Genomic DNA, 57,671 nt, shown 5'->3' on the forward strand with positions numbered 1-57,671 from the left:
AAACTAAACTTGCTTATGTGGGAGAGACTACCGATGTAGTAACAAGAATAAATACTCACTTAAAGTCAGAAGAAAAGAAGCAATTATCGTCAGTAAATCTCATTTTAAGCAATTTATTCCACAAATCTGCCACTCTGGATTTAGAATCAAATCTTATCAAATATATTTCTGCTGACGGACAATACACTTTACAAAATGGTAACCTTGGTATTTCTAATCACCAGTATCATGAAAAGAAAGTATATTGGGACCTATTCAAAGATATTTGGGATGAACTGCGACAGTTAGGTATATCCCGCCATTCTCTGGATTTTATCAATAATTCAGACCTTTTTAAATACTCTCCTTATAAATCTCTTTCCAAAGAACAAATCAAAGGGTTAAAAATGATTCTTAACTGTCTGCTCGACGAGAATGCTAAACTCAGTTTGATTCATGGAGGTGCCGGTACGGGTAAATCGATTTTAGCTATTTTCTTATTCAAGTTATTAAAGACAAATCTGGAAGATTTTAACTATGCTGATTTTGATGAAGATGATGAGGAACTTTTTGATTTGTTAAAGAGGGTTAAACATAAATATACAGACTTAAATATGGCGCTGGTAATTCCTATGGCCTCATTCAGAAAAACGATTTCCAATGTTTTTAAGAATGTAAATGGTTTATCAGCAAAGATGGTAATTGGCCCTTCAGATTTAGCACAAAATAAATATGACCTTATTATAGTTGACGAAGGACATCGACTACGAAGACGGGTAAATTTAGGCTCATACTTTGGAACTTTCGATCGTAACTGTGAAAAGTTGAATTTAGATAAATTTTCCGCCTCTGAATTGGATTGGGTTATCCTGCAAAGTACTAAATCCATTATCTTTTATGATCAGTATCAATCCATAAAGCCATCAGATACTCTTAAGGAAAGCTTTAAAAAATTAGAATTGGAACCTTCAACACGTGTTGAAAAACTAAAAACTCAACTTCGGGTACGCGGTGGCAATAATTATATAAAATTAATACATAAAATTTTTGATGCCCCTGCTACACCTTTCTTAGAAAAGAATAAAACTGATGACTACGAATTATATCTTTTTGATGACTTGTCACAAATGATTGACAGGATTAAAAAGAAAAATGAGCTTTATGGGTTGTCTAGAATAGTAGCAGGATATGCATGGGAATGGGTTTCAAACAAAAACCCTGAAGCTTATGATATCATTATTGGTGAAAATCAATTAAAATGGAACAGTATTTCCGTAGATTGGGTAAATTCTCCCAATTCTATTGATGAAGTGGGGTGTATTCATACCACACAAGGTTACGATTTGAATTTTACAGGTGTTATTATAGGACCTGAATTAGATTATGATTTTGAATCTGGTAAATTCATTGTTGATAAACAAAAGTACAAAGATAAAAATGGTAAAAATTCTATTCAAAATGAAGAAGAATTACTCGATTTTATTATCAATATCTATAAAACAATATTGTTAAGAGGAATTGAAGGTACATATATTTACGCTTGCAATGAAAATATGAAACTTTTTCTTCGCCAATATATTCCATCTTTTAATTCGTATACACAAGATAAATCAGTACAGATTTCTAATACACCTACAGCATTTTCAATTCCTTTCTATGATTTAAATATTGCTGCAGGTTCTTTTTCTGAACTGCAAGAATTAGATAATATAAAATATCTTGAATTAGATAATATAAACAATAAAGACGACTATTTTGCGTGCACTGTGATGGGTGAATCTATGAATAAGATTATACCTAACGGCAGTATTTGCCTATTTAAAAAATATAGTGGAGGTTCGCGCAACGGACTGATCACTTTAGTTGAAGGAAGAAATATTGCTGATCTGGAATTTGGCAGTAACTATACTATTAAAGAATACTCCAGCAAAAAATTAACTGATGAAGAGGGATGGCATCATGAAGAAATAATATTACTACCCAAATCAAATGATCCCAATTTTAAACCAATTATTCTCAGAGATGAGGAAACAGTTGATTTTAAGGTGTTAGGTATTTTTGTCCGGGTATTAGGAATATGAATGAATAAATAAAAAAGGTTCAGCATCTGCTGAACCTTTTTATATCTTAAGTTATCCCTTTTCAATCAACCTCTCCAGCCTCCCCATCATTTCATCCTTCTCCTTTAGCATCCTTTCATAAAGTTCCATCTTTTCTTCATGCAACTTTTTTATTTCATCAATTGGACTGAAATTGAAAGTTGAATTTGGATTTCCAACACAAGCGTTATCCCCAAACGTATTAGAAATAATATTCACCGCCTGCTCCTCATCAAAATTCTGAAACGCTTCCACCGGAATTTTCAATACTTCAGAAATTCTTTTCAGTAAAGGGTCTTCAATAATTTCTTTCTGTTCCAGCAGAGAAACTTTCTTCTGGTTCCAGTCGTCCCCGAGGTCAAAAGCCAATGCTTCCTGCTTGATGCCCAGCATTTCCCTGAATCGTTTTACATTGCGTCCCTGATGTATTGTATGTTCCATGATAAATCAACATTTATGAAGTTTTAAATATAGAAAAATATTTAGAAAAATGCTGCCTAAAAAACAACATAATAAGCGCTGGAAGCGCCCCTTCTCTCCTGTTTCATCATTTCCTTCATTACACATTCTTTTTTCTTCAAAAACCCATAAAGAACAAACCCCATTATCCGGTTTTCATTTTCTGATGAACATGGCCTTAAAATCTTACAACAGCGTGTTTTTCTATGTTTTATGATTCCTATATTTGATCATCATAACAATCAAAAACACAAGCGTATGGCACTAGACAATTTAATCAGTGTAAGCTTTTCAGAAAGCGATTTACAAACCATCGACAAAGCAATTCAGGATATCCAGACTGTCCTTACAGGAAAAACCATCAACCTTACCCCGGACCAGAGACAGCAATACGGTAGAATTGCAGAACAGAACAAGCTCTTCGTGAATAAAGCCAAAACCTATATGGAACAAAATGTTCAGTATGTTCCGGTTTTTCTTGATAAGACAGAATTCGACAGAGATTACATCGCCAGAGAGCAGATAGAACAAAGGCTGCAGCTGTTAGATTCCCTGGTAGAGCAACTTTCCGACACCAAAGTGTTACTGGATCACGATAATTATCATAACGCCATCAGTTTTTACCGGAGCATCAGATACCTCTCTAAAGAAAATGTACCCGGTACCAACGGGATCTACGAAGGGATGAAGCAGTTTTTTGCAGCAGGGCCCACTTTAGAACAAACGGAGACCCCTCCAAACAACAATCAGTAAGAATACATACTTTTTCTGAGAGCACGTGAAAACGTGCTTTTTTTGTGGTTACTGTTGATCATATTTTGGTTGAAGACTATGTTTTCCTCCCCTACCTCCTTCCTTAGCCCCTCCAGGCAGTACAGCAACGGTCTCTACCCTCTTTAGTAAGGGTCTCTACCCCTTATACAAGTCCCGGCACCCCCTTATGCAACCCCCTCTACCCCCTTACCCAAGGGGTACAGCCCCTTCATGAAGGGGGTGGAGACCGTTCATGAAGTCCCTTCAGGGGCTTGGTCAAGGGGTTAGAGGCACTTCCAAAGGGGCCTACGGGTATTTCTGAGCAGTATTTGTGGGATTTTTAAAGAAAATTTACGCTTTCCCGTAAGCAGAAGCTGTAAATTTTTATTATTATTGCTTCTTTTAATAAATAATTTGTTCTTTCGCTAAGAAAAACACATAAACTAAACACCCACGAAAACCAAATGTCAGTAATAGAAACAGCAACAAGTTATTTTGAACGCCTTATCCAATCCGATGAGTTTTATTTTCAAAAAGGAAAAGATGCATTAAAAAAATGGATGGATCTTTATTTATCCGATGAAGGAGAAGCAGAACTGCAACATCTTTTAGAGGACTATACTGCTTTTGCTGAAATTAAAGAGGGACATCAATTCTTTTCGATAAAGGAAATTCTTTTTAGCATCATTTCTTATTGTGATATTCACGCCCGTGGCAAAGCTATTTACAATCAGTATGATGATAAAAGAGTATTGGCTAAAGCAGGAGTCAGAATGAAACCATGGGTCATCAATACTTTTAATTACAAGTATCACAAAAATGATGTAAATATCACCGTGAAAAATGCCTTAGATATGTTGGCCATGCCAGAAAACAATATCAATTCTATAGCATTAAGCCATAGGGAACTTATCTCCAGCCATTACCTGAATCATGCTTATAACCCAGACACTTTTGTTTCCGAGCTGAAAGAAAAATTCTCAGATCTTGACAGAACCAACAATCCGGAAAATCAAACATTATTAATAGCTGCCCATATCTATGATCAGAAAAAAGAATGGGATAAAAAACAATTGGATTTTAAAACCTTTATTGCCAATCTAAAAGAATATGCTGAGAAAAACCAACTAGAGTACGGTTTTGGCGATCTTAAAGGAAATAATATATGGATCTTTGATAAGGAACAGTATTTTAATCATAAAAGAGCTCATTATGAAGTGATTATTAAAAAGGGAAGTATTTCCGTTGACCTGCATTTTGAAGACGGTCATCAGAATGCCGAAATAATGAGAGCGTTATTAGGAACTCTTCCTTCCTTTCTGGAATGGAAAAAATGGCACTTCGGAAACTCTGTTTCTCACATTAAGAAATTTACACTCTCCGATGAAGACCTTGTAGAAAAGGTGGTAGAATGCTTAGATGAGCTTTATGATGCCACTTCAGAAAAGCTAATTGACACCATAAAAACAATGAAATCAGAACTTACTATGAATAATACAGTCCTCCATCCTCTTAATCAGATCTTATACGGGCCTCCAGGTACCGGTAAGACCTACAATACCATTAATAAAGCTATTCAGATCGCTAACCCTAATTTTGTGCTGTCTGATCATACCAGAAAGCAAATCAAGGATGAATATAAAAAGCTGGTAGATGAAGGAAGAATTGTGTTTACCACCTTCCATCAGAGCATGAGCTATGAGGATTTTATTGAAGGGATAAAACCCAGAATTGATGAAGATGAGGACGGCAATAAAAAGGTGATTTACGAGGTAGAAAGTGGTATTTTCAAAAGAATTGCTGATAAAGCCAGAAAACCAAGATTAAAAAGTGAAAACTCAACCAAGCCATATACTTTCGACGATGCATGGAGTGATCTTGTTCTGGATGCCAATACACACCTGGAAAATGAAAACCCACTTGTATTAACCATCCAGACTCCTGATTTAGGATTGAAAATAGTGGATGTTTCTGACAAGGGAAATCTAAATCTGAAACCCATCTATTCTGAAGATTCGAAGATTTATACGGTATCTTATTCCAGAGCTGAAAAACTACAGCAGGCATTTCCTGATCTTTCAATGATTAAGAATGTGAATAAAGAGTTCAGAGCAGTAATCGGAGGTTCCAATTCTACGGCTTATTGGTCTGTTTTAAACTATATCAATAATAAAATAAAAGAAAAATCTGTTACTGAAGTAAAAGAAGAAACTCTTCCTCCACTTCCTCACGTGCTTATCATTGATGAAATAAACCGTGGAAATGTGTCTCAAATCTTTGGAGAGCTCATTACGCTTATTGAAGAGGATAAACGCCAGGGCAATAATGAAGCTCTGGAGATCACTCTCCCATACAGCAAAAATAAATTCGGAGTTCCCTCCAATCTATATATTATCGGAACCATGAATACAGCAGACAGAAGTGTGGAAGCTTTGGATACAGCATTGAGAAGAAGATTTTCTTTTGAAGAAATGCCTCCTAAACCTGAGCTTCTGAATCCGTCAACAATGATAGAAAATCTTTTATGGGAATATAAAAACCATGAATGGACTGATGAAGAATATCTGGCTGAAGAAAATAAATTATTTTCTATTTTAGGTGTTTCTGAAGGTTTCAAGAAAGAAAAGGAAGATATCTGGGAACAGATGAAAGAGGATAAAAAAATAATACGGTCAAAGAATCCGGATATTTTCAAAGGTTTGATTATGAAAGAACCGATTTTGAAGAATTATTGACTATCATAAACAATCGAATAGAAAAACTAATTGATAAAGACCACGCTATTGGGCATGCTTATTTTATTGGAAAAGACAATACAACCATTATAGATTCTTTTTATAAAAATATCATTCCTCTTTTACAGGAGTATTTCTTCGGCGATTATGGTAAAATAGGATTGGTATTAGGGAAAGGATTTGTAAAAAAGAAAATTACCCAATCATCTGTTTTTGCAGCATTTGATGACTATGAAAGTGAGTATTCAGAAAGTGAATCCTATGAAATTATAGATTACAGAAAACCAAATCATAATTATAAAATTGGAGAAACTGACATGACTTTCTCAAAAGCAGTTCTTTTGTTAATGAATCACTCTATTTAATGAAACCAATAGAATCTATTGTTGTTTTTGAGCATGAAAAGCTCTATTTCACTGAAGAACACAAAAAACTAAAACTGGACCAAGCTTTAGAGAATTATTATGGTGATGGGACACCATTTTTTAGCCTTATAAAAAACGGAGTAAAATTTAATCAATACGTTGGCGTCATAAAGATCGGCCAAACAACCATTGAGATTCTTCCAAAAGCAGATCATAACAGCAAAGATGAATGGAGACAATTATTGTATGATATGATACGAACGGTATGGGGATTTGAAGTAAAAATCTCCAGCAGTACCACATTAAAATTGAAAAAAATTCTATTCTGGATCTTTATTATGAACTGTACATAAAAGAGTTAGAGTACCTGCTTCACCGGGGACTTATCAAAAGATATAACAGGAAGGAGGGAAACCTACATGCGTTAAAAGGAGCTCTGCAGTTTTCAAAGCATATATCGCAGAATCTGGTTCATCATGAAAGATTCTATGTAAAGTATTCTCATTATGATGTGAATCATGAAATACATCGTATTCTATACAAAGCTCTGAAACTTATTGAACAGACTAATAGCAAGTCTGATCTAAAAAGCAGAATTGGGACGTTATTGTTGAATTTTCCCGAGATGAGTGATCTCAAAGTCACAGATTCAACGTTTGAAAAGATCAACTTCGATCGAAAAAATCAACATTATGAAAAAGCTCTGCAGATCGCAAAGTTGCTTTTACTCAACTACCATCCTGATGTATCGAGAGGAAAAAATAATGTATTGGCTTTACTATTTGATATGAACCGTCTTTGGGAGCAGTTTGTATATATAGTATTAAAGAAAAATATAAAACATACTGATGTAAAAATAAGAGCCCAACAATCAAAGGAATTCTGGAGATCAGAAACCGCAGCCAGCAAAATGAAACCGGATATTGTTCTTGAAGTTAATGGTAACAGAATTGTTATGGATACGAAATGGAAAAATTTAAACGGAAGGTATCTTCCGTCACCCGAGGATCTGAGGCAGATGTATACTTATCACCGGTATTTTAAAGCAACAAAAACAGCCCTGATATATCCGGGAGAAGAAAGTAAACTGATTAAGGGTGACTATTCAGCTATAGAAAATGATATGACAACGGATAAACTCACCTGTGGAATAGCTTTTATCTCAGCTCACAACGATATTAACCAATGGAAACGGAATATTGTATCATTTGTAAAAGATAATTTTTTCTCCTAGCATACCCACAACGTTTGTCATTCCGCAGGAATCCGGACACAGAAGCTTTCTGATAAAATAATGATAAAATAACAGTTTAGATTCCTGCGGAATGACAAGGTGGGTGCTTACGTGTGAATGTGTAGTTTCTTATTTACTCCAGACATAATATCAACCATTCTCCTAGCCTATCCACAACGTTTGTCATTCCGTAGGAATCCAAACACAGAAAGTTTTTCTTAATGCGTGGTGATAATGACAGTTTAGATTCCTGCGGAATGACAAGGTGGGCGCGTATTTGTGCGTGCATAGTTTCTTATCTGATTCAGGCATAATATCAACCATTCTCCTAGCCTATCCACAACGTTTGTCATTCCGTAACGTTTGTCATTCCGCAGGAATCCAGACACAGAAAGTTTTTCTTAATGCGGGATGATAATGACAGTTTAGATTCCTGCGGAATGACAAGGTGGGCGCGTATTTGTGCGTGCATAGTTTCTTATCTGATTCAGGCATAATACCAACTGCTCGCCAAGCATACCCACAACGTTTGTCATTCCGCAGGAATCCAGACACAGAAGCTTTCTGATAATAAATAATGATAAAATAACAGTTTAGATTCCTGCGGAATGACAAGGTGAGTGTGTATTTGTGCGTGCGTAGTTTCTTATTTGCTCCAGACATAATACAAACTGCTCGCCAAGCATACCCACAACGTTTGTCATTCCGCAACGTTTGTCATTCCGTAGGAATCCAGACACAGAAAGTTTTTCTTAATGCGGGATGATAATGACAGTTTAGATTCCTACGGAATGACAAGGTGGGCGCTTACGTGTGAATGTATAGTTTCTTATTTACTCCAGACATAATATCAACCATTCGCCTAGCCTATCCACAACGTTTGTCATTCCGCAGGAATCCGGACACAGAAGCTTTCTGATAATAAATAATGATAAAATAAGAGTCGAGATTCTTACGGAATGACAAGGTGGACGCGTATTTGTGCGTGCATAGTTCTTATCTGATTCAGGCATAATACAAATTGCTCGCCAAGCATACCCACAACGTTTGTCATTCCGCAGGAATCCGGACACAGAAGCTTTCTGATAAAATAATGATAAAATAACAGTTTAGATTCCTGCGGAATGACAAGGTGGACGCATAAGTGTTGATGTATAGTCGCTTATTTGCTCCAGACATAAGTAATAGTAAAATAAGTGTTTAGATTATTGCAACACAAGTAGGATATTTTTGTAACTTTTGTAAAACAAACATAAATGATTAAGTTTTCAAAAGGAAGCCATACCTACTATATCTATATTCTTACCAATAAAAGCAGAAAAGTACTTTATACTGGTGTTACAGGGAACCTCCACAGGAGATTGTATCAACATAAAACAAAGTTAAATCCAGGTAGCTTCACCGCAAGATACAATCTTGAATTTCTAATTTATTACGAAAAATACGATTGGATTCATCATGCCATTGAAAGAGAAAAGGAAATTAAAAACTGGTCAAGAATTAAGAAACTTGAATTGATAAGGAGCACAAATCCTAATTTAGAATTTTTGAATTACTTGTTTGAGAATTGGCTTTGATACGGAATTCAAATGAATGACAAAATTGTATATCGTCAGATTAAGAAAGTCTTATTTGCTCCATACATAATACCAACTACTCACTTAGACTATCCACAACGTTTGTCATTCCGCAGGAATCCGGACACAGAAGCTTTCTGATAATAAATAATGATAAAATAACAGTTTAGATTCCTGCGGAATGACAAGGTGGGTGCTTACGTGTGAATGTGTAGTTTCTTATTTACTCCAGACATAATATCAACCATTCGCCTAGCCTATCCACAACGTTTGTCATTCCGCAGGAATCCAAACACAGAAAGTTTTTCTTAATGCGTGGTGATAATGACAGTTTAGATTCCTGCGGAATGACAAGGTGGGCGCTTATGTGTGAATGTATAGTTTCTTATTTGCTCCAGACATAATATCAACCATTCTCCTAGCCTATCCACAACGTTTGTCATTCCGCAGGAATCCGGACACAGAAGCTTTCTGATAATAAATAATGATAAAATAACAGTTTAGATTCCTGCGGAATGACAAGGTGAGTGTGTATTTGTGCGTGCATAGTTCTTATCTGATTCAGGCATAATACCCACTGTTCTCCTAGCCTATCCACAACGTTTGTCATTCCGCAGGAATCCGGACACAGAAGCTTTCTGATAATAAATAATGATAAAATAAGAGTCGAGATTCCTGCGGAATGACAAGGTGAGTGTGTATTTGTGCGTGCGTAGTTTCTTATTTGCTCCAGGCATAGTTTCTTTTATAAAGTGAACGCACACATAGATCGCTTTGTTATAAATACGTTTATTTCACCCAACTCCTACGCCCCTCATAATACTTTAACACCCATTATACCCAATCCCCGGATAAATTTTCGTTCTTTTGCAAAAAGTTTTAATTTTTACCCAACCGCATGTCTAAGTTTGATGAAATCCGGTATTTCTATGATCAGGAAGTGAATGAGAGATTACAGAGCATAGCCCGTGATCCCATGATGAAAGCACTGATGAATTTTACTTTTCCTGATACAGATGAGCAGGTTTGGCTGGAGCAGTTCAAAAATGTTCATTCTATCAGCGATTTCCAGCATCAGTTTGTGGCGTTTGCCGTTCGGCAGATCCTTGCGAAGAGCTCCGACGGCTTAACGACTTCGGGCTTCGATAAGCTGGATAAAAACACCCCTTACCTTTTCGTCTCGAACCACAGGGATATTGTTCTGGATACTTCACTGCTTAACCTGGTCTTGCTGGAGGGTGGTTATATTATGACCGCTTCGGCGATCGGAGATAATCTAGTCCGCAAGAAGTTTTTAAACGTACTCGCTAAGCTGAACCGGAACTTCCTGGTACAAAGAGGCCTTCCTCTTCGTGAGCAGCTCACCAGTTCACAGACGATGTCCGAATATATCAGGGAACAGCTGTATAATGAAAATCGTTCCGTATGGATTGCCCAGCGTGAAGGCCGTACCAAAGACGGTAACGATTCTACCCAGCAGGGGTTTTGAAAATGCTGGCTATGGCAGCCGGTGACCAGTCTTTGACGGATTATTTTAAAACCTTAAAGATTGTTCCGGTCTCTATCTCCTATGAATATGATCCTACAGATTCTTTAAAGATGCCCCAGCTGCTGGCCCAGCACAGGGATGAGGAATACATCAAGGGGAAAAATGAAGATTTTACCAATATCCTGAGCGGAATTCTGGGACAGAAGAAACGTATTCACCTTCATGCCGGTGATGTACTTGATACGGAACTGGATGAAATTGCTGCTACTATTGACAATAAAAATAAGCAGCTACAGGCAATTGCCCAGGTGATTGACCGCTCCATTATCAGTCATTATAAGCTTTGGCCTACCAAATACATCGCTTACGACCTCCTTCACAATACCAATACCTACGCTTCCGAATATACGGAACAGGAAAAACAATTATTTGTCCGCAGGCTTGAAATGCGTATTGATCCGTCGGATCCTGTTTCCAGGGAATATTTCCTGGCCATGTATGCTAATCCTCTGGTTAATAAGCTGAAGACTGAAAAGGATTTTCAGGGATAACATTTTTGATAAGATAAATAAAATAGAAACCACTGCATTGAGCAGTGGTTTTTCTAAATCCGTCAGGTTTTATCTGGCCTGTGACATAGCATCTACTTCTATGATCGCATCTGCAAATGCTTTTGGAGCTTCCTGCGGTAAATTATGCCCAATTCCTCCTGTTAACGTATGGTGTGCATATTTACCTGCATATTTTGAAGCATAACTTTCCGGAGCAGGAAACGCAGCACCGTTGGCATCACCTTCCAGGGTAACTGTGGGGACTGTGATAGATGGAGACTTTGCCAGTCTGGCTTCAAGCGCATCGTATTGCTTCTCCCCTTTCGCCAATCCCAGGCGCCAGCGGTAATTGTGGATCACGATATCAACATGGTCAGGATTATCAAATGCTGCTGCAGAACGTTCGTAGGTCTGGTCGTCAAAAGTCCATTTGGGTGAAGCTGTTTTCCATATCAGCTTATTGAAAGCCGCGGTATTGGCTTTATACCCTTTATACCCTCTTTCAGTTGAAAAATAATACTGATACCACCATAAAAGCTCAGCATTTGGAGGCAGAGGCTTTTCGTTTGCCTTTGGACTTCCTATCAGATATCCGCTTACTGCCACCAGTCCGGAACAGCGCTCAGGCCACAATGCCGCCATAATATCTGCAGTTCTGGCACCCCAGTCGAAACCGCCGATAATGGCCTTGTCAATTTTCAGCGCATCCATAAAAGCAATGATATCCAATGCCACAGCACTCTGCTGGCCGTTGCGTTTTGTATCGGGTGAAACAAAGGTTGTTGTCCCGTACCCTCTTAAATAAGGTACCAGAACACGGTACCCTTTTTCAGCAAGTATGGCAGAAGACTGTTCAAAGCTATGGATGTCATATGGCCATCCGTGAAGAAGGATAACAGGTTTTCCGTTTGCGGGTCCTGCTTCTGCATATCCAACATCCAGCAGCCCGGCCCTGACTTTCTTTGTATTCTGAAAAGCTGATCTGACCGCTGCACTTTCCTGATCATTTTCACCAGTGGAAGGAGCCTGTGCTTTCAGTGTCCATAATCCTGTCCCTATCAAAATGATCAGGGATAAAGCGGATCTTATTTTTTTACTGAAGTTCAATGTAGTATTCATAATTGTGATGTTTTATGAGGGTAAAATTATAATAAAGCAGCCCCGGAACGAAGTACAAAAACTTTGAACAGGTCATATTAAGCGGTGAATCCTGATTTTCGGACGTTAAAACAGACAGCAGCATACATAAGATATCTGGCTACACATCAATCATCAAGCATCAATCACCACCATCAACCATCAACCATCAACCATCAACCATCATTTATCATTTATCACGTATCTTCGTAAGTCATATGAAAAAAGTAACTCCTTCCCATCACAATCAACTGGAAGATTCAGCTGTCCGGGTGATGCCTTTATCAATCTTTCATGAGAAACAGGCTGAAATTCACAGGGATGATCATTATATGTTTATTCTTCAGCAGAAAGGAAACTTTGTGATGGAAATAGATTTTAACAGGATAGATTTAAAAGGTCCTTCCTTATGTTTTGCCGGTCCGGGGCAAATTCATCAGTACATTCACCAGAAAGACAATGAGGGATGGTTTTTATTCATAGAAGCTGAACTTATTCCTGAATCTTACCGTGAAATCCTGGACCTCTGCCAATGGCTCCGCCAGTCTTCGGCCGTTACGGAAAATGACATTATTTTTGACCTGCCTCCCCTGTTTGAAAAAGCAGAAAAGGATCCGGCGCTGTATATTCCTTCCATCACAAGGTCTTTGGCTGAATCTGCAGCTGGAATCATTATTTCAAGAATTTCAGGAACAGAAACCGAAAATTTTCAGCACCGAGGCCAAAGGTATTCGATTACAAGGCAGTTTAAAAAGCTGATCACAGATCACTTCAAAACTGTCAAACAGGTAAAGCAATATGCAGATTTCCTAAATATTACTCCACTCTATCTGAATGAAGCCGTAAAAGATGTTACCGGATATCCTGCCAGCTTCTGGATACATCAGAAAATTCTGTGGGAAGCCCGCCGCCTGCTGTTTTACACCCATATGGATGTAAAGCAGATTGCCTTTGAGCTGGGCTATGATGATCCTGTTTATTTTTCACGGTTCTTTAAAAAAGGAACAGGAATGACCGCTTTACAGTTCAGAGCCGAAAACCATGATTTGTCCCATCATCACCATTAAATAGCTCTCGTATGTCCTGTCTCCACACTTTAATTTTGTCCCGTCAATCATCAGAAACAATAAAAAGATTGACCAACAATTATGATGGTACAACAATTAAAAAGCAAACGTATTGCTGTTATAGGAGCCGGACTGGGAGGTCTGTGCCTTGCTCAAGGATTAAAAAAGAATGGAATCCCATGCACCGTATTTGAAAAAGATGCTGCAATAAACGCCCGTTCACAAGGATACAGAATCAGGGTGAATGAGCCCGGCAGAAAAGCCTTAGAGGAATGCCTTCCCGGAAATTTGTACAGGCTGTTCCTGGCTACCTGTGCGGCAAGCTACAGCGGAATGAAGGTTTTAACAACAACTCTTGAAAGATCTCAAAACCCCCTTGTAGAATCCTGGAGTGACGGAGTGAAAGAAATGCCTGACCTGAAACCCAACCGCCTGACATTGCGTGAAATTCTGCTTCAGGGCATACAGGACAATATCTGTTTTGGAAAAGAACTCACAGACTGGCAGGAAACAGAAAGCGGTGAAGTGGAACTTACATTTTCAGACAGCTCCACCTACACTGCAGATTTGGTAGTAGCTGCTGACGGTGTCCACTCCGGAATCGGAAAGGAGTATTGCAGAGACAGAAAAATCAATACCGGGAATATTACCATCTATGGGAGAACTTTTTATTCTGAAGAAGCCCGGCATGCTATTGCCGAGGAATTACAGGAAGGTACTTCAGTGATTATCGGTGACCGGTTTTCTTTAATTACAGATTTTATGTCTTTTGATTTTTCCGGGAAAGAACCAGCCTGGGATCTTCTCAGCCCGTTCTCCGATTATTTTTATTGGGCATTCATAGGCAACCCTCAGGCTTTTGGAATGGTAAAATCCGATTTCTACAGCCATTCCGCAGAAGAGATTTTAAATGCTGTTCATAAAGTGACCCATCAGTGGCATCCCCAGCTTAAAGCATTATTTCAGCATGCAGACAGGTCTTCTTTATCCGTAACTCCTATCCGGTCTTCTTTACCAAAGGAACCGTGGAAATCCGGAAATATTACCGCACTGGGGGACGCCGTTCATACGATGAGCCCCGCAGGAGGAGTCGGAGCCAATACAGCCTTTACAGATGCTTCCCTTCTGACCAGTTATTTGACAGGTAAAAACAGTATTCCGGAAGCTGTTGCAGACTATGAAAAACAAATGGTCATGTATAGTAACCAGGCTATTGAAATGTCTCTGGAAGGTGGTGAAATCCTGCACGGAATCAATGATAATGATAGGAATAACAGGCCTTTGTAAATCTGTTTGACTTATGTCTAAACTCGGGCTTATTTGATTGAATAACGAGCTAAAAATACCACATCTGATAAAAACATCATGAAAATCATGCTATTAAAAGTAAAATTGTTTATATTTAATTAGATAAAGGCAAAGAATTTTCATGCTGTAAAAGGCAGGATAATTGCAGTGATCTACAAAACCACACAAAATAAGATTTATGAATGTACAGTTAGATTCACACGCTGAGACTGAAAAAAATGCTGCAGATATATTTCGTTCAGATGTTTTGAGCGGACTGCAGAGTACTCCTAAAAAATTATCTTCAAAATATTTTTACGATAAAACCGGTGATCATCTTTTTCAGAAAATCATGGCTATGCCTGCTTATTATCTGACCCGTTGCGAACTGGATATTTTCCAAAATAAAACAGATGAGCTTATTGAGCTCCTTATTCCCGGAAACGAATCTTTTGACTTGATTGAATTAGGAGCGGGAGACGCGATGAAATCAGCCTATCTGCTTGAGCGGCTGATCAGTAAGGGGGTTGATTTCACCTATATGCCGATTGATATCTCAGGAAATATTCTTTCCATACTTCATGAAAAACTGAGCAACCGTTTACCTGACATGAAAATTACCTGTCTGGAAGGTGATTATTTTGGAATGCTCCAAAAAGCAGCTGCATTGTCCACCCGGAGAAAAGTGGTTTTATTCCTCGGAAGCAATATCGGGAATATGACCCTGGAAGAAGCTGAAGATTTCTGCGTGCACCTGAACAAAAGTCTTTCTTCCAAAGACCGTGTACTGGCAGGATTTGACCTGAAGAAAAATCCGCATATTATTCTGAATGCCTATAATGATGAGGAAGGGATTACCGCAGCCTTTAATCTTAATCTCCTGAGCCGTATCAACAATGAACTTGGCGGTAATTTTGATCTGAAACAATTTCAGCATTACCAGACTTATGACCCCGTCTCGGGAGCCTGCAGAAGTTTTCTGGTAAGCCTTATCAGCCAGCAGGTAACGATTGGTAATACGAGGATTTCATTTGAAGAAAATGAGCTTATCGATATGGAAATTTCACAGAAATTTTCTCCTGAAAAGATCAGGGAGCTGGGGGAAAAATCGGGATTTTCCATAACCGGAGAGATCAGAGATTCTAAAAAATGGTTTGTGGATGTGATCTGGCAGGTACAATAAAAAAAGACTGCACAGCATCTGCAAAGTGAAAATAAATCATGCTTCTTTCATTTAAAACCAATCATTAAAACTAAAAGACATGACACCAGAGACCACCACAAAAGATATTACGAAAAAGTATATGGATGTCCGCACACGTTCTGAGGAAATCTGTGCCCCACTGGAAATTGAAGATTATGTAGTACAGCCTATTGTTGATGTAAGCCCGCCGAAGTGGCACCTTGGTCATACTACCTGGTTTTTCGAGACCTTTATCCTTATCCCTCATTTTCCTGATTACAAAGTGTTTGACCCTCAGTATAATTTTGTTTTTAACAGCTATTACGAGACTATTGGGGCAAGGGTAATCCGGACGGACCGCGGAAACCTCAGCCGTCCTTCTGTTTCAGATGTATACCAATACAGAAAGTACGTAGATGAACATATGAAGGCTTTTCTTGAAAGTTCATTCCTGACAGAAGCTGTTGAACCCCTTCTGGACCTGGGACTTAACCATGAACAGCAGCATCAGGAATTATTAATCACTGATATTAAGTATATTTTAGGGCATAACCCGCTTTTCCCGGTTTATACAGAAGAAAAATCCGTACAAAACAATTCAAAAACTACCGGAATGCTCAGCTTTTCTGAAGGAGTGTATGAAATCGGTTTTAAAGGAGAGAGGTTCTGTTTTGATAATGAGCTGGGAAGGCATAAAGTATATCTGACAGACTTTGAAATTGCCAGTCAGCTGGTGACCAACAGGGAATATTTAGAATTCATGGAGGCCGGCGGGTATGAAGATTTCAGGCACTGGCATGCTGAAGGGTGGGACTGGGTGAAACAGAATTCTGCAAAATCCCCGCTATACTGGCATTATATTGAAGGCAAGTGGATGTATTATACGCTCAACGGACTACAGGAAACAGATCCCGATGCCCCGCTGTGCCATATCAATTTCTACGAAGCCTCTGCTTTTGCCTCCTGGAAAGGAATGCGTCTTCCTACTGAAGCAGAATGGGAAGTTGCTTCAGATTATTTTGACTGGGGAACACGCTGGGAATGGACGAATTCTGCTTATCTGCCTTATCCACATTTTAAGAAAGAAGCAGGAGCTGTAGGTGAATACAATGGAAAATTCATGGTGAATCAGATGGTTTTAAGGGGAGCATCAGAAGCGACGCCTCCGGGACACAGCAGAAAGACCTACCGTAATTTTTTTCAGCCGAATTTAAAATGGCAGTTCACAGGAATCAGGCTTGCCCGGTAATTTTTTATTCATGATCACAGTAGAATCAGTCTCAAAGAGTTTTAACGGAAAAAAAGCAGTAGATCATATTTCTTTTCAGGCATCTGATCAGGAAATCCTTGTCCTTTTGGGCACGAGCGGGTGCGGGAAAACCACAACACTTAAGATGATTAACCGTCTCATAGAAGCAGATTCAGGGAACATTTTCATTGACGGTAAAAACATCAGGGATCAGAAACCCGAGGATTTGAGGATGGGAATAGGCTTTGTGATGCAGCATTCCGGGTTATTTCCCCATTATACGATTCAGCAGAATATTGCTGTAGTTCCTGAACTTCTGAAATGGGACAAAAAGAAAACGGAAAGAAGAACGCATGAGCTTCTGGCAAAACTTCATCTTTCTGAAGAGGTTCTGTCCCGCTTTCCTTATGAGCTAAGCGGCGGGCAGCAACAACGGGTGGGCATTGCAAGGGCACTGATTGCAGACAGCCCTGTTTTGCTGATGGATGAACCTTTCGGAGCACTTGATAATATTACCAAAGCTGATATTCATTCCGAATTCAAATCGCTGGAAGAACTTAAAAGTAAAACCATTATCCTGGTTACCCATGATGTGCAGGAAGCTTTTGAACTGGGGCACAGGATATGTCTGATGGATCACGGGAAAATCATACAGACCGGCACTCCCAGGGAAATGCTTTACCAGCCCGCCACGCATTTTGTCCGTGATTTTTTTGCTGAAAACCGGCTACTGTTAGAATATAAAGTCGCGGCTCTGCATCATATCAGTCCGTTTCTTACTCCTGAAAATTCATACTACAGACCGGACAGTACAGACAATACAAGTGTCTGGGATGTTTTACAGCAGCTGAGTTCTGATCATCAAAACACTGAAGTTTATGAAGAAGTGGTGAAAGCGTTTAATCATTATAAAAAATCACAGATGGTATGACACAGCAGCAGAGTCTCTGGCAATTTATTGCTGACCAGCATGAAAAACTGACCGCCCAGATCATTCAGCATCTTGGGCTTACCTTTTTGTCGCTGCTTCTGGCCATTATGATCGGAGTCCCTTTAGGCATACTGATATCCAGGAAAAAGAAACTTTCCAGCCCGGTATTGGGCGCTGCCGGTATTTTACAGACCATTCCAAGTATTGCCCTGCTGGGATTTATGATTCCTGTTTTCGGCATTGGTCCGAAACCGGCCATTGCGGCTTTACTGATCTATGCGCTTCTTCCGATTATCCGGAATACCTATACAGGAATTACGGGAGTGGATCCTGCAGTGATTGAGTCGGCAAAAGCCATGGGAATGAACAGAAGACAGCTTCTTTTTAAGGTGAAACTCCCACTGGCAATGCCGGTGATTATTGCAGGTATCAGGACTGCAGCGGTTATTAATGTGGGGGTAGCTACCCTGGCTTCTTTTGTGGCAGCAGGTGGTCTGGGAGAATTTATCTTCGGAGGGATTTCGCTCAACAATACGAATATGATTCTTGCCGGAGCCATTCCGGCAGCATTACTGGCCGTTGTACTGGATCAGATCATTGCGATGATCCAGAAATCAGGCTACAGATTTTTCAGAAGCTGAAATATATTCTTCCTGTGAGCCTTATTGTTCTGGGAACAGGCTATCTTCTGACTTCTGTGTCACACCGGACCATTAAAGCCGGTTTTACCCCGGAATTTATGGGAAGGCAGGATGGTGATATCGGACTTCGTTCTGTATATGGACTCAATGTTAATCCTCTCGTAGTCAGTGATGCGATTATGTATAAAGCAGCTTACGAGAAGGAGCTGGACCTGATCAGCGGATATTCTACAGATGGGAGAATCAAAGCTTATGATCTGTATGTACTGGATGATGATAAAAAAATATTCCCTCCGTATTATGCGGCTCCTATTATCAAAACAAAAACACTGAAAAAATTTCCGGAGCTGGAGAAAACTTTAAATCTGCTGGCCGGAAAATTCAATGATTCCATCATGACGGACCTGAATTACAGAGCTGATCACCTCAACCATACTCCGGAAAGGATCGCAAAGGATTTCCTCATCAGCAATAACCTGTATAAAAGTCCCCGGAAAGGAAATTCGGGAACCATCCGGATTGGCTCAAAAATCTTTGGTGAGCAATATATCCTTGCGGAAATGTATACCATGCTTATTGAAGGATATACCGGCTATAAAGTAGAAACAAAAACCGGTTTAGGGGGAACGAAAATCTGTTTTGATGCCTTAATGAATGACGCGATTGATTTTTACCCTGAATATACGGGAACCGGCCTTCTGGTTCTTTTAAAACCTTCAGCAGAGATGATCAGAGCGGTTTCCCAAAGTCCCGATAAAACATACCATTATGTGAATGCAGCGTTTGAAAAACAATATGGAATTCAATGGCTGCAGCCTTTGGGATTCAATAATGCTTATGCACTGATGATGCGCAGAAAACAGGCTGAAGAGCTCCATATCAGAAATATTTCTGACCTTAAGAAGTATTTTGACGGGAAATAAAGGAGGCCAATTCAATAAAACAAATTCTCCTGGTTCTTCCTGATAAAAATTACAAACGTCTTTTTTAAAATACTATCTTCGCAGGATAAAATTTGACAAAATGAAAAAAATGCTATTTCTGGCTTCGGCTGTACTGGTTCTCAATTCATGTGTGGTAAGAACGGCAACAAAAGTAGTATCCGGAGCTGTAAATCTGGGATATAAAGCTGTAAAGGGAACGGTTAACGGAATCAGCTGGGCGGTAAGTAAGGCCAAAGGAAAAATAGATGAAGACCGTTTGGACGGCACCTGGAAAGTAGTGGGTGTTTACCGTGGTTCTTTTGAGGATTTTTCTAAGGATCAGAATCCTGACGGATCATTTACCTCAGAATGTACAGAAGGTTTTGACCAGATTGTTTTCAAGACCAAAAAATCCAAATTCAAGCCGGTACACTGCAGCACCCAGGATGAAGATTGGGTAAAATATTCTATGGAATTCGGAAAGAATCCTTCAACGAAGGAAAAAGAAAACTATATAGAGTATAATTCCAACAACTATATTTCCGTTATTGATGTCAACAGTAAAACAATGGTTCTGGAAGGCAACCTGATGCCCAAATTAGGATTTTCCGGTGCTAAATTATATCTTCTTGAAAAGGTAAAATAAAAATTCTGATTACTGTAAAAACTTTTCTGCAATAAAATATCCGCTACCAATCACCAGTAATGGCAGTGCTATTGAGATCAGTATTAAAGGCCATGCAAAAATTCTGAAATAGGTGTATAAACTTACAGAAGAAGGATCATCCGGATCATAAATAACAGTCTCCGTCTCACCTACTGACCAGGCTGAAGGATTGGTGCCTTCCGGAAGTTCATAAATATATTCAACATTATTACGGGTACGGAAAGTAAAGAGTGGTATATACACCTCTCCGTCCGAATCATCTATCCGCAGTGAGGTAACGGTTGCCGTTGCCTTTTCTGCTTTTTTTAAGAACCTAAGCGTATTTCTTAAACTTAAGAATGCAAAAATAAACAGCGCTATTCCTGCACCGAGAATGATATAATATTGCCACATAGTTTTCTTTTTATTACTGCCCATACCTGTTGCTTTCTAAAAACATTAATGATATCATGCTTATTTTCAGATCAATACTCTAAATATACAAAGATTTCTATAGTATAGGCAGTTATCTGGTTTCTATGTCTACAATCTTTTTCCCATCTTCTCCCAGGTAATGAAGAACCAGCTTTTCATAGACCTTATACCCGTCATCAACATTGGTGAAAATAACGATTCCCTTTCCTGAATCGGGCAATATGATAGCAATGCAGCGGGTTCCCTGGTCTGCTCCGCTATGCGATAATGCATAATGATTATTTCCCAGATCATAAATCTCAAAGCCTAGCCCGAAATATTTATTTTCTTTAACCTTTACCTGTTTTTTTATCATTTCCCGGAATATTTCCGGCTTCAGATTTTTTCCTTTCATGACGCTTACCATAAAATTTCCATAATCCCGGATGGTGGTATGCAGGTCATCGGCAGCATTAGCCTTTGTAATTTTTTCTATTGGATAAGCCTCTCCTTTTTCATTATATCCTGTTACAAATCTTGATGCATCAGTGTTCCGATCCCAGATATAATTAGTATCATTCATTCTGAGAGGCTGAAAGATGAGTTCTGTAGCAAGCTGATCCAGTGATCTTCCAGATTTCTTTTCCAGTGCTTTTCTCAGGTATTCGAAACCTTCTCCTGAGTATTGGTATTTTGTTCCGGGGTCAAACTGGAAGTTCAGCTTTTTATCTGCACTCATCCATCTCCAGTTCGGAAATCCTGTCTGATGGGTGAGAACAATTCTGGTTGTCAGTTTTTTATGTCTCGCATCATTGGCAATATCCGGATCTGTCCAATAGACATCAAGAGGTTCATCCAATTTCCATTTGCCAAGACTTACAAGGCGTAAGGCTACCATTGCTGTTACAGGTTTGGTGAGCGATGCCACATTAAATAAGGCATCTTGAGGCGCTGAAACACCTTTTTTAACTTCACCAAAAACTTTTACCTCCCGCAACTTTCCTGCTTCTATAATTCCTAATCCCAGAGCAGGAATATTATTTTCTTTCAGCCAGCTCTGCATCGACTGATCGTTATCAAACATCGCCTCATTATCAGTGGTTTGTTTTGGATGGTGGTTAAAGCTCAATGAATTCTTAAGCTTCCACTCAGCATTTTCCAATATCCACAAATGGGTAAATTTTGCTTCTCCCACTAGTTTTTCAGCCTGATTCCCTGCTTTTTCATAAAACAGGTGATCTCCGTTCTGAATAGCAGCATAGATCTTTCCGTCTTTATACATGGGATAGATTTCTGTGGTTTTATCAACCAGGACTCTTTTCAGCTGGTAGGTCTCCGGAGATTTGCACAATCCGGTTTTAAAATCGTTGATAAATTTATTTTTGTCGGCAGAACCGCCTTTATCATGGTAAAATTCAAACCTGTCGTTTAGCAGACTTTCCATCTGCCCGATATTACATTTATTATAACCTGCTGAAAAAAGCAAGCTGTCTTTCGACATAATAGTTTTATAAAGAGGATCTGTTTTTTCTACCTGTGCATGCAATACATTCATCAACAGAATAAAAAAAGGAAGGATCAATTGTGAAGACTTTGTCATTATTATTTTTTTGACAAAGGTTAGATTTTTAACAGATTTTTCATTAAAAACTAACCCGACAAAAACCCGACAAAGTCCTGACAGGAGTTATATCATACTGAATTTCAATCTGAAAAAGAGTTTTTTATTCCTGTCTATTTCGGCAGCATTACGAAGGATAATAAATACATTGGAAAGAACAATCAGGATCATAAGGACAAGGGTAAACTGTTTTCCGAACTTTAGAAAGATTCCGAGCATGAAGGTAATGGGCGCCATTACCGTCCAGATCATCTGCACCGAAATGATCTGTCTTGCCAGACTGTTGTTCTGCTTCAGGGTAAACATCAGGATCAGCGGAACAAAAATATTCAGTGGAGGCAAAAGTGTGAAGATGAGTGATGAAAGGTTGATGATTTTGATATAAGAATAATTGATCCGGGGATCCTTGTTTTCTTCATCTGTTTTTTCAAGCTCAGTATTTTCATTGATAGATTGTGCCCGGGTATGCAGTAATTCAGATTCTTCTATTTCCAAAACCTGCGCCAGCGCTCTCAGAGTATGTCCTTTGGGCTCTGTTCCGGATTCTATACGCTGAATGGTCCTTACAGAAATCTTTGATTTTTCTGACAGCTCCTCCTGGGTCAGATTTTTTTGTTCTCTTATGGCTTTTAGTCTGGACATGTTCTAAGGTAATTCGGAAAAAATTGTTTTGGCTAATTTACAGTTTTCCATTATTAAAAAACAGAAGATCTTTTTTATAAACTGAACAGTGCTAAAATTATTATTCATATAAGAAATAAGTGTACTTTTATTAAAAAAATAACCTGCTATTTTTCAACTATTTATAAACTTCAACACCAGATCAGTTTATGGAAAATACAATATCTAAATCCGAAATCAGGAAGAATATTGCCACTTACCTGTGTCTTACCCTGCTTTTCTGTCTTCCGGTCTATTATATGTGTATCCGTACCGGGAAACTCGGTGGCGGAATTATATCTTACGCTACTATTGTAATGTGGTGTCCTGCCATTGCGGCACTTCTTACCTGCCGTATCCGGAAAATACCTGTTTCTTCCCTGGGCTGGAAATGGGGTCTTACGAAATACCAGATCATGGCTTACTGCATTCCTGTTCTTTACAGCCTGGTTCCTTACCTCATCATCTGGATCAGTGGAGCGGGCAGGTTTTATAATCATCAGTTTATAGCAGAAGCGGGTAAAGGTATGGGCTGGAGTCTTTCTGATGGCCAGACTTTGATCCTGTACATTATTCTGATGAGCAGCTTTGGGATGGTGCGTTCCGTAGGCTCGGCATTGGGTGAGGAAATAGGCTGGCGGGGCCTTCTCACTCCGCAGCTGGCCAAGATTAATTCTTATACCGTTACCTCCCTATGGATGGGACTTATATGGTCTCTCTATCATTATCCTCTTCTCCTGTTTTCCAATTATAACACGGGCGGTCCCAAATGGCTGGCTCTTTTATGTTTTACAGTGATGATATTCGCATCTTGCTTTATTTTCACGTGGCTGCGGTTAAAATCCGGAAGTTTATGGACCGGAGCTATTTTACATGCCAGCCATAACCTGTTTATACAGTCTATTTTTACACCACTTACTGCAGATACCGGAAATACCAATTATTATATTGATGAATTTGGCATTGCTCTTCCCATTGCGACTGCTGTTGTTGCTTATTTCTTTTGGAGAAAGAGGAAGGAATTGCCTGAAAGGGGATACTGAAGATACTCTTCTTTCTGCTTAACCCTATTAATCAAAGATCCCGGGGAAATAAAATTGATTGGGTGAAAATTAATATTTCTTTTTTATAATATAGGTTCACAGACAGTCTGTATCTTTGTGCCGGGGATACTTCCGTTTAACTACTACCTATGATTCCAATTCACGAACTTATATTTTTCATCCTGGCTGCACTGATCTTAGTGATCAGTCCCGGTCCTAATATGATTTACCTGATTTCAAAGTCTATAACACAAGGGAAAAAGTCCGGGTTTATTTCCCTGGCCGGAGTAGTGTGTGGATTTTTATTCCACATTATCATGGTATCTTTTGGACTTACTGCGGTTTTGCTGGCCGTTCCGCTGGCTTACACCGTTCTTAAAGCTGTGGGAACTGTTTACCTTTTATATCTGGCCTGTCAGGCTATAAAACCAAAGAGCAGGAATATTTTTGATGTTGATAAAAATACTGCCCATGACAGCCCAAAAAAGCTTTTTACCATAGGTTTTTTAACGAATGTATTAAATCCTAAAGTAGCCGTCTTTTACTTGTCTTTCTTTCCTCAGTTCATCAAACCTGCGTATGGTTCCGTATTCACGCAGAGTCTTGAGCTTGGAGTTATTCAGGTTCTGATCAGCTTCAGCATTAACTTTATCATTGTATTAACTGCTGCAAGAGTTGCCCTGTTCTTTTCCAGTAATCCGGTCTGGATAAAGGTTCAGAAATGGTTTATGGCCAGTGTATTGACTTATCTGGCTATAAAAATGGCTTTTTCAAAAGCAAAATAAAATCCGGAACAGGTTTCTTTCTGTCCCGGATTCCGGTGTATATTCATATAAAATCTGATCTAAAGAAAAACATGATCATTATTTACCGCGAATTTGAGATTAATATCCGGAACATAAAACAGTGAAAATACGTAATTTTGTGGTTGCGCATTATCCTCATTACAACAGGCTCAGCAATGAAACAGACAATTCCCACTTATGATCTGAGTGGTATTTCCGACCACAGATTCCATATCAAAAGAATGGATAAATGGAATGAGAAGCCTGAAGAAGCTCTCATGGACAAAGGAATACACCGGGACAGCCATTATATTTTCACCTGTATGGAAAGCGGCCACGTAAGAATGATGGTGGATTTCAGAACCATAGAAGCAAAAGATTCCACTATTTTCTGTGTATTGCCCGGGCAGGTGCATCAGGGGCTTTTAATGAATGATGTAACCGGATGGTTTGTCGCTGTTAAAGCAGAACTTGTTCCCGATGCCGTACGGTCTTTTTTTGATGAATCCCTGGTTGAAATACAACCTCTGTCTGTTGATAAGAAACTTATCGAAAAAATCAGCACAACAGCAGGGATGCTTCATGGTTCGTATACTCATGAAATGCTGTCTGCCAAAGAAGGCTTTCTGATTGTTCAGTCTTTCCTCAATGCCTTCCTGGGAATGTTTACGATGATGTATTCCCAGAAAAATAATTTTCCTGTTTCTAACGAAAGCCGTGCTTTACAACTATCAAGAGCATTCAGGATTCTGGTCAGAAAGAAGTTCAAAACCCTGAAAAGTCCATCCGAGTACGCAGAACTCCTGAATATTACGAGGGGTTATTTAACAGAAACAGTCCGCGAGGTAACTGGAAAGCCTGCCCAGCACTGGATTCATCAGGAGATTTTAATTGAAGCCAAAAGATTACTGGTTTTTACCAATCTGAGCGTAAAAGAGGTGGCTTATGAGCTTGGGTATAGTGATCATACCTACTTCAGCCGTTTATTTTCAAAACTGGAAAGCCAGTCACCTTCAGAATTCCGGAATCAAAACCATTAACCCCAACCACGAATAGTCCAATTAATTCCCCGAAACCGCTATCGGTATTTTCTGATTTTGCAACGTCCTTTGCAATAAAAATCACTTATGCCAAGCTTACCTAAATGGATCAACGACACCGTAGAAAGTGTCTGGTCCTCAAAATTTAAAGACTGTACCGTTAACCGTATAGAAAAAATCACGAAAGATATACGCCGTGTACATTTTGAGACAGATTTACAGGATGTCCCTTATGAACCTGGTTATGCAATAGGGATAAGGATCAATGACAGGGATTTCCGGAATTATTCACCATTCAACTTCAACAGGGAGGCCGGAACTTTCGATGTGTTGTTTCATTTGCATGATGCCGGTGCTGTGGGAAGCAGTTTTGTAACCCGGCTCAGTGAAGGAGATTCTATAAAAGTGCTGATGCCAAGAGGAAAACAGTTTTACATCCCTCATGCAAGAATTCATTTTTCTGTAGGTGATGAAACATCATTGGGAAGCTCAATCTCCATCAAAGAAGCTACTGAGGAATGTGGTTCAGTCTTTATCTGCCTTCATGAGCTGGAGGAAGGTTCTGCTCTTGAAAAACTGAATTTGTACGGCTATCACAGTCCTAAAAACAATACCATGAGAATGATCGAGGCACTGAATGATTTTCTGACAGAAGAAAAAGAAGCTGTTAGCGATGATGAAGTTATTTTTACCTTACCGGAAACGGAGGACGAATGTCATTGATCAGGAAATTCCTTAAAGCCAGAGGGGTATCCCCGAAATGCATAAAATCGCAGGCGTATTGGATTGAGGGGAAAAAAGGGTTGTAAAATCATTTACACCTATTTTTATAAACTCTATATCTGTAATGTAAAGCCTCCCTTGCAGATTAATATTCTGACCTAAGAAAAGCACGATAGTATACCCTATTGTGCTTTTCTTATATATCTTATCATGAAAAATGAATAATCTGCATACACTCTAAATTTACCTGCCTATGATATCGTTACGGTTTTCCGTAATGATTGTTAATATGATGTATTTACTTTTACCACATCAGAAAGTTAAAAACTTTTCAATAAAGACAAACTTTGAATTATAAAACTTAAACAGATTATATGGCAATTAATTTACAAAAAGGTCAGAAAATTAATATCGGATTAAATAATATGACCATTGGCCTGGGCTGGGATCCTAATGAAGGAACCGGTTATGACTTTGATTTGGATGCATCCGCTTTTATGATCAACGAAGAGAGGCTTATCCCTTCAGACCCTTTTTTTATTTTTTATGGAAACACAGAATCCCCGGACGGAGCATTGGTACATACAGGTGATGACCCTGATGGAAAATCGAGTGATGGGGATGATGATGAGTCCATCATAGTTAATCTTTCAAAAATTGATCCTCGGATCACTGAGATATTATTTGTTGTAACGATTCATGAAGCTGATATAAGAAAACAGAACTACGGACAGGTACGCAACTCATACATCAGAATTGTTGACAATTCTACCGGACAGGAAATAGCCAAATACGAGCTGGGTGAAGACTTTTCTATTGAGACTGCTATCGAATTCGGACGCCTTTACAAAAAGAATGAGCAGTGGAAATTTGAAGCTTCCGGCATCGGATACAGAGAGGACCTTGCCTTTTTTCTATCAAAGTACTATAAAGGAAACATTATAAAATAAAAACCATGTCTATTAATCTACAAAAAATCACCATTGAAAAAAAGGGAGATATCCATTCTATTGACCTTACCAAACCTGAAATTTCTAAAAAGGAAATTATCATTAATCTCAACTGGTCCCAACCTCAACAAAAAAAGGATTTTTCTCAAGTCTATTAGGAGGAAACAGCAGCATTGATCTGGATCTAGGATGTTTTTATGAACTGAACAATGGACAGAAAGATTGTATCGATGGATTACAGTTTGCCAATGGCAAAGGAGGTTCAAGAGATAAACTTACCAGGCAAGGAAGGTACAGCGATGCACCTTTTGTCTGGCATACCGGAGATGACCGTGGCGCTCATGCCGGATCAGGTGAAAACATACTTGTAAACCCCGTTGGCATCAACAGTCTTAAAAGAATTGTGATCTACTGTTTTATTTATGATGGTGCTGCCAGATGGAATGAAACGAATGGGATCATCAATATAAAAGTTTCAGGAAATCCTGATATAGAGGTTGAAATGGGTAAACAAAATGACTCAAGAAAATTTTGTGCTATTGCTGAAATCCTTTTTTCCCCTCATTCTATGCAAGTAAAAAAACTGGTAACCTTTCATAATTCTCACGCAGACTGTGATAAAACGTACCGTTGGGGAATGAAATGGGCTCCGGGATCTAAATAATAATCAAAAAACAATAAAAACTATGAGAAGACTTCCTGTATACTTACTTCTGGATACCTCGGGCTCGATGACTGGTGAGCCCATTGAAGCCGTTAAAAATGGAGTTCAAATGATGCTTCATTCGCTCCGTCAGAATCCTCAGGCAATAGAAACAGCTTATGTAAGTATCATTACTTTTGACAGCCAGGCCAATCAAATTATTCCTTTAACCGATCTAGCCTCTTTTCAAATGCTTGACCTAAAAGCTTCTGGTACAACTTCATTAGGAGCTGCCCTAAGTCTGTTAGCAGATAAAATGCAGTCAGAAATCATCAAGACGACAACGGAACAAAAAGGAGACTGGAAACCTTTAACTTTTATCATGACCGATGGTGTACCTACTGATAACTGGCAAACCGGATATCAGAAACTGAAATCCGTCAATAAAGGGCTGATTGTAGGATGTGCTGCCGGACAGGGAGCAGAGGATGCTGTGTTAAAACAGATTACCGAAGCTACAGTAAGATTAGATAATGCAGATTCTGAAAGTATTTCAAAATTCTTTCAGTGGGTAACAGCATCTATTTCAACCACTTCAACCAAAGTGGAAACAACAGGAGTAGAACTGGCAGGAATAGATCAGCTGCCTCCACCACCATCTGAACTGATAATTGTGGCTTAGATATGAACAGAAGATTATTGGCTTATTTTCTGCTGGATACTTCCGGCTCAATGAGAGGAGAACCGATACAGGCACTTAATAATGGCTTCAACGGGCTTATCAGTATGCTTCGTTCAGATCCGCAAGCAATGGAATCTCTTTACATAAGTGTTATCACTTATAATCGTGAAGTGAACAATATTGTGCCTCTTATTGATCTTGCAAGTTATCAGCCTGTAGAAATAACATGTCCGGACAGCGGCCCCACGCATACAGGGGAAGCTCTTGCTATAATGTGTGATCTTGTCAGTAAAGAAATAGTAAAAGGCTCCCTGATCCATAAAGGGGACTGGAAGCCTTTACTCTTTGTTTTTACGGATGGGAAACCATCTGATATTCAAAAGTACAGAGAAATACTCCCCGATGTTAAAAAGCTTGATTTCGGAGTTATTGTAGGTTGTGCTGCCGGTCCTGAAGCAGAAATAAGTTTTTTGCAGGAACTTACCAGTAATGTTGTTAAACTTGAATCTACGGATTCCAGTACACTGGCTACTTTCTTTAAGTGGGTAAGCACTTCCATTGAAATGGGTGGGAAATCTCAGGGAACCGACGAAACAATGGTATTGCCTCCTCCACCAGCAGAGCTCAATATTATTGTATAAAATATAACGATTGTCTGACTGATTTCAGCATCATTGAAAAACAGAAAAAATCCGGAATTGAGTTTCAAAAGATGAATTTGATGATAACAGAACATGAGAATAATATGGAAACATTTTTAAAAGGCATTCTAAAAGATTTTGAGATTGAAGAAAATAAGATTGTAGAAACCACGATCTCCAAACTCAGACAAAATGCAAAAGTAAGCGACCTTGAAAAGTCGATGCATTCAATAAAAAAACAGGTTTTAGAAATCTTCAATATGTACAGAGATAAAGAGGAGTTTAAAGAAAAATATATTGCTATTCCCAATGCCAATGCAAAAAAAGAATATCAATATTCATTCAATACAGGTGAATTTCCGAATATAGTTATCCGTGAAATTAAAAATCTGGATATTGTAGGACTGCAGTTTGATCATGAAAAATCTTGTATTACAGGAACTCCCATAATGGCTAATACTATTGATATCCAAATTGTATTTTATAACATAAATGATAAAAATGAAACAGATGACATTAAAATCATTCCATTTGTAGTCAATGCAGATCCAAAAGATCTTTGGATAGATAAACCCAGTGATAAAGGCAGTAGATTCGCCAAATCAGATACCGCAACCCTGTCTGCAAAATTTCTGGATAAAAAAATTGTGATTGCTTCAAAAAGAGGCCGTTCACATGCCCATTCAGGAGCATTCAGAGATGATGATTTTCATCTGCTTGAATTGCCTGACAACTGGGCGGTCATTGCCGTAGCTGATGGAGCGGGATCTGCCCAATATGCACGAATGGGTTCAAAAATAGCAACCGAATATATCACAAAAAGCTTTGATGATACTGAACTGCTGCAGCAGCTTTCTGAACACATCATTGATTTTTTCAGTGAACACTCAGTAAACGATCCAGAAAAAACAGAACCCCAAAATACAATTGATGATATTCCGCAAGAGAATAAAGATAAAAATGAAAATCCGGAGGAGGACTGCAGACTGCAAAAAAATCAGCCATTATCAATATTCTTTACAAAAATATAAGAAATCTTCATCATGAGCTTAAAAATTTTGCTGGCCAGGAATCTATACATATCAAAGACCTCAATACTACAATCATCTTTGCCCTAATAAAAAAATTTGATTTCGGCTATGTGATACTTAGTTTTGGAGTGGGTGACTGTCCTATCAATATCATGACTGATCAACATGAAAAAGTACATCTTTTAAATTTTCTTGATGTAGGTGATGTAGGAGGCGCCACCCGCTTTATTACCATGGGAGAAATATTTTCAAGCCCGGATATGGGAGCACGTTTTGGCATCAACTGTTTTGAAGATTTCTCAAAATTATTCCTGATGACAGATGGAATATATGACCCTAAATTCCTGGTAGAAAGCAAATTGGAGAACATTGACAACTGGAAAAAATTTCTAAGAGATCTTGATGGGGAGAATGAAGAGCTGGTGAAAGTTGACTTTGAAGAAGATTCTGATATCGAAGCCCAACTCCTTCATTGGATGGACTTTTGGAGCAAAGGGAATCACGATGACAGAACACTCGCTATAATTTACTGATATGAATATTATAAAGGTAAAATCAGTCATTAATCCATCAAAAAGTTACGAATACGTAGATGATGGAAATCCTAAAGTGGGAGGTGTAAAAGATGTCTATTTTTCACCAGACAAAAAATATGCAGTCGCTTTCTTTCGTGATTTTATAGATTTCAACCATAAAGAAAGTATTAAAAAAATTGTCACCTTATACCACAACAATATCAAAAACGGGAATTCATCTGGATATTTTTTAGATGAAATCTACAGATGGCCATATGATGCGGTTGAAAAAAATGGAAAATGGGGAGTAATTGTTCCTTTCTATAGTGGTAAATTTTTCTTTAAAAAAGGATATACAGCCAATGAAACGATCAAAAATGGTGAAAAAGTTGGAAAATGGTTTACAACTGCCTCCTTCAGAAACAAACAATATCCTTTATCCCTTGACCGTTCTGAACTGGGAGATTGGTTAAGTTATTTTCAGATTGCCATTAATATTTCCAGAGGGGTAAAAAAAATGCATCAAATGGGATTGGCCCATTCTGATCTTTCCTATAATAATGTGCTTGTAGATCCTGTCACAAAATCAGCATGCATCATAGATATTGATGGTCTGGTAGTACCGGGACTTATTCCTGCCAAAGTAATAGGGACTGCAGATTTTATAGCTCCCGAAGTTTTAAAGACCAAACATTTGAATATCGGAGATCCAAACAGGATTCTTCCCAATCAAAAAACAGATCTTCATGCCCTTCCTGTGCTTATCTATATGTATTTATTAAGGAGGCATCCTTTCAGGGGAGGGAAAATATGGGATCTCGATGCTGAAAAAGATGAAATATTGGCTATGGGAGAAAAAGCTGTTTTTATAGAGCATCCTGAAAATCCTATTAACCGCGTCAAAACAAATCATCTCAAAAAATGGAATATGTTCTGGGGAGACCCTAAGAAATTACCTTTTACCATTACGGGACCTTACCTGACAGAACTCTTTAAAAAAGCATTTATCGATGGTTTGCACAATCCTATTCTAAGGCCCATTGCCAATGAATGGGAAACAGCTCTTCTGAAAACAGTAGATCTGATCCAACCCTGCAGCAATCCGGATTGTGATGAAAAATGGTATGTCTTTGACAATACCTCTGCTCCCAGATGCCCTTTTTGTGGCACCCCTTACAAAGGAAGTTTACCCGTTATTGATCTGTATTATAAATTTAAAGATAATGTATGGAAACCTGAGAATCACAGACTGATGGTATACCATAATCAATATCTTTTTAAATGGCATGCGTCCAGAAAAGTAATCCGGAATGAAAGTCTCACCCCGGAAGATAAAAAACCCGTTGGTTATTTTACATTTTACCAAAACAAATGGATGCTGGTCAATCAGGGGCTGTCTTCTATGAAAGATCTGTCTGAGAATAAGGTTATCCCTGTTAATTCGATGGTCGAAATCAGGGACGGAAAGAAGATTATGCTTTCAGACGAAGAAGGAGGAAGACTGATGTATATTACTTTAACTCATAATTAATTCTTATTATGGATCAACAAAATATTATAGATTTACATCCAGGCCTTATCATCGGCTTTGCCTTACTTATCATGATAATGCTGTTGCTGGATCTGGGTGTTTTTAACAAAAAAGCCCATGAAGTTTCCACTAAAGAAGCAACAGCATGGTCAGTCATATGGATTTCACTATCAATGATTTTTTCAGGGGTTATCTACTGGATATTCGATCAGGATGAAGGAGGCAATGTGCTGGCCTTTGAGAAATTCACACAGTTCCAGGCTGCCTACTGGATAGAAAAAGCACTTTCCGTAGATAATCTGTTTGTTTTTATCCTTGTTTTCAGCTTTTTTAAAGTACCCAAATATCTGCATCATAAAGTATTGTTCTGGGGAATTATTGGCGCTTTAATTTTCAGAGCTATATTTATATTTGCCGGTATCGGAATCATACAGTTAACTTATCTTCCTGAGATACATATATTCGGTAAAGCAGTACAAATCAATATTGTAATGACTTTGTTTGGCCTATTTCTGATATATGCAGGAGTCAAGTCGTGGAAAGGAGATGATGATGATGAAAAAGATTTCAGTAATACTGCTGGTGCAAAACTCATAAAAAAATGCTGGAAAGTTTCTGACAATTATGACGGGGATCAATTTTTCACCATTCAGAACAGCGTTAAAATGGCTACTCCCCTCCTGATTGTAGTAGCTGTTATTGAATTTACTGACGTTTTATTCGCAGTGGATTCCATTCCTGCTATTTTTGCTATTTCAAAAGATCCTTTTATTCTCTATACCTCTAATATTTTTGCCATTCTGGGCTTAAGATCGTTATATTTCTTACTCGCAAATTTCATTCATATGTTTAGCAAACTGCCTTACGGGCTGGCTGTTATCTTAAGCTTCATTGGTGTTAAAATGCTGATATCTCCCTGGGTTCATATTCCATCACCCATATCTTTGGTAGTTGTCGCCGGAATACTCATTCTCTCAGTTCTTATATCTCTTCTTTTTCCGCAGAAAGAAGCAGCAACTTAAAATAACAGATATAAAAATACTATAGAAAAAATGTTATCCTTAATGGATATAACATTTTTTCTATAGTTTATCGGACTAAATCAAAACTCATTTTAAACTTCTACCCAATTCCTTCACTTTTTTCAGCCACTGAGCCCTCTGCTCATCTTTAGAATTCCGGATGATTCCGATGTAAGTAACCTTAACCGGTTTTACTCCGCAATATTCCAGGACAGATTTTCTAAGCTGATTAATGCTGGGCCTTCCAAAGAATAAACGGTAATACCAACCCGGCTGGTCTAATGTGGTAAGGATATGAGCCGTTTTTCCTTTCAGCAGTTTATCCCACCATACAGAGTTTTTTCTGAACTGATAGGCCATTCCCGGTAAAAACAGCCGGTCTATAAATCCTTTCATCAAGGCAGGAAGCCCACCCCACCAAACCGGATGAACCCAAACCATATGATCTGCCCATTGTATTATTTCCCAGGCCTTTAACAAATCCGGTTCAAGCTCCATCCTTTTCTGGTAGCCAAACTGCAGATTGGGATTGAAATTTAAATCTCTGATGATAATTTCCCTGACCTCAGCTCCTGATTCTGCTGCTCCCGCTTTATAAGCTTCTGCAATGACAAAATTGAAAGAGCCTTTATTGGGATGTCCGTTGATAATTGCTATTTTTTTCATTGTGTGACATTGATATTGATAGAATCATAGGCATTAAGCTGTTCCATTAATGATAAAGGATCATGCAGCTGATGACTGAAATATACATTGTTTTCATGTGGATTTCTCAGCAGTTCTTCGGCGTGCAGAACAGCAGACAAAGCGGTTAGTTCTGCCTGTCCTTTTTCACTCTGCAGACTCAGTTTCTTTTGTCCCGAAGGATCATCAACTACAATTTCAAAGACAGCCTGATCTCCGTTGCCACTCGATCCAAAAATCATTTTTCTTTCCTTTAAAGATAAAATATTGTAAATTCTGAGATATTGAAATGATCCCAACAGCCAGGTAATGAATTTTGAATTATAGGTCATTTTCACGCTCACATCAGAAATTCTTTCTATTTTGTTGAGAATGTACAAATCAGGTACATCGAAATTATAAGCACTTCTATTTCCTATTCCAAAGGAAAAATTAAAAACTTCTGTATCTAAAAAATGTCTGATGGAAACCGGTTTATCATTTTTATAATGCACAAAAGGAACCGCTACATTTTCTGCCATAAAGTGAGCTGAGCTCTCCCCTGCCAGATCTTTTACAGAATAATAGACAAAGAGCTTCACCTCATTAATATCATCTGAATCTGAAAGGGTATTAACCAACGCAGGAACAATTCCACCCATCCAGCCTGAACTGAAAACAATTCTGCTGTTGATATCTGACCTTCCGGCAATATCATAAGCCTTTACCAAAGCCGGGGTAGGCTTCGTAATATCCAGATAATCTATTTGGTGATTCATTGCGAAACGAAGTACATGATCTTCTTTATCATTTACAGAAAGAATAATGAGACGGATTTTCTTTTCCAAAATAACCTTAAGAGAAGAAGAATCTGTAACGTCGATTTTCAGGTCTTTGTCTGTTTTCCCGCCTTTTCTTCCCCCGATGAAAACAATAAGATGAGGATTTCTGGATGTAAGGATCCGGGATATTGCTTTTCCCACTAATCCGTTTCCTCCAATAATTAAAATATTTTGCTCCATAACTTTTTTGACAAAAGTATAGTGCATCTGTTTTAACAGACAGGACAAATGTCTAAAAAGAAATTTCCTTTCTGATACGGCTCAGGTGACGCTGTGTAATGCCAAGATAGGAAGCAAGATATTGCAGTGGGATTTTCTGAATATAATCAGGATGGTTCTTTAATAATGCTTCATACCGTTGCACTGCACTGTCCCTTTGAAGCTGAAAAAAACGGGTTTCAAGTTCAAGGTATTCCTGCTCCGCGATAATTTTTAAAAACTTTGTCCAGTTAAGGCTGTTCTGAACCAGTTCATCTACCGCATCTTTTTTAAGAATAATAAGTGCTGCACTGGTAATGGCCTGCATACTTTCTTTGCTCGGGCATCCTGAAATAAATGATGAATAGGCTGCAATCATATGGTTGGGAAACCTGAAGCAATACGTCATGTCCTTTCCATCATCAGAAGTATAAAAAGAACGGAAAATACCGGACTTCACCAGTCCAACTTCTTTACATTGCTGTCCTTCCTGTATGAAATAATCATTTTTACTGATGTGCCGGAACTCGGAAAGCTTCAGAAATGCTTCAATTTCGGTTTCAGAAAACAGATTAAAGCTTCGAAAATAGTCCCGTTCCATTATATTAAATTAGTTTTAGCGAAAATAAACAAAAAAAATCATCTCAGGACGAGATGATTTACCGCTTTGAATTTACTTGAGTTATTTATGAAGATATGAATGATGTTTTGTTGGTACAAATATAGGCCAGGCTCAGTTTTTATCCCTCAGTGGAATCCCTAGAATTATATCCGTAAAAATACGGTGGTGTACAAAAGAAAAGCCCTGCAGGAAATACCTTACAGGACTCTGGTTTATCTAACAATTCTTTTGTTTAAAGTTTAAAAATAAGGGTAAAGCAATGATTGTCATCTACTTTCCACCATTCATCATATTAAAGGGGCTTACCAATTGCAGGAACCATTCTTTAATCTCTCCATCCAAGTGAGGAGCAAGCTTTTCTTCACAGGTTTTGTGATAGCTGTTCAGCCATGCTATTTCACCTTCTGAAAGGATTTCCTTTACCACTGTATCTTTAAAGAATGGGCAGAATGTTAATGTTTCAAATTCATAGAATGTTCCATGAATTGTTTTTTCTGCTTCTTTTACAGCAATAAGGTTTTCATGACGGATTCCGTAATGGCCTTCAAGATAATATCCGGGCTCATTGGATAGCACCATTCCCGGCAGAAGCTCCTGAGGGTTCAGATCTTTTCTGATGTTCTGCGGACCTTCGTGTACGTTCATGAAGCTTCCTACTCCGTGTCCGGTTCCGTGGTTGAAATCTTTACCTTCCATCCATAACGGAAGTCTTGCGATGGCATCTAAGTGTACCCCTTTTGTTCCTTTCGGGAATTTCACCATTGATAATCGGATCAATCCCTGTAATACCAGTGTTGAGTTTCTTTTAAATTCTTCCGAAGGGGTTCCTAAAGCGAAAGTTCTTGTAATATCTGTAGTTCCTTCAAGGTACTGACCTCCCGAATCTACAAGAATAGTGTCCTCATTGGTTACTTCTTTGCTTCCTTCTTTTTGGCAGAATAATGCATGATGGCACCGTTATCTTTATATCCTACAATGGAACCGAAACTTTCTCCTACAAAGTTTTCTCCTTCTGCACGGAAGCTTCTGAGTTTCTCACCGATAGAATATTCGTTCATGGCTTCTTTTCCTGCATTGTGCGTCAACCAGTAAAGGAATTTCACCATAGCCACACCGTCTCTCACCATCACTTTTCTGAAACCTTCCAGCTCAGCTTCATTTTTTGAGCTTTCATTAGGTTACCGGGAACCGGAGCTTTGATAAACTGGTTATCAGCTTTTAATGTTTCAAAAATCAGCTGGTTGCTGTTTGGAGAAACCAGGACTTTTTCATTTTTGAAGTTCTTCAGATAATTGTAGAATTCTTCGTAAGGCATCATTTTCACAAAGGAATCATCCATTTGTTTTCTTGCCTCTACTTCCATTTTTTCCAATCCTGTGAACAGGACAGCATCATTTTTAGTGATAACAACATATCCTAAGAAAACAGGGTTACTGTCTACATCACTTCCTCTGAGGTTTAATGTCCATGCTACATCATCCAGACTTGATATGATGTGTACGGTAGCCTCCTGCTCTTCCATTTTCTGACGGATGGCAGCAAGTTTATCTGATACGGATTTACCTGCTCTTTCTACCGGATGTACAAAAATCGGGTTAGCAGATGGAGTTCCTCTGTCTTTCCATACTTCTTTTAAAAGCGGAAGATCTACAAGGGTAATATTCTTTGAATTAAATCTTTGAGAAAGCAGCTCCCAGTTGGCATTAGAAGCAGCCAAAGCATTTACTGCCACTGTACCGCCCGAAGCAATTTCTGAAATAATCCAGTCGATATAATTAGGGGTTCCTTCCATACCGTCTTTGAAAAGATCAATTCCGGAACCCTCCAGCTCAATCGCAGCTTGTGTAAAGTATCTTCCGTCTGTCCAGAGTCCGGCTTTATCTTTGGTCACCACCACAAAACCGGCAGAACCTAAGAAACCAGACAGCCAGGCTCTCTCCTGCCATTCTTCGGGAAGGTATTCGCTCATATGCGGGTCTGCAGAATATACAATAAATGCATCAACATTATTTTTCTGCATTTCTTCACGAAGCGCAGCAACTTTTTCCTTTGAAGTCATTCTTTTCTTTTTTAACCACCGAAAGTTACGAAAAATTTAAAGTCGGAAGATGAAATCAACAGGCTATTTTGCTTAATAATCTGTTATTTTAAAGGAATTCTTATTAATAAGATTGATATCCTGATATTGAATTTGTTTAAACTTTTTAAAATCAATACACTCTTCGTGGTACAAACGAAAATATACATAAATAGTGAAACTTAAACAATATAAATTTACAGTAAAGAAAATGATTGCAAAAAAGCCAAAATATATAAACCACACATACCACAAATAGCAATTTAATATCAAAATAATAAATTTTGGAAAGATTATTGCAGCATTCTACCTTATGAAACAGCAAAACTACAATAACCACAGGAAATTTTATCCGCCACATCATTTTATTTATCTCCCGGTACTGATCTTATTGGAGATTTTGGGAATTTATAAAATCTGGGATGACCCGGAAAACCGGTTGATCTGGATCTTGTTTTCTATTGTGATTTTTCTGCTTTTCTACCTTGCATTGATGACACGGCAGCATTATGCGCTGGGACTTCAAAACCGGATGGTGATCCTGGAATTTCAGCAACGGTATTTTGAAATCTTCAACATAAGATCAGATGAAACTGTTGAAAAACTGAAGTTTGACCAGATTGCTGCCTTGAGGTTTGCTTATGATGATGAGTTCAAAGAGCTTTTATACAGGGCTCTTCATGAAAACATCTCAGGAGATGAAATTAAAAGATCTATAAAAAACTGGAGAGCTGATCATTTAAGAGTCTAACATCACAAAATATACGATTATGAAAAAATTAAGCTTATACAGTATTACGATATTTAGCTTGTTGACCCTGACAAGCTGTGAGGCAGTAGAAACAATTTTCAAGGCAGGAATGTGGTGGGGAATTCTTTTAGTCTGTGTAATAGCAGGAATCCTTTTACTGATTTTTTCGAGGGGTAAAAACTCTTAACCATGCTTTATGGAGAAGAATACAGACCTGGAAATCATTTCTCACCTGAAGCCTTCAAAAATTGTTAAAATCATGAAGGACCCGGAAGCTTCTGCAAAGGCGGTACATCTTGTATATACCACCGATGCAGAAACCGCCGGAATTACCCGTAAGAAAACGGGAAAAAAATATTCCTATTACAAAGACGGTGAGAAAATAAAGGACAAGGAAGAAATTACAAGAATCAATAAGCTGGTCATTCCGCCGGCCTGGGAAAATGTGTGGATCTGCGCACTGGAAAACGGACATCTGCAGGCAACAGGTTTTGATGTCAAAAGAGAAAGCAATACCGCTACCATCCTCTCTGGAGCGCTTTAAGAAATCACACGAAATTTTACAGGATGCTTCAGTTCGGATATGCATTACCAGAAATGCGGCTGCATATAGAACAGGATCTCGCATTGAGGAACTTTGAGAAACGGAAAATCCTTGCCTTAATTGTAAGCCTTATGCAAAGAACCAACATCCGTATCGGTAATTCTATCTATGAAAAACTGTATGGATCTTTTGGCTTAACGACTTTGAAAGGTAAGCATGTACAGGTAAAAGGGCAAAAGATTACTTTTTCTTTTAAAGGAAAAAAGGGGTTATGCATCATGTTGACCTCCGAAGCAAAAGATTGGCAAGGCTCGTTCAGAAATGTAAGGATATTCCCGGGAAAGAGCTTTTTCAATATTTTGATGATGAAGGAAACCGCCATTCTGTAGATTCGGGTATGGTGAATGAGTATATCAAAGAAATCAGTGGCGAAGATTTTACAGCCAAGGATTTCAGAACATGGTCCGGAACGGTAAGTGCTTTAATTGCCTTTAAAGAGATCGGGTATGCCGAAAATGATACTCAGTATAAAAAGAAAGTAAAAGAAGCCCTGGATATCGTTGCAGAGAATCTGGGGAATACATCGGCCGTCTGCAGAAAATATTATGTCCATCCTTTAGTCATTAACCTTTACGAAAACAATACCATCAAAAAGTATCTTGACGAACTGGAAGTTATTGAAGAAAATGACGGAAAGGCCGATCTTACAAAGGAAGAAAGGCTGGTGCTGAAAATTCTGGAAAACGAGAGGATGTAGAAGATGGAAGAATGAAAGCAGGGAGATGGAAGTTATGAAACTCCTAAAACAACTTTCTGAATTCTCAACTTATTTTGATCAGGCTACTGCAATACTTCCAGCATCTGACTTCCCGCTTCCCGCCCTATTATATTGAAATCCTGCTGTTGTTCAGAAACTGGATTCTGTATTCCTTCGGGGTTATGCCTGCAATCTTTTTGAAAAGCTGGGTAAAATGCGAGGCAGTATGAAAATTCAGCTCATAAGCAATTTCTGCAATATCCTTGCTGGAGTGAAGTAATGCTTTACTGTAATTGATATCAATCTCATTGATCCACTGTTTCGGGGATTTTTGGGTAACGCCTTTTACACATTTGTTCAGATAACTTTCTGTTACAGACAGCTTGTCGGCATAAAAAGCCACTCTCTTTTCTCCTACATGATATTTAAAGAGTAAATCCCGGAACTGAAGGGATAACTCCATGGGACGTGTTGCAGATTTATGATGGGTATCAGAATCTGTGCTCAGCATTTTGATCAATATGAGGTGAAGCATCGTTACTACTACGTCATTCACATTGAGGTTATTCAGCCACAATTCCTGTTCCATGATGGGAAGAAGCTGGGTAATGGTTCCGTATGTCAGGCTGTCGAGATTCAGGAAGGGTGTCATGAAAAAGATGCTGCTTTTATGTTTGGGCAGTTCCTGCTCGGACAAGATATTGTTTTCATAAGCCAGGAAGAAACCTTCAATATCATCGGATAACTCAACGGTTGCAGTAATCGTCCCTTGTTTGATAAAGATCACTCCGCCTTTTTCAGCATGGTATTCTTTATTTTCAAGGTATTGCCTGATATGGCCATTGGTAACGAAAATAATAAAATTGAACGTTGTACGATACGGAATTACCGGCATCAGAATTCCTTTAAGATAATTTTCTATCCGATATAACTGTATATCAGCATTATTAGCCAATATTTTATCCGTAATATTCGGAAGAAAGAGCTTCTTGTATTGAAAATTGGATAGTACTTCCATAATGAATTGATTGTTACAAATTTAATGCTGAAATTGTATTATTGGGATGATTTGTAAAATGTCGGATGTATAATGTACAATGTATAAGAATGACATTATCTGAACGATCGTTTTATTTTATCAAAAAATAATTACCGCCGCTATATTATACATTATACATTATACATTATACATTATTACATTACACTAGAACTTATAATACACTCCTACTCTCACTCCAAAAGGACTTCCCGGTGTGTAGGTAAGATCTGTAACAGGTTCAGCTTCTCCTTTCAACTGGGTTTCGGTTGCAAACTGGGCTTCGTTCCATTTTACGTTGAAAAGGTTATTAACCTGAAGATTGGCACCCCATTTCTGACGGTTATAGGAAAGCATAAGATCATTGACAAAATAGGCTTTGGTCCTGATACTGTTATCCTCTACAGCCGGTCTTACCCCAAGATACCTGTACTGGATCCCTAATGAAAAGCCATTCAGGAAGTCCCAGTTTACAGATCCGGTACTGGTAACTACCGGAGCCAGCGGAACATAATCCTGTCCCTTTTCTTCTTCGGTAAATCTGGCGTGGGAATAATTGACATCCGCATTCAGATAAAAATTTTCCAACGGCTGGAAACGAACTCCAAGATCTGCCCCGAAACGTCTTGATTTCCCGGAAGGCTCTACTACAGCATCATCTCCTACGTAGACAAATTCCTGCTGCAGATCCATATACCATAATGTTGGAGTTATAATCAATGATTTGAATGGGTGCAATCTTACCCCAAAATCTGCACCTATAGAATATGGAAGCGTATTTTCGTTCTTATTGGGAACTACCACTCTCAGATCATTGGAGTGAAAGCCCATTCCTGTTTTCAGGAACCACATCACATTATCGTTCTGAGCGTAGGAGAAGTTCAATTTTGGACTTAGTCTTGTTGCTTCTTCTGACTGTCCGGAAGGTAATTGTTCAGGATCCAGAAGGTTGTGCAGATTGAAAATAAAATGATCTACTCTTAATGCAGGATTAATTGTCCATTTTCCTGTTTTCCAAACCAAACCTGAGTAAGCATGGAGATTCGTCTCAGTTCCGGTAACATCAGACATTCTGTTCAATAATAAATCCCTGTGATAAACATGATTAAGCTGTAAGGTATTAATATCATCATTTCTTAAGCCTATTCCTGAAGTCCAGTTTAAAGCGCTGTTTGCAAGGGAGAACGTTTTTGTATATTTTACTTCAGCTCCGTAAATATTTCTTCCGTCAGTCTGCTGGATTTCATCCCCATGTTCTTTATCTTTTAAATTAAAGGTGAAGTCAGAATACAGATTGAAATTATACTTTGAATAAAAAGCCATTGCATCAATCTGTTCGGAAGGAGAAATAATGTGCTTAAAATTCATCTGAAGATTCGTTCTTGAAGTTTTCCCACCTTCAGTAGGATCTATACTTCCCCATCTGCCAATAATTCCTTCATCTACGGCACGTTCCGGGATCTGTCCGGAAGCATTCCAGGAAGAATTAAATGTTGAAAACTGAATGTTGAAATAATCATTATCCGTAAGCCATTGATTGTATTTTCCGAAAATATTAACCCTGTTAAAATTCTGTTTCACATCGAAAGGGCCGTCGGTATAGTTGTATTCTGCTGCCACATAAGCATTTTTTCTGCCCAGATTATCATGCAGAATATTGAACATTCCCAAGATTCTTTTTGAATTAAATGAGCCTCCTTCCAGTTTAATCATACTGTTTTTCAATCCGTTGTACGTCTGAAAATCTACATATCCCGCGGTATTAAAGTCTCCGCGATCCATGTAATATGCCCCTTTTCCAAAGTCTATATTGTTTACCGTTTCGGGAATCACAAAGTGCAGGTCAGAATATCCCTGTCCATGGGCATGAGAAACGATATTTACAGGCATTCCGTCTACATTCACACTTACATCGGTCCCGTGATCGGCATCAAACCCTCTTAAAAAAAGCTGTTCCGCCTTTCCTCCTCCGGCATGCTGAGCAATAAAAAGTCCCGGAACTTTTCTCAACAGATCCTGCGCCGAGTTTACCGGAAATTTATTCAGATCAACCTTTGTAATGGCTGATAGAAATGAACTGTGATTGATAGCTACTTCTGAAATCTGAAAAGGCTTATGCTGTAAAAAAATAACTTTATTTTTATCTTCATCATTAGTCGCCACCCATTTTACCTCATCATATCCCTGACGGCTGATCACGAGGGTATCAGGAAGAGATTTTACAGGAATGGCAAATGTACCGTCTGTTCCTGTATGGGTATGGCTGTTTCCGTGGTCGTATTTTACCAAAGCATCAGCAATGGGAAATTTGTCATCTGCATCTTTTATCAGCAACTTTTTTCTGTTTCCTGCGCCATCATTTTTCCACTGAATGCCATGACTAGAAATACAGCTGCTATTTTTGTTATTTTCATTTTTTTATTTTTTTGTACAATGTAAAATGTATTAATGATTTTAGAAGTTAGAAATCAGAGAGAAATGGTGAGTTTTGCTTTGCAGGTGAATCATCAGAGAACTTTTAACTTTAAATATTGAACTTTAAACAGTCTTCCACTCTCCAAAAACTCTCATATCCTCAAACTCTCCCATTCTCTAACCATTAGATTTCGCTTTAAGAAATACCTTCTGAATTAAAAGTGTAATCCACGTTCCGGCTACGAATGGGAAAGTAAATACTCCGCCAACGCTGTCCAGGCAATGATTGTCTATTAAGAGATCATCAATAGCAATGGTAATAAGGACAGCAATAAGCACCCACAGGCCGTCTGTCTTTTGACTCCGGAAAAAACGATAGCGGAAAGCACCGCATTGAATCCGAATAATCCCATGTGGATTTCTTTGATGGGTTCTCCATTCAACTGTGATAATCCGGCACCAAGAATAGATGCTGCCAGTCCGTATAAGGCAGCTATCGGAGAGCTGATGAAAACAGCAAGAAAAAAATCATTCCTGAAAGAACTCCACCCTGGAATATCACCTCACCAAAACCATTGGTACAGGCAAGAAAATCATCATATTCTGTAGGAACTACTTCACTGCTCAACATCAAGGAAGGTGGAATATGGGTAAAATGATGGAGCGCAAAAACCAATACCCAGGTAATGATGATAAAAGGAAAAGTAAACACCGGAATTTTCTTCCGGATAAAAAAATGCTGGATAACAGCAGCCAACGCTCCACCTAATAGTATTAAAATCCAGATCAATACCGTAGTTTCGAAAAGAAAGGCCAGGGCTACTCCCACCAGCGCTGCACTGAAACCGTACAGTCCCGCATTAATTTCAGATTGATCATATTTAAGCTTCATTGCTGTGAAAGTTCCGGCTGCTGTTGAAAGCAATACCGCAACTCCACACTGCCAGCTTCCCAGGAAGATCCCTATAAGAAACAGAATCCCGGTCCATCTGTTTTCCTGAAGCATAATCTGCCCGATCCCTTTTAATATATTGTCTAAAAAAGGTATTTTTTTGAAAAATTCGTTCATAGTTTTTTGTATAATGTATTTTTTTGTACGATGTAAAATGTACTGATGATCTGGATAAGGCAGTAGAGGTTAGAAACAGGAACTAGAACTTTACTCTAAAATTCTTACACTCTCAAACTCTCTTACCTCAAACTCTACCACTCGCACCCTTAAACCCGTTTACCATCCAAGAAAGACCATTCCGACTCCACAAACGGTTACCACAGCCCCGCTTACCACACCCATATATCTTTCCAGTTTTTCGGTATTAAATAGTGTTGAGTAACCATAACGTCCCAGAAGAACCATTCCAAGCATGGTTAAGACTGTAGTTGCAGTGAAAGAAATTACCAATACAGCAATTTCAGACATTGAGTGTTTTACTCCTGAATAAAACAACAAAGGAATCAATGGTTCACTTGGTCCCATCACGAAAATCATGAATAATACAAGCGGGGTTACTTTTATTCTTTTCTGAGGCATTACCACTTCGCTGTGATTGTGTTCGTATACATAGACATCGTCCCCCATCACATCGAAATGCTTATGAGGCTTGTTTCTGATCGCCTGAATGAGACCATATACCAGATAAACACCTCCGAAAATCAGCAGTGCCCATCCTGAGAAGTTTCCCCTGATATCCTGAAACCAGGAGATCTTATTCAGCTGCCATCCGAGAAAAACCCCGATAAAGCCCAAAATCAGAGAACTGAATACGTGTCCGAAACCACAGACAACCGTTAATATTGCTGTTTTCGTACCGCTCCACTTTTTGGATTTTGAAATCACAATGAATGGCAGGTAGTGATCCGGCCCTGAAGCGGTGTGTATAAAACTTATTGAAACGGCACTCAAAAGAAGTGCCCAAACTGTACTATCCATTTTTATTAATTCTGTTATTTCAGATTCTTTATTAAGTTTTGGCTAAAGCCAATGGAAAATTTCTTTTGCTAAGCGGGCTAAAGCCCGCTTCTATTGAAGATATCAGGATCCTTGTCAAGGTTTTTAAACTTGACAAGGATGTCTTTTATTCCAACGACCAGAGAATTTCCTGAATATGCAGGAAGAAGTTATACATTACTTCCCCACCGTGTCCCAAAGCTCTTACCACAAAACCGTTGTCATCCATTGCTGAAACCCCTGTTTCCATCTCTTCATGGTGCTGCGCGGCTGCTTCAACTATTTTTTCAATCAATCCGTTTTTGTCTACATTTTCCTTCGTACTGTAGAAGATCAGGGTTCCCTGGTGGGTATATTGTTCCAGGTTTCCGATGCTGCTGACCGGGATCATATCAGGTTGAATCAGAACATTATCTTTTACAACCAACTTATTGTTGTGATAGATTTCCATTACATTCTGAAAACGTTTCAGTTTAAAGACTTCCCATAATGTTTTCTTCCGCAGGTAATGATCTCACTGATGATAATCTGGCTGTTTTTACCGATATGAATCTTCGCCTTGCTTTTAAAATTGGAATCTTCATGGGGAACTATCGGATGAGGAACATAAGCAAAAGAGGTTTCATCTTCCATAGTTACGTTAAGCTCCTGAACTGCTTTATCTTTCATGTTGAAAAGCCTCTGATAGGATTGCGACTGCAGCTGAAGTGCGGCTCCTTTTTCAAGAGCAACTTCCAGATGGTAGTGGTCTCCATCCAGAATTCCCGGGAGGAGCTCATCACCATCTGATAGAGCTTTTTGTCATTTTTTCGCTGTCCTACAGAAACTACTCTGAAAGGAAGCGAGACATACAGGTCTTTCATATAGGATTCTCCTCCTTTGAATCCTGCAATAATTTTTAAACGACTGTCCATTTATCTTACCAGGTTCGGTTCTTCAATTTCCTCCAGAAGAGCATATTTTTTGATCCAGCCTATTACTTTGTCCAGTCCTTCATCCGTTTTCAGGTTGGTGAATACGAAAGGATTTCCTTTTCTCATTCTTCTGGCATCATTTTCCATGACTTCAAGGCTGGCTCCTACGTAAGGGGCAAGGTCAATTTTATTGATGATCAGTAAATCTGATCTTGTAATCCCAGGTCCTCCTTTTCTGGGGATTTTTTCTCCTTCTGCTACATCGATAATGAAAATGGTAACGTCTGCAAGGTCCGGACTGAATGTCGCTGAAAGGTTGTCTCCTCCACTTTCAATAAGAACCAGTTCGATCTCAGGGAAACGTGCTGCCAGCTCATCTACCGCTTCAAGGTTCATACTTGCATCTTCACGGATGGCAGTATGCGGACATCCTCCTGTTTCCACTCCGATAATTCTGTCGTGGGGAAGAAGGCTGTTTTTTGCCATAAACTCAGCATCTTCTTTGGTATAAATATCGTTGGTGATCACTCCAAGATCATACGTACCAAATAATTTTCTGCTTAACCTTTCCAGTAATGCAGTTTTTCCTGAACCTACGGGGCCTGCTACTCCTACTTTTATATATTTTCTATTTTCCATTTTCTTTAAGTTTTATTTTTTAACGCTATGGCGCTAAGTTTTTAATTGTGAATATTTTTTGACTGCAAGGATGTTTTATTCAGAGGGCAATTCGGCAATCTGCTCTTCTACCTCTTACCTTTTAGGACATATAAAGCCTTGAATACAATCTCTCATGCTGCATACATCTGATGTCAAAGGCAGTATTACAAAGCCCTATCATATCTCTGTCCAGTTCTATAGTTTCTAAAGCTGTTTTTTCCATCACAGGGTAAAGAGAAAAAGGATATCCTGTCCGTCCAGCTGTCCAAGAGGAACCAGCTTTACAGCATTGGTAATCATTCCTGCCACTGAAGTGTAATAGAACCCTAAAAGTGACTCGTACAAAGGAATTTTCATTAAATAAGCATACACACCAAATACAATACAGTAATGAGAATTCACCTCCTTGTTTTGAATCGCTTTTTCAAATGCTTCCATTAGAGGAAAACGCTCTCTTCTTTTGAATATTTTGATCAGCCTTAATCCTAATTTCTGGCTGGCCTGGCGGATTTCCTTCGGACATTTGATCGCATTACATTCATTATCCAGTTCTAAAAGCTGTTGAAAATCTCCCTTTTCTGCTGCTTCATAAGCCAGCTTTGCAAAAGCTCCGTCATTGAATTTAAGATTGTACTGAAGCATATTCTGCACAAATTCTTTTGCAGTTTCTACGTTATGTACTATTCTTTCCTGCACGTAAGTTTCAAGTCCGTTGGAATGGGTGTAGCCTCCGATGGGAAGTGTAGGATCCGCCAGATGAAGCAAACCTGACAGAAAATTTATGTTCATGCTATTCATCTTTCGGAGCTGCCATTTTTAAGATTTTGGTAAAAATTGTGGAGCCAAGACTGCCATGTCCATGAGGTTCTACATTGGATTTCAGAAGATTCAGCAGCTTCACAGATTGTTTTTCCGGGTTAAAGCCGCTTGCCTCCAGCCATCTGAACATCGGCATTTCAAAAGGAAGCAATACTTTATCATTCTGAATGAAAAGCGGAATATGTTTGTTTCCGATCTCATAACATACGGTACCCATTTCCAGCAATGAAGCGGGTGACATCACGATAGCTTCTGTTTCCAGAACACTGACTGCGATTATTTTTTCTGAATCCTCAAAAAGAATATCCCCTTCACGCAGGCGCTGTCCCTCTCTGAGAAATCTGATCGCGACATCAGTTCCCTGTCTGGTTTTTTTGCGCTGGATTCTTTTCGTCGTTTCAAACCATTCCAGATCAAGATAGTCTATGGTTTTCTCTGTAGGATTTTCAGCAAGATTGCCTATGATTTGATTAATTATCATTGTTGGATTTTTTTCTGAAGTCTAAGTTTTTGGAGATTCCTACCCCGAATGTTGAACCACTGATTCCTGCTATATAGCTTTTTGTCCAGCCCTCTTCTTTCGTTTTGGTCTGAAGCATAGAAAGTTCTGCAAACTTGAATTTCAGTGCCCAGCCGCCACCTAACAATATTCCGATCAGGGGATAAGCACGAAGGCGGAATCCGTTAAAGTTCTGCATCGCCTCAGCAGCTGTTGACAATTGCTGTCCCCAAACGTAATGAGCATCTACCTGCCCTATCAATACAAAGTATTTCCCAAGCATTAATGAAGGACTATACCAGATACCTGCTTCATTTTGCTTATAAGCCACATGATGATCAACAGAATTTTGTGAGTAGGCATAATTAACCCCGATAAGATCATTATTATTAATAAAGTATCCCACTCCAAGCGGTGCACTGGAAACCGTACTGCTGCTGCTTGACGGTGTGGTAATTTTAGAATAGTCCAGGGAACCATAGATCATAAACTGGCCTTTTGGTCCTTCTTCATCGCTTTTCAGCCTGTGCCCTCCTAAAAACTGAGCACTTACCTTACCGGAAAGTAACAACATTCCGGCTACAGCAACAGAAAAACTGTTTTATTTAAATATTTCATTCTAAACGTAGTTCTATAATTGTTTTAAAATATGATCTGATACATTTTTTCGTTGTTGAATAAACCTAACAGGTTTTTGAAACCTGTTAGGTTTGATTCATAAAATTTATCTTAGAACAAATAATACAACTGTGTTAAAGGAAGTTTCTCTGCCGGTTCACATGTGATGTATTCACCGTCTACCGTTACTTTATAATTTTCAGGATTCACTTCAATTAAAGGCGTCTTATCATTATGGATAAGGTCTTTTTTACCAATATTTCTGCAGTTTTTTACCGGAAGAATCATTTTCTCCAGCTTGTAAGAAGCAATAGTTCCGTTATCGATAGAGATCTGGGAAACGAAGTTGGCACAAGTTCCGAATTTAGCTTTTCCGTGTGCTCCAAACATATTTCTGTAAATAATCGGCTGAGGTGTTGGAATAGATGCGTTAGGATCGCCCATTTTTGCAGCAATTACAAATCCTCCTTTTACAATCATTTCCGGTTTCACTCCAAATAACGCAGGTTTCCAGATCACCAGATCTGCCAGTTTTCCTTTTTCAACAGATCCCACATATTCTGAAATACCATGGGCAATGGCCGGGTTTATGGTATATTTGGCCACATATCTTTTGGCACGGTAGTTATCGTTATCTGTATGCTGATCTTCTTCCAAAGCACCTCTCTGCTCTTTCATTTTGCTTGCGGTCTGCCATGTTCTGGTGATCACTTCTCCGGGTCTTCCCATCGCCTGGGAGTCTGAACTCATGATGCTGAAGACCCCCATATCATGAAGAATATCTTCCGCTGCAATAGTTTCCGGACGGATACGTGAATCCGCGAACGCTACATCTTCAGGAATGTTTTTGCTCAGGTGGTGGCAAACCATCAGCATATCCAGGTGTTCATCAATGGTATTTACGGTGTAAGGGCGTGTAGGGTTTGTAGAAGCCGGCAATACATTGGGATACATGGCTGCTTTAATGATGTCCGGTGCGTGGCCTCCCCCTGCTCCCTCCGTGTGGAAGGTGTGGATTACTCTTCCGTTGATTGCCCTCATCGTATCTTCAAGGAATCCTCCTTCATTCAGGGTATCAGTGTGGATGGCAACCTGAACATCATATTTATCAGCTACTTTCAGTGCGGCATCAATCGTCGCAGGAGTTGCTCCCCAGTCTTCGTGGATTTTCACTCCCAAAGCTCCTGCTTCCACCTGTTCTTCGATAGGTTCTTCTGCTGAACAGTTCCCTTTTCCGAAGAAACCAAGGTTCATTGGATATTCTTCTGCTGCTTCAAGCATTTTTTGCATATTGAATCTTCCAGGAGTAACCGTTGTGGCATTCGTTCCGTCATTCGGACCTGTTCCTCCGCCGATCATCGTTGTGATTCCGCTGTACAAAGAGGTTTCAATCTGTTGAGGACAGATGTAGTGAATGTGAGTATCGATACCTCCGGCCGTTACGATATATCCTTTTCCTCCGTGAACTTCAGTTGAAGCCCCGATGATCATATCAGGAGATACACCATCCATTGTATCAGGGTTTCCAGCTTTTCCGATTCCTACAATTTTCCCATCCTTGATTCCGATATCTCCTTTCACAATTCCCCAGTGGTCTATAATTACAGCTCCGGTGATGCAAAGATCCAGAACACCTTCATCTCTTTTCGCGGTAACATTCTGTCCCATCCCGTCACGAACGGTTTTTCCTCCTCCGAAAACGGCTTCGTCACCGTAATGGGTGAAATCCTTTTCAATTTCAATGATAATTTCAGTGTCTCCGAGTCTGATTTTGTCTCCTGCTGTAGGACCTAATATATTGGCGTATTGTTTTCTGTCTACGGGTAAGCTCATCTTAGTGATTTTTAAAGTTTAACTCTTCTACTTTTGCAAGACTTTCTCTTTTCTGGTCTTCGGAATCTATCTGTCCGTCCACAAGATTATTGAAGCCCATTGCTTTTTTTGTTCCTCCTATTTCTACCAGCTCCACTTCTTTTTCTTCCCCCGGCTCGAAACGTACTGCAGTGCTTGCTACAATATTCAATCTCTTTCCGAAAGCCTTTTCGCGGTCAAAGCCCATCGCTTTATTAACTTCAAAAAGTGGAAGTGTGAACCTACCTGAATAGGGCGGTCTCCTGTATTGGTTACTTTTATTTTTACAGTTTCTCTGCCTTCATTGCAGATAATTGTACCTTCTTTTACAAAAATTTCTCCTGGTATCATGATGAATAGGTATTAACGGATTGGATTGTGTACGGTTACCAGCTTCGTTCCATCCGGAAACGTCGCTTCAATCTGAACATCGTGGATCATTTCTGCCACGCCGGGCATCACATCCTCTTTTGTAAGAAGATTAGCGCCTTCCTGCATTAGCTCGGCTACTTTTTTTCCATCTCTTGCACCTTCAAGCAAGAAGTGGCTGATCAGTGCTATGGATTCAGGATAGTTTAATTTAAGGCCTCTTGCCTTTCTTTTCAGAGCGAGTTCGCCTGCCAGAAACAGCATAAGCTTTTCCGTTTCTCTCGGTGTTAAGTGCATAGTATTTTTATTTAAAATTGGACAAACAGAATTCTGTTCACCTTTTTATAAAGGCAAATAGAAATGTTCAAAAATGTAATGTGGGAAATGATTGTTACGGATCTGTATTCACATCAATACAAACCATAAAGTCATTACGATTTTAAAAAAGGATTAGCAGCCCGCAATCTGCAGGGAATGATACAGGATGTACCTTGGTGCTGTAATATAAATACGGTTTTGAACGGCCGCAACCCGTGTACTGTAAGTGTAGCCGGCAAAGAAGTAATATAACCACTGCTGCGTAAGTACTGAGTAATCAAATTTCACTTTCTCCCAGTCATTGGAATCCTGCACATCCTGCACATCTGAAAAACTGTACATTTCAGGCTGGGTCTGCTGATCGGATTTCTGCTGAAGAAGATGAATTTTTGTAAGAATATCAGAGTATGGCTGAGTTTTCCCTTTATGTGCAAAAAGACCTGCACACAGCGCTGAGAAAAATATCACAAAAGAGAAAAATAAGACTCTTTTTTTCATACCTGTTAATAATGCTGTAAAATTAGAACAATCTGAAAGCCCCGGCTATCAAAAAATTTATTTAAAATGTTCAAAATCGCAACAAATGCAATTTTATGTATTTTTAACATTCAGCTACAAATCCTTTATTTACAATGCTTAAGAATCCTCTATAAACTATGACAAATATTTTTTTGTCCTTATTCCTATAACTATGACTATTCACCCCTTCTTTTCCTTCTATTAAAAAAACAGGACCAACACATGTTTTATTATCAATTATATTGGCTCAAAAAATAGTATTCACTAAGGATTAATCAAAAATTAAGCTTATTTCACAAAATCAGGCGGCATTTTTTCTTTCCTTATAATTATCGTAAATTTGTATACACATCTTATTTAATTTAATAAAATAATAAAACGTAATATGTCAAAAGCAATTTCGCAAGTACCATTAGCGGTAAACGAGCCGGTAAATTCATATGAACCGGGATCTCCCGAGGTTAAAAGCCTTATCGACACTTATAAAAAAATGTGGGCTGAAAAGGTAGAAATCCCAATGATTATCAATGGAAAAGAAGTAAAAACTGATACAAAAGTACAGCTTCAGTCTCCACAGGATCATACGCATGACTTCGGATTCTATTACCAGGGTGGTATGCAGCATGTGGATGACGCTATCAACGCGGCATTGGCAGCTAAAAAAGAATGGAATGAACTAGGCTGGGAACAGCGTGCAGCAATTTTCTTAAAGGCAGCCGATCTTTTGGCTGGTCCTTACAGAGATGTGATCAATGCTGCAACAATGATCGGACAGTCTAAAAACGTACACCAGGCTGAAATTGATTCTGCTTGTGAGTTTATCGATTTCTTAAGATTCAATGTAGAGTTCATGACAGAAATGTATGCTGAACAGCCGGTTTCTGACAACGGAATCTGGAACCGTGTTGAGTACAGACCATTAGAAGGCTTCTGCTTTGCAGTAACTCCTTTCAACTTTACAGCGATTTCCGGAAACCTTCCGACTTGTATGGCCATGCTAGGAAACGTAGTGGTTTGGAAACCATCTGACAAGCAGGTATATTCTGCAAAAGTAATCATGGATGTATTAACAGAAGCAGGTCTTCCTGCAGGGGTTATCAATATGATCTTTACTGATGGTAAAGAAACTGCTGAGAAAGTATTGGCTCACCCGGATTTTGCAGGTCTTCACTTTACCGGTTCTACAAAAGTATTTCAGGGAATGTGGAAAATGATCGGTGACAATATCCACAACTACAGAACATACCCAAGAATTGTTGGAGAAACAGGAGGTAAAGACTTTGTAATTGCCCACCCGTCTGCGAACGTAGAAGCTGTAGCTACGGCATTGGTAAGGGGTGCTTTTGAATATCAGGGGCAAAAATGTTCTGCAGCGTCAAGAGCGTATATTCCTAAATCTCTTTGGGCCGATGTGAAAAAAGTAATGGAAGATCAGATGAGTACAATCAAAATCGGTTCTCCTGAAGATACTTCTAACTTTGTAAACGCTGTTATCGACAAAAATTCTTTCGAAAAATGTAAAGGATATATCGACAGAGCCAATGCTTCCGGTGAAGCTACTGTTGCAATCGGTGGAAAATATGATGATTCTAAAGGATGGTTTGTACACCCAACGGTAATTGAAACTACCAATCCTCACTATGAAAGTATGGTAGAAGAGATCTTCGGCCCAATCTTATCCATCTATGTATATGAAGATAAAGACTGGAAAGAAACACTTAAGCTGGTAGATTCTACTTCTCCTTATTCATTGACAGGTTCTGTATTCTCACAAGACCGTTACGCAATCAACGAAGCTTATAAGGCTTTAGAAAACGCTTCCGGTAACTTCTACATCAACGATAAGCCAACGGGTGCTGTAGTAGGACAGCAGCCTTTCGGCGGAGGCAGAGCTTCAGGAACAAATGACAAAGCAGGCTCTAAAATGAACCTTCTGAGATGGGTTTCTGTAAGAAGCGTAAAAGAAACTTTTGTTTCTCCGAAAAACTACAAATATCCATACCTTGGATAATAAGTAATAAGTAACGGGCAATAAGCAATAATTGTCTGTTCTTGACATACAGCCTCGGAATTTCGGTTTCGGGGCTTTTTTTGTGGAGTAATACGGGTTTGGGATTCGGGGTTTGTATTCCGAGTTATGAAGGCAGTGTTAAGAGTTCAAAGTTTAGTTTTAAAATTAAAAGTTACTGATAACCAGAAAAATACTCTTCACTTCCCCTACACTCTCTAACTCTCTAACTCTCCCACTTCACACCTCATACCTCGAAGCCGCAACCCTCCTCTCACTAACATCTTTTAACAAACTTTACGGATATTTTACGATTTTTAATGCCCTGTTAGGAATAATTATTGATTTTCCGTTATTATACACCCCAAAATAAAATAATATGAAAAAGTTATTGCTAACAGCCATCGGAATAGGAATATTTGCAGTGAGCTGTGGAACCAAAGAATCGACAATGTCAACAAGTAATCGTGATTCAGCAACAGTAGAAAGTACACAAAAAAGTATACCCCCTACCACCACTGATACAATGACTACAAAAATGACGAATCCTGACACTATCAAGATAAAAAAGGATTCTATGGCAACGTCTCCTGTCAAATAGTATTTATATACGTTTAACTTAACATGGAAAATCTGCAGATGAAAGCGCTGCAGATTTTTTTATGATAAAAGGTAAAGGATAAATGGTTTAATTTAATTATCGGATGAAAAAATCAGGTTTTGGCTAAAGCCGGATGAAGCTTGACTATAATGAGAGTGGCTAAAGCCTACTTCTATTGATAGCCTGGCAAATAGCTTAATGAAAAAACCATTTTATTCTTCAACGTTGTTGAAAATAATGTTATATAGATCCCTGCAGAATGACAAAAGAATTAAGCAGCACCAAATACATGATACAATCAGTCCTTGACATTCCGTAGGAATTTAACCATTATTAATTCTATAAAACCTGATGAAAAATAAAAACAAAGAAATTCCCTTTGATATTTGACATCCAAATGTATAATAGATGTTTAATAAGAGTATCTTTTATCTTTTATCTTTTATCTTTTATCTTTAAATCCTTATATTTGATAAACACCAACATTAAAATATATTACAATGAGAAAATTATTCATAGGAGCCATTCTCGGATTTCTTTTCCTTGGAAGCTGTGCTCAAAACAAAGAAAAAGAGAGGAATATAAAGAAGCCCACAATAAAGATTCCTTAAGAAACAGAATGGGTGATTCTGCAGTTGCCAATTCTATCCCTTCACCAGCACCGGCTGATACTTCAAAAGCAAAGACTGACAGTACAAAAGTTAAATAAAATCACAAATCCACAGACTTTCTGTGGATTTGCACTTAAAAAACTTGACTGAAAAAAACCGGGCAATCAACCCCGATTATAAATATGGTGATATTCTGATACAGAATATTTCCTTAAAAAATGAAAATGGGAATTACTGTTTCACTTATAATGACCTTAATTCAGAAAGCGGAATAAAAAGCGATAAGATGTATCAGGATTGTCTCCTGTTCTGTGAAACTGGGACAAATATATGATAGAAAGGCGTTTCTTTAAAACAATAGGTTGTTCATTTTCGTGAAAATGATAAGATAGAAATTAAAAAATCAGGTCTTTTTAATCATTTTACGGAAAATGAACATTTTTATCGGATTTATTTTCATTATCCAGATATTTGATATAGGCAGATGGAGAATAATCCGTTACCGCTTTAAAGACCGATGCAAATTTACTGTGAGAAGAGAATCCGCATTCATCAGCAAGGATACTTATTTTGTACTGCCTGTATTTCTCATCATTGATCAGTTTATCTACAATATAATTGATCCTTAAACGGTTGATGTATGTTTTGAAGTCTGCGCTTTTATGCTGATTAATGACATAAGAAAGATATTTTGTATTGGTGTTCAATTCACCGGCAAGAAAAGAAAGGGACATGCCTTTATTGTTATAAAGATCACCTTTTTCAAAATCTTCAAGAAGCTCAAGCAGCTTAGATTCTGTTTCGGAAGTCATCATAGAATCATTTCTTCTCCGGTCTGCTTCAGATTCTTTGTCATCAATTTCTTCTACAGATATATTGGAAAACTCAGAGTCTGGCTGTTGTAAAGGATAATGGTTTCTGCCGCCGATCATATTAAACTGAGCCCTCATCATGTTTCGTAACTTTGAACGTTGTTTTTTCTGCTTTCTTCTGATAAAAATAAGCAAACCGACCAGTGAAATAAAGAGAATCACAATGGCAGCATTCTTTACTCTGTTCATCTGCCCGCTCTTTTTATTAGGCTTTCCCTTTGGGTTTTCAATGGACTTCATTGCAAAACTCTGATTACGGGCTGCAATGCTGTCATAGGCACGTACATATTTCACCGCATACAATGAAGCTTTAAAATTATCTCCCGTCCCTTCATAATAATCATTAATATTGGAATATACTACTTTTTTAAGCTTAAGACTCCGGGAGGTATCTGCAATTTTCTCCGCCTTTTTAAGATAGAATTCAGCATCTTTCCAGTTTTTCTGCTTAAGACGGATACCTCCTAATCCGTTATACACCAAACCCAAGGTGCAGCTTCCGTCTTTAAGTAAACCTTCTGCTTTTCTATAATAGCTTTCAGAAACAGGATAATCATTAAGTTTGAAATAAATATCTCCCAACAGCTGATAAGAAGCGGCTGTTGTCTTATTTTCTTTATCACTGTTTATTTTTTCAAAATATTTCAGAGAAGCTTCGATGTACTGTATAGCATTGGGATAATTCCCCATCTCCATTTCATAGAAGGCCATTTCCTGATTCAGCAATCCTGCCGCCTCGTTACTCTTCTGAAAATCAGTGATCCGGCAGGCAGCGTCCAATCCTTTCAGAATGTATTTTTTGGATCTTTCGTATAACCCTACCTGTCTATATTGTTTCGCAAGTAATCTGGTTACTACAGCCATCCATTGCGGATCATTGATCTGGTTGATTACCGAATGTGCATTTTCACTGTAACAAATTGCTTTTTAAGTTCGCCCGCATGGTGATAAAGTTCTGAAGAAAGGATGAGACATTGGATTTTTCTGCAGGAGCTTGAGCTGACATATAAAGAGAATCCGCAGTTTTGATTGCTTTGGGTAAATCCTTATAAGCTGTGACGGAAGAGGTCCTTTCACAGGTAAGATCAAAGTTATTTTTTTCTGAGCGAATATAGGAACTGCTGTTATCAGCAAAAACAAAAATTTCAGAAGACTTCTAGGCATAAAAAAACAAATTATTATTTTGATTTTATAATAATTCATCATTATTTTCACGGAGTGTCTTTTTGTTTTTTACAAAACTAGTGATATTTTATTTTTTATTAAAATATTATCTTGAAATTTAATCGTTTAAAACAGTCATTTACATTAATTTTAATAATAAGACTAAAATAATAACTGATTATCTTTCATATCACATGATCTCTGTTTTTAAGCTAAAGTTCCTGTATAATTATTTTCAATATGAACGGCTCAGGTGTCATCATATTTATTACATTTGTAGGGAATAAAAAGTTTTTATGAAAAAAATAGCAATACTTTCCTCCATCTTTATAGGAGCCCTGGCATGGGCGCAGGGAATTAAATTTGAAGAAGGCAATTTTGCCTCTATC

55 protein-coding genes and 6 pseudogenes (2 of these 61 only partly in view) are annotated in these 57,671 nt (G+C 38.6%); 36 read left to right on the forward strand and 25 right to left on the reverse strand.

The window, feature by feature from the left end; translation table 11 throughout:
• Positions 1-2,060, forward strand: partial view of a DNA/RNA helicase domain-containing protein gene (locus OWR28_RS17835; protein WP_332387835.1) — the 3' portion only. The gene continues 118 nt to the left of window position 1, outside the view; only the last 2,060 of its 2,178 coding nucleotides appear in the window; its start codon lies beyond the left edge, outside the window; its stop codon occupies positions 2,058-2,060.
• A gap of 51 nt (positions 2,061-2,111) precedes the next feature.
• On the opposite strand, the gene OWR28_RS17840 is transcribed toward OWR28_RS17835, so the two are convergent.
• On the reverse strand, positions 2,112-2,519 hold the full coding sequence (locus OWR28_RS17840; protein WP_227941883.1) for a helix-turn-helix domain-containing protein: 408 nt from the start codon (positions 2,517-2,519) through the stop codon (positions 2,112-2,114).
• A gap of 276 nt (positions 2,520-2,795) precedes the next feature.
• Here OWR28_RS17840 and OWR28_RS17845 point away from each other — a divergent pair, with 276 nt between their 5' ends.
• The 7 genes and pseudogenes from OWR28_RS17845 (at position 2,796) to OWR28_RS17875 (ending at position 11,241) form a co-directional block, all read left to right on the forward strand.
• Positions 2,796-3,290, forward strand: coding sequence for a hypothetical protein (locus OWR28_RS17845; RefSeq protein WP_332387836.1), 495 nt, complete (start codon positions 2,796-2,798; stop codon positions 3,288-3,290).
• Between the two features lie 464 nt (positions 3,291-3,754).
• Positions 3,755-6,025 carry an AAA family ATPase gene (locus OWR28_RS17850; protein WP_332387837.1) on the forward strand — a complete coding sequence of 757 codons (2,271 nt, stop codon included), beginning with the start codon at positions 3,755-3,757 and terminating at the stop codon, positions 6,023-6,025.
• Positions 6,022-6,390 (forward strand): hypothetical protein, encoded by a 369-nt coding sequence (locus OWR28_RS17855; RefSeq protein WP_332387838.1) that lies wholly within the window; start codon positions 6,022-6,024, stop codon positions 6,388-6,390. Before OWR28_RS17850 ends, OWR28_RS17855 begins: the two co-directional genes overlap by 4 nt.
• A complete protein-coding gene (locus OWR28_RS17860; protein WP_332387840.1) occupies positions 6,390-6,743 on the forward strand; it encodes a 5-methylcytosine restriction system specificity protein McrC in 354 nt (117 codons plus the stop codon). The genes OWR28_RS17855 and OWR28_RS17860 overlap by 1 nt, the downstream gene beginning before the upstream one ends.
• Complete coding sequence (locus tag OWR28_RS17865) at positions 6,740-7,624, forward strand: 5-methylcytosine restriction system specificity protein McrC (protein WP_332388058.1); 885 nt, start codon at positions 6,740-6,742, stop codon at positions 7,622-7,624. The genes OWR28_RS17860 and OWR28_RS17865 overlap by 4 nt, the downstream gene beginning before the upstream one ends.
• 1,256 nt (positions 7,625-8,880) lie before the next feature.
• A complete protein-coding gene (locus OWR28_RS17870; RefSeq protein ID WP_332387841.1) occupies positions 8,881-9,201 on the forward strand; it encodes a GIY-YIG nuclease family protein in 321 nt (106 codons plus the stop codon).
• Between the two features lie 898 nt (positions 9,202-10,099).
• Positions 10,100-11,241, forward strand: a pseudogene (locus tag OWR28_RS17875) (1-acyl-sn-glycerol-3-phosphate acyltransferase).
• A gap of 69 nt (positions 11,242-11,310) precedes the next feature.
• On the opposite strand, the gene OWR28_RS17880 reads toward OWR28_RS17875, so the two are convergent.
• Positions 11,311-12,360 (reverse strand): alpha/beta hydrolase, encoded by a 1,050-nt coding sequence (locus OWR28_RS17880; RefSeq protein ID WP_332387843.1) that lies wholly within the window; start codon positions 12,358-12,360, stop codon positions 11,311-11,313.
• Positions 12,361-12,596: 236 nt separating this feature from the next.
• On the opposite strand from OWR28_RS17880, the gene OWR28_RS17885 reads away from it, so the two are divergent.
• The 8 genes from OWR28_RS17885 to OWR28_RS17920 all read left to right on the forward strand — a co-directional run bounded on the left by OWR28_RS17885 (position 12,597) and on the right by OWR28_RS17920 (position 20,305).
• Complete coding sequence (locus OWR28_RS17885) at positions 12,597-13,445, forward strand: helix-turn-helix domain-containing protein (protein ID WP_332387844.1); 849 nt, start codon at positions 12,597-12,599, stop codon at positions 13,443-13,445.
• Between the two features lie 81 nt (positions 13,446-13,526).
• Positions 13,527-14,732, forward strand: a complete 1,206-nt coding sequence (locus OWR28_RS17890; protein ID WP_332387845.1) for an NAD(P)/FAD-dependent oxidoreductase — start codon at positions 13,527-13,529, stop codon at positions 14,730-14,732.
• 199 nt (positions 14,733-14,931) lie between these two features.
• Complete coding sequence (locus tag OWR28_RS17895; protein WP_332387846.1) at positions 14,932-15,915, forward strand: L-histidine N(alpha)-methyltransferase; 984 nt, start codon at positions 14,932-14,934, stop codon at positions 15,913-15,915.
• A gap of 79 nt (positions 15,916-15,994) precedes the next feature.
• Positions 15,995-17,164: an ergothioneine biosynthesis protein EgtB gene (gene egtB / locus OWR28_RS17900; RefSeq protein WP_332387847.1), complete on the forward strand. Its 1,170-nt coding sequence runs from the start codon at positions 15,995-15,997 to the stop codon at positions 17,162-17,164.
• Between the two features lie 10 nt (positions 17,165-17,174).
• Positions 17,175-18,095, forward strand: coding sequence for an ABC transporter ATP-binding protein (locus OWR28_RS17905; RefSeq protein ID WP_332387848.1), 921 nt, complete (start codon positions 17,175-17,177; stop codon positions 18,093-18,095).
• The gene (locus tag OWR28_RS17910; protein ID WP_332387849.1) at positions 18,092-18,736 is read left to right on the forward strand and encodes an ABC transporter permease; all 645 of its coding nucleotides are present in this window, start codon (positions 18,092-18,094) and stop codon (positions 18,734-18,736) included. The genes OWR28_RS17905 and OWR28_RS17910 overlap by 4 nt, the downstream gene beginning before the upstream one ends.
• Before the next feature lie 14 nt (positions 18,737-18,750).
• Positions 18,751-19,659, forward strand: coding sequence for a glycine betaine ABC transporter substrate-binding protein (locus OWR28_RS17915; protein ID WP_332387850.1), 909 nt, complete (start codon positions 18,751-18,753; stop codon positions 19,657-19,659).
• A 100-nt stretch (positions 19,660-19,759) separates the two neighbouring features.
• Entirely contained in the window at positions 19,760-20,305 is a 546-nt protein-coding gene (locus OWR28_RS17920) for a hypothetical protein (protein ID WP_332387851.1), read from the forward strand.
• Positions 20,306-20,314: 9 nt separating this feature from the next.
• On the opposite strand, the gene OWR28_RS17925 is transcribed toward OWR28_RS17920, so the two are convergent.
• From OWR28_RS17925 to OWR28_RS17935, 3 genes are all read right to left on the reverse strand, one after another.
• Positions 20,315-20,743 (reverse strand): DUF3592 domain-containing protein, encoded by a 429-nt coding sequence (locus OWR28_RS17925; RefSeq protein WP_332387852.1) that lies wholly within the window; start codon positions 20,741-20,743, stop codon positions 20,315-20,317.
• Between the two features lie 88 nt (positions 20,744-20,831).
• Positions 20,832-22,319 carry a serine hydrolase domain-containing protein gene (locus tag OWR28_RS17930; RefSeq protein WP_332387854.1) on the reverse strand — a complete coding sequence of 496 codons (1,488 nt, stop codon included), beginning with the start codon at positions 22,317-22,319 and terminating at the stop codon, positions 20,832-20,834.
• Between the two features lie 87 nt (positions 22,320-22,406).
• On the reverse strand, positions 22,407-22,982 hold the full coding sequence (locus tag OWR28_RS17935) for a helix-turn-helix domain-containing protein (protein ID WP_332387855.1): 576 nt from the start codon (positions 22,980-22,982) through the stop codon (positions 22,407-22,409).
• Between the two features lie 188 nt (positions 22,983-23,170).
• On the opposite strand from OWR28_RS17935, the gene OWR28_RS17940 reads away from it, so the two are divergent.
• The 13 genes from OWR28_RS17940 (at position 23,171) to OWR28_RS18000 (ending at position 33,606) form a co-directional block, all read left to right on the forward strand.
• On the forward strand, positions 23,171-24,043 hold the full coding sequence (locus tag OWR28_RS17940) for a type II CAAX endopeptidase family protein (protein WP_332387856.1): 873 nt from the start codon (positions 23,171-23,173) through the stop codon (positions 24,041-24,043).
• Between the two features lie 149 nt (positions 24,044-24,192).
• Positions 24,193-24,828 carry a LysE family translocator gene (locus tag OWR28_RS17945; protein ID WP_332387857.1) on the forward strand — a complete coding sequence of 212 codons (636 nt, stop codon included), beginning with the start codon at positions 24,193-24,195 and terminating at the stop codon, positions 24,826-24,828.
• A gap of 176 nt (positions 24,829-25,004) precedes the next feature.
• Positions 25,005-25,868, forward strand: a complete 864-nt coding sequence (locus OWR28_RS17950) for a helix-turn-helix domain-containing protein (protein ID WP_332387858.1) — start codon at positions 25,005-25,007, stop codon at positions 25,866-25,868.
• Positions 25,869-25,955: 87 nt separating this feature from the next.
• Positions 25,956-26,591, forward strand: a complete 636-nt coding sequence (locus OWR28_RS17955; RefSeq protein ID WP_332387859.1) for an FAD-binding oxidoreductase — start codon at positions 25,956-25,958, stop codon at positions 26,589-26,591.
• A 374-nt stretch (positions 26,592-26,965) separates the two neighbouring features.
• On the forward strand, positions 26,966-27,541 hold the full coding sequence (locus tag OWR28_RS17960) for a TerD family protein (protein ID WP_332387860.1): 576 nt from the start codon (positions 26,966-26,968) through the stop codon (positions 27,539-27,541).
• Between the two features lie 209 nt (positions 27,542-27,750).
• A complete protein-coding gene (locus tag OWR28_RS17965) occupies positions 27,751-27,912 on the forward strand; it encodes a hypothetical protein (RefSeq protein ID WP_332387861.1) in 162 nt (53 codons plus the stop codon).
• A 32-nt stretch (positions 27,913-27,944) separates the two neighbouring features.
• Positions 27,945-28,205 (forward strand): hypothetical protein, encoded by a 261-nt coding sequence (locus tag OWR28_RS17970; RefSeq protein WP_332387862.1) that lies wholly within the window; start codon positions 27,945-27,947, stop codon positions 28,203-28,205.
• 22 nt (positions 28,206-28,227) lie between these two features.
• The gene (locus OWR28_RS17975) at positions 28,228-28,866 is read left to right on the forward strand and encodes a vWA domain-containing protein (protein ID WP_332387863.1); all 639 of its coding nucleotides are present in this window, start codon (positions 28,228-28,230) and stop codon (positions 28,864-28,866) included.
• A 2-nt stretch (positions 28,867-28,868) separates the two neighbouring features.
• The gene (locus tag OWR28_RS17980) at positions 28,869-29,507 is read left to right on the forward strand and encodes a vWA domain-containing protein (RefSeq protein ID WP_332387864.1); all 639 of its coding nucleotides are present in this window, start codon (positions 28,869-28,871) and stop codon (positions 29,505-29,507) included.
• 104 nt (positions 29,508-29,611) lie between these two features.
• Positions 29,612-30,538: a protein phosphatase 2C domain-containing protein gene (locus tag OWR28_RS17985; RefSeq protein WP_332387865.1), complete on the forward strand. Its 927-nt coding sequence runs from the start codon at positions 29,612-29,614 to the stop codon at positions 30,536-30,538.
• 44 nt (positions 30,539-30,582) lie between these two features.
• Positions 30,583-31,071 carry a protein phosphatase 2C domain-containing protein gene (locus OWR28_RS17990; protein ID WP_494168485.1) on the forward strand — a complete coding sequence of 163 codons (489 nt, stop codon included), beginning with the start codon at positions 30,583-30,585 and terminating at the stop codon, positions 31,069-31,071.
• A 1-nt stretch (position 31,072) separates the two neighbouring features.
• Positions 31,073-32,584, forward strand: a complete 1,512-nt coding sequence (locus tag OWR28_RS17995; RefSeq protein WP_332387866.1) for a protein kinase domain-containing protein — start codon at positions 31,073-31,075, stop codon at positions 32,582-32,584.
• Between the two features lie 8 nt (positions 32,585-32,592).
• Positions 32,593-33,606 carry a TerC/Alx family metal homeostasis membrane protein gene (locus tag OWR28_RS18000; RefSeq protein ID WP_332387867.1) on the forward strand — a complete coding sequence of 338 codons (1,014 nt, stop codon included), beginning with the start codon at positions 32,593-32,595 and terminating at the stop codon, positions 33,604-33,606.
• A gap of 87 nt (positions 33,607-33,693) precedes the next feature.
• Here the strand turns inward: OWR28_RS18000 and OWR28_RS18005 are convergent, their stop codons facing one another.
• The 4 genes and pseudogenes from OWR28_RS18005 to OWR28_RS18020 form a co-directional block, all read right to left on the reverse strand.
• Complete coding sequence (locus OWR28_RS18005; RefSeq protein ID WP_332387868.1) at positions 33,694-34,272, reverse strand: NAD(P)H-dependent oxidoreductase; 579 nt, start codon at positions 34,270-34,272, stop codon at positions 33,694-33,696.
• Positions 34,269-35,291 (reverse strand): saccharopine dehydrogenase, encoded by a 1,023-nt coding sequence (locus tag OWR28_RS18010; protein ID WP_332387869.1) that lies wholly within the window; start codon positions 35,289-35,291, stop codon positions 34,269-34,271. Before OWR28_RS18010 ends, OWR28_RS18005 begins: the two co-directional genes overlap by 4 nt.
• Positions 35,292-35,343: 52 nt before the next feature.
• The gene (locus OWR28_RS18015) at positions 35,344-35,910 is read right to left on the reverse strand and encodes a Crp/Fnr family transcriptional regulator (protein ID WP_332387870.1); all 567 of its coding nucleotides are present in this window, start codon (positions 35,908-35,910) and stop codon (positions 35,344-35,346) included.
• 291 nt (positions 35,911-36,201) lie between these two features.
• Positions 36,202-37,990, reverse strand: a pseudogene (locus tag OWR28_RS18020) (aminopeptidase P family protein).
• 331 nt (positions 37,991-38,321) lie between these two features.
• Between OWR28_RS18020 and OWR28_RS18025 the strand changes: the two are divergent.
• From OWR28_RS18025 to OWR28_RS18040, 4 genes and pseudogenes are all read left to right on the forward strand, one after another.
• Complete coding sequence (locus tag OWR28_RS18025) at positions 38,322-38,759, forward strand: DUF6526 family protein (RefSeq protein ID WP_332387871.1); 438 nt, start codon at positions 38,322-38,324, stop codon at positions 38,757-38,759.
• Positions 38,760-38,778: 19 nt separating this feature from the next.
• Complete coding sequence (locus tag OWR28_RS18030) at positions 38,779-38,946, forward strand: phosphatidate cytidylyltransferase (protein WP_332387872.1); 168 nt, start codon at positions 38,779-38,781, stop codon at positions 38,944-38,946.
• 9 nt (positions 38,947-38,955) lie between these two features.
• Positions 38,956-39,303, forward strand: coding sequence for a hypothetical protein (locus OWR28_RS18035; protein ID WP_332387873.1), 348 nt, complete (start codon positions 38,956-38,958; stop codon positions 39,301-39,303).
• 53 nt (positions 39,304-39,356) lie between these two features.
• Positions 39,357-40,060: pseudogene (locus tag OWR28_RS18040) on the forward strand (DNA topoisomerase IB).
• Positions 40,061-40,187: 127 nt separating this feature from the next.
• Here the strand turns inward: OWR28_RS18040 and OWR28_RS18045 are convergent.
• The 15 genes and pseudogenes from OWR28_RS18045 to OWR28_RS18125 all read right to left on the reverse strand — a co-directional run bounded on the left by OWR28_RS18045 (position 40,188) and on the right by OWR28_RS18125 (position 52,005).
• Positions 40,188-41,078 (reverse strand): AraC family transcriptional regulator, encoded by an 891-nt coding sequence (locus OWR28_RS18045; protein ID WP_332387874.1) that lies wholly within the window; start codon positions 41,076-41,078, stop codon positions 40,188-40,190.
• Positions 41,079-41,264: 186 nt separating this feature from the next.
• Entirely contained in the window at positions 41,265-43,430 is a 2,166-nt protein-coding gene (locus OWR28_RS18050) for a TonB-dependent receptor plug domain-containing protein (protein WP_332387875.1), read from the reverse strand.
• A gap of 258 nt (positions 43,431-43,688) precedes the next feature.
• Entirely contained in the window at positions 43,689-43,850 is a 162-nt protein-coding gene (locus OWR28_RS18055; RefSeq protein ID WP_332387876.1) for a hypothetical protein, read from the reverse strand.
• Positions 43,805-44,580, reverse strand: a pseudogene (locus tag OWR28_RS18065) (urea transporter). Before OWR28_RS18065 ends, OWR28_RS18055 begins: the two are co-directional and overlap by 46 nt.
• Before the next feature lie 159 nt (positions 44,581-44,739).
• Positions 44,740-45,441 (reverse strand): hypothetical protein, encoded by a 702-nt coding sequence (locus tag OWR28_RS18070; protein ID WP_332387878.1) that lies wholly within the window; start codon positions 45,439-45,441, stop codon positions 44,740-44,742.
• Between the two features lie 145 nt (positions 45,442-45,586).
• Positions 45,587-46,221: pseudogene (locus OWR28_RS27110) on the reverse strand (urease accessory protein UreD).
• On the reverse strand, positions 46,125-46,373 hold the full coding sequence (locus tag OWR28_RS18085) for a hypothetical protein (protein WP_332387880.1): 249 nt from the start codon (positions 46,371-46,373) through the stop codon (positions 46,125-46,127). Before OWR28_RS18085 ends, OWR28_RS27110 begins: the two are co-directional and overlap by 97 nt.
• Entirely contained in the window at positions 46,374-47,012 is a 639-nt protein-coding gene (gene ureG / locus OWR28_RS18090) for an urease accessory protein UreG (RefSeq protein ID WP_047094673.1), read from the reverse strand.
• A 243-nt stretch (positions 47,013-47,255) separates the two neighbouring features.
• Positions 47,256-47,822: an urease accessory protein UreF gene (locus OWR28_RS18095; protein WP_332387882.1), complete on the reverse strand. Its 567-nt coding sequence runs from the start codon at positions 47,820-47,822 to the stop codon at positions 47,256-47,258.
• Between the two features lies 1 nt (position 47,823).
• The gene (ureE, locus tag OWR28_RS18100) at positions 47,824-48,333 is read right to left on the reverse strand and encodes an urease accessory protein UreE (RefSeq protein WP_332387883.1); all 510 of its coding nucleotides are present in this window, start codon (positions 48,331-48,333) and stop codon (positions 47,824-47,826) included.
• Positions 48,323-48,925 carry a hypothetical protein gene (locus OWR28_RS18105; protein ID WP_332387884.1) on the reverse strand — a complete coding sequence of 201 codons (603 nt, stop codon included), beginning with the start codon at positions 48,923-48,925 and terminating at the stop codon, positions 48,323-48,325. The genes ureE and OWR28_RS18105 overlap by 11 nt, the downstream gene beginning before the upstream one ends.
• 155 nt (positions 48,926-49,080) lie before the next feature.
• Positions 49,081-50,802 carry an urease subunit alpha gene (gene ureC / locus OWR28_RS18110; protein ID WP_332387885.1) on the reverse strand — a complete coding sequence of 574 codons (1,722 nt, stop codon included), beginning with the start codon at positions 50,800-50,802 and terminating at the stop codon, positions 49,081-49,083.
• 1 nt (position 50,803) lies between these two features.
• Positions 50,804-51,171 (reverse strand): annotated as a pseudogene (gene ureB / locus OWR28_RS18115) (urease subunit beta).
• Between the two features lie 12 nt (positions 51,172-51,183).
• Entirely contained in the window at positions 51,184-51,486 is a 303-nt protein-coding gene (ureA, locus tag OWR28_RS18120) for an urease subunit gamma (RefSeq protein WP_002977652.1), read from the reverse strand.
• 153 nt (positions 51,487-51,639) lie between these two features.
• On the reverse strand, positions 51,640-52,005 hold the full coding sequence (locus tag OWR28_RS18125) for a hypothetical protein (RefSeq protein WP_332387886.1): 366 nt from the start codon (positions 52,003-52,005) through the stop codon (positions 51,640-51,642).
• Positions 52,006-52,411: 406 nt separating this feature from the next.
• On the opposite strand from OWR28_RS18125, the gene pruA reads away from it, so the two are divergent.
• Positions 52,412-54,037 carry an L-glutamate gamma-semialdehyde dehydrogenase gene (gene pruA, locus OWR28_RS18130; protein WP_332387887.1) on the forward strand — a complete coding sequence of 542 codons (1,626 nt, stop codon included), beginning with the start codon at positions 52,412-52,414 and terminating at the stop codon, positions 54,035-54,037.
• Positions 54,038-54,485: 448 nt separating this feature from the next.
• Positions 54,486-54,635 (forward strand): hypothetical protein, encoded by a 150-nt coding sequence (locus tag OWR28_RS18135; protein WP_332387889.1) that lies wholly within the window; start codon positions 54,486-54,488, stop codon positions 54,633-54,635.
• Between the two features lie 1,033 nt (positions 54,636-55,668).
• On the opposite strand, the gene OWR28_RS18140 is transcribed toward OWR28_RS18135, so the two are convergent.
• Complete coding sequence (locus tag OWR28_RS18140) at positions 55,669-56,982, reverse strand: tetratricopeptide repeat protein (protein WP_332387891.1); 1,314 nt, start codon at positions 56,980-56,982, stop codon at positions 55,669-55,671.
• Between the two features lie 596 nt (positions 56,983-57,578).
• Between OWR28_RS18140 and OWR28_RS18145 the strand changes: the two genes are divergently transcribed.
• Positions 57,579-57,671, forward strand: partial view of a hypothetical protein gene (locus tag OWR28_RS18145; protein WP_332387892.1) — the 5' portion only. It continues 75 nt past the right edge of the window; only the first 93 of its 168 coding nucleotides appear in the window; the start codon lies at positions 57,579-57,581; its stop codon lies off the right edge, out of view.

Origin of the sequence: Chryseobacterium sp. 1B4, from assembly GCF_036631475.1 — a bacterium.
In the GTDB taxonomy this organism is placed as follows: domain Bacteria; phylum Bacteroidota; class Bacteroidia; order Flavobacteriales; family Weeksellaceae; genus Chryseobacterium.

Coding starts and splice junctions, on each gene's coding strand:
- OWR28_RS17880 (WP_332387843.1), bottom strand. CDS start 12,360: ATGAATACTACATTGAACTTCAGTAAAAAAATAAGATCCGCTTTATCC.
- OWR28_RS18070 (WP_332387878.1), bottom strand. CDS start 45,441: ATGGATAGTACAGTTTGGGCACTTCTTTTGAGTGCCGTTTCAATAAGT.
- OWR28_RS18085 (WP_332387880.1), bottom strand. CDS start 46,373: ATGGACAGTCGTTTAAAAATTATTGCAGGATTCAAAGGAGGAGAATCC.
- OWR28_RS17955 (WP_332387859.1), top strand. CDS start 25,956: ATGCCAAGCTTACCTAAATGGATCAACGACACCGTAGAAAGTGTCTGG.
- OWR28_RS17860 (WP_332387840.1), top strand. CDS start 6,390: ATGAAACCAATAGAATCTATTGTTGTTTTTGAGCATGAAAAGCTCTAT.
- OWR28_RS18095 (WP_332387882.1), bottom strand. CDS start 47,822: ATGAACATAAATTTTCTGTCAGGTTTGCTTCATCTGGCGGATCCTACA.
- OWR28_RS17840 (WP_227941883.1), bottom strand. CDS start 2,519: ATGGAACATACAATACATCAGGGACGCAATGTAAAACGATTCAGGGAA.
- OWR28_RS17940 (WP_332387856.1), top strand. CDS start 23,171: ATGGAAAATACAATATCTAAATCCGAAATCAGGAAGAATATTGCCACT.
- OWR28_RS17945 (WP_332387857.1), top strand. CDS start 24,193: ATGATTCCAATTCACGAACTTATATTTTTCATCCTGGCTGCACTGATC.
- OWR28_RS17910 (WP_332387849.1), top strand. CDS start 18,092: ATGACACAGCAGCAGAGTCTCTGGCAATTTATTGCTGACCAGCATGAA.
- OWR28_RS17980 (WP_332387864.1), top strand. CDS start 28,869: ATGAACAGAAGATTATTGGCTTATTTTCTGCTGGATACTTCCGGCTCA.
- OWR28_RS18140 (WP_332387891.1), bottom strand. CDS start 56,982: ATGGCTGTAGTAACCAGATTACTTGCGAAACAATATAGACAGGTAGGG.
- OWR28_RS17975 (WP_332387863.1), top strand. CDS start 28,228: ATGAGAAGACTTCCTGTATACTTACTTCTGGATACCTCGGGCTCGATG.
- OWR28_RS17965 (WP_332387861.1), top strand. CDS start 27,751: ATGGACAGAAAGATTGTATCGATGGATTACAGTTTGCCAATGGCAAAG.
- OWR28_RS18035 (WP_332387873.1), top strand. CDS start 38,956: ATGGAGAAGAATACAGACCTGGAAATCATTTCTCACCTGAAGCCTTCA.
- ureC (WP_332387885.1), bottom strand. CDS start 50,802: ATGAGCTTACCCGTAGACAGAAAACAATACGCCAATATATTAGGTCCT.
- OWR28_RS17950 (WP_332387858.1), top strand. CDS start 25,005: ATGAAACAGACAATTCCCACTTATGATCTGAGTGGTATTTCCGACCAC.
- ureG (WP_047094673.1), bottom strand. CDS start 47,012: ATGGAAAATAGAAAATATATAAAAGTAGGAGTAGCAGGCCCCGTAGGT.
- OWR28_RS18005 (WP_332387868.1), bottom strand. CDS start 34,272: ATGAAAAAAATAGCAATTATCAACGGACATCCCAATAAAGGCTCTTTC.
- OWR28_RS18045 (WP_332387874.1), bottom strand. CDS start 41,078: ATGGAAGTACTATCCAATTTTCAATACAAGAAGCTCTTTCTTCCGAAT.
- OWR28_RS17985 (WP_332387865.1), top strand. CDS start 29,612: ATGGAAACATTTTTAAAAGGCATTCTAAAAGATTTTGAGATTGAAGAA.
- OWR28_RS18125 (WP_332387886.1), bottom strand. CDS start 52,005: ATGAAAAAAAGAGTCTTATTTTTCTCTTTTGTGATATTTTTCTCAGCG.
- OWR28_RS17885 (WP_332387844.1), top strand. CDS start 12,597: ATGAAAAAAGTAACTCCTTCCCATCACAATCAACTGGAAGATTCAGCT.
- OWR28_RS17960 (WP_332387860.1), top strand. CDS start 26,966: ATGGCAATTAATTTACAAAAAGGTCAGAAAATTAATATCGGATTAAAT.
- OWR28_RS18025 (WP_332387871.1), top strand. CDS start 38,322: ATGAAACAGCAAAACTACAATAACCACAGGAAATTTTATCCGCCACAT.
- pruA (WP_332387887.1), top strand. CDS start 52,412: ATGTCAAAAGCAATTTCGCAAGTACCATTAGCGGTAAACGAGCCGGTA.
- OWR28_RS18015 (WP_332387870.1), bottom strand. CDS start 35,910: ATGGAACGGGACTATTTTCGAAGCTTTAATCTGTTTTCTGAAACCGAA.
- OWR28_RS17905 (WP_332387848.1), top strand. CDS start 17,175: ATGATCACAGTAGAATCAGTCTCAAAGAGTTTTAACGGAAAAAAAGCA.
- OWR28_RS17920 (WP_332387851.1), top strand. CDS start 19,760: ATGAAAAAAATGCTATTTCTGGCTTCGGCTGTACTGGTTCTCAATTCA.
- OWR28_RS17870 (WP_332387841.1), top strand. CDS start 8,881: ATGATTAAGTTTTCAAAAGGAAGCCATACCTACTATATCTATATTCTT.
- OWR28_RS18135 (WP_332387889.1), top strand. CDS start 54,486: ATGTCAACAAGTAATCGTGATTCAGCAACAGTAGAAAGTACACAAAAA.
- OWR28_RS17895 (WP_332387846.1), top strand. CDS start 14,932: ATGAATGTACAGTTAGATTCACACGCTGAGACTGAAAAAAATGCTGCA.
- OWR28_RS18000 (WP_332387867.1), top strand. CDS start 32,593: ATGGATCAACAAAATATTATAGATTTACATCCAGGCCTTATCATCGGC.
- OWR28_RS18030 (WP_332387872.1), top strand. CDS start 38,779: ATGAAAAAATTAAGCTTATACAGTATTACGATATTTAGCTTGTTGACC.
- OWR28_RS17930 (WP_332387854.1), bottom strand. CDS start 22,319: ATGACAAAGTCTTCACAATTGATCCTTCCTTTTTTTATTCTGTTGATG.
- OWR28_RS17935 (WP_332387855.1), bottom strand. CDS start 22,982: ATGTCCAGACTAAAAGCCATAAGAGAACAAAAAAATCTGACCCAGGAG.
- OWR28_RS17925 (WP_332387852.1), bottom strand. CDS start 20,743: ATGGGCAGTAATAAAAAGAAAACTATGTGGCAATATTATATCATTCTC.
- OWR28_RS17850 (WP_332387837.1), top strand. CDS start 3,755: ATGTCAGTAATAGAAACAGCAACAAGTTATTTTGAACGCCTTATCCAA.
- OWR28_RS17995 (WP_332387866.1), top strand. CDS start 31,073: ATGAATATTATAAAGGTAAAATCAGTCATTAATCCATCAAAAAGTTAC.
- OWR28_RS18010 (WP_332387869.1), bottom strand. CDS start 35,291: ATGGAGCAAAATATTTTAATTATTGGAGGAAACGGATTAGTGGGAAAA.
- ureE (WP_332387883.1), bottom strand. CDS start 48,333: ATGATAATTAATCAAATCATAGGCAATCTTGCTGAAAATCCTACAGAG.
- OWR28_RS17890 (WP_332387845.1), top strand. CDS start 13,527: ATGATGGTACAACAATTAAAAAGCAAACGTATTGCTGTTATAGGAGCC.
- egtB (WP_332387847.1), top strand. CDS start 15,995: ATGACACCAGAGACCACCACAAAAGATATTACGAAAAAGTATATGGAT.
- ureA (WP_002977652.1), bottom strand. CDS start 51,486: ATGCACTTAACACCGAGAGAAACGGAAAAGCTTATGCTGTTTCTGGCA.
- OWR28_RS18105 (WP_332387884.1), bottom strand. CDS start 48,925: ATGTTGTTACTTTCCGGTAAGGTAAGTGCTCAGTTTTTAGGAGGGCAC.
- OWR28_RS17845 (WP_332387836.1), top strand. CDS start 2,796: ATGGCACTAGACAATTTAATCAGTGTAAGCTTTTCAGAAAGCGATTTA.